This window comes from Vibrio sp. Isolate34, from assembly GCF_022397915.1.
Taxonomy (GTDB): domain Bacteria; phylum Pseudomonadota; class Gammaproteobacteria; order Enterobacterales; family Vibrionaceae; genus Vibrio.
This window is the reverse complement of record NZ_JAKEUO010000014.1, coordinates 1-57,671: the sequence shown is the minus strand read 5'-3', so window position 1 is coordinate 57,671 and position 57,671 is coordinate 1. Positions and strand designations below refer to the sequence as shown.

Annotated in this window: 39 protein-coding genes and 1 pseudogene (1 of these 40 running past the window's edge); 23 read left to right on the top strand and 17 right to left on the bottom strand. The window is 44.9% G+C overall.

Annotation, left to right across the window (positions count from 1 at the left end):
• Together L1D22_RS15310 and L1D22_RS15305 are read left to right on the top strand one after the other, a co-directional pair.
• A protein-coding gene (locus tag L1D22_RS15310; RefSeq protein WP_239830436.1) for a mechanosensitive ion channel family protein crosses the window boundary here: on the top strand, nt 1–431 show its final stretch. Its footprint begins 1,174 nt before the window's first position; 431 of the gene's 1,605 nt are visible here — the last part of the coding sequence; the start codon falls outside the window, past its left edge; it ends in the stop codon at nt 429–431.
• 164 nt (nt 432–595) lie between these two features.
• Nucleotides 596–1,429 (top strand): RecX family transcriptional regulator, encoded by an 834-nt coding sequence (locus L1D22_RS15305; protein WP_239830435.1) that lies wholly within the window; start codon nt 596–598, stop codon nt 1,427–1,429.
• A 470-nt stretch (nt 1,430–1,899) separates the two neighbouring features.
• Here L1D22_RS15305 and L1D22_RS15300 read toward each other — a convergent pair whose 3' ends face one another.
• Nucleotides 1,900–3,747 (bottom strand): M3 family metallopeptidase, encoded by a 1,848-nt coding sequence (locus L1D22_RS15300; protein ID WP_239830434.1) that lies wholly within the window; start codon nt 3,745–3,747, stop codon nt 1,900–1,902.
• A gap of 98 nt (nt 3,748–3,845) precedes the next feature.
• Here L1D22_RS15300 and L1D22_RS15295 point away from each other — a divergent pair.
• From L1D22_RS15295 to dbpA, 5 genes and pseudogenes are all read left to right on the top strand, one after another.
• Nucleotides 3,846–3,959, top strand: a pseudogene (locus L1D22_RS15295) (phosphate ABC transporter substrate-binding protein); the annotation flags it as partial.
• A gap of 209 nt (nt 3,960–4,168) precedes the next feature.
• Nucleotides 4,169–4,756 carry a hypothetical protein gene (locus L1D22_RS15290; RefSeq protein ID WP_239830433.1) on the top strand — a complete coding sequence of 196 codons (588 nt, stop codon included), beginning with the start codon at nt 4,169–4,171 and terminating at the stop codon, nt 4,754–4,756.
• 232 nt (nt 4,757–4,988) lie between these two features.
• Nucleotides 4,989–5,897 carry an aldo/keto reductase family oxidoreductase gene (locus tag L1D22_RS15285; RefSeq protein ID WP_239830432.1) on the top strand — a complete coding sequence of 303 codons (909 nt, stop codon included), beginning with the start codon at nt 4,989–4,991 and terminating at the stop codon, nt 5,895–5,897.
• 141 nt (nt 5,898–6,038) lie between these two features.
• Nucleotides 6,039–7,415: an IS4 family transposase gene (locus L1D22_RS15280; protein ID WP_239830431.1), complete on the top strand. Its 1,377-nt coding sequence runs from the start codon at nt 6,039–6,041 to the stop codon at nt 7,413–7,415.
• A gap of 142 nt (nt 7,416–7,557) precedes the next feature.
• Complete coding sequence (dbpA, locus tag L1D22_RS15275) at nt 7,558–8,937, top strand: ATP-dependent RNA helicase DbpA (protein ID WP_017064348.1); 1,380 nt, start codon at nt 7,558–7,560, stop codon at nt 8,935–8,937.
• Nucleotides 8,938–9,062: 125 nt separating this feature from the next.
• Here the strand turns inward: dbpA and L1D22_RS15270 are convergent, their stop codons facing one another.
• Nucleotides 9,063–9,236 carry a hypothetical protein gene (locus L1D22_RS15270; RefSeq protein ID WP_017630126.1) on the bottom strand — a complete coding sequence of 58 codons (174 nt, stop codon included), beginning with the start codon at nt 9,234–9,236 and terminating at the stop codon, nt 9,063–9,065.
• A gap of 284 nt (nt 9,237–9,520) precedes the next feature.
• On the opposite strand from L1D22_RS15270, the gene L1D22_RS15265 reads away from it, so the two are divergent.
• Complete coding sequence (locus tag L1D22_RS15265; RefSeq protein ID WP_239830430.1) at nt 9,521–10,357, top strand: DUF6279 family lipoprotein; 837 nt, start codon at nt 9,521–9,523, stop codon at nt 10,355–10,357.
• An 85-nt stretch (nt 10,358–10,442) separates the two neighbouring features.
• Here the strand turns inward: L1D22_RS15265 and L1D22_RS15260 are convergent, their stop codons facing one another.
• The 3 genes from L1D22_RS15260 to L1D22_RS15250 form a co-directional block, all read right to left on the bottom strand.
• Nucleotides 10,443–11,066 carry a 3'-5' exonuclease gene (locus L1D22_RS15260; RefSeq protein WP_239830429.1) on the bottom strand — a complete coding sequence of 208 codons (624 nt, stop codon included), beginning with the start codon at nt 11,064–11,066 and terminating at the stop codon, nt 10,443–10,445.
• A gap of 67 nt (nt 11,067–11,133) precedes the next feature.
• Complete coding sequence (locus L1D22_RS15255) at nt 11,134–11,538, bottom strand: PPC domain-containing DNA-binding protein (protein WP_239830428.1); 405 nt, start codon at nt 11,536–11,538, stop codon at nt 11,134–11,136.
• 117 nt (nt 11,539–11,655) lie between these two features.
• Complete coding sequence (locus L1D22_RS15250; protein WP_239830427.1) at nt 11,656–12,861, bottom strand: DEAD/DEAH box helicase; 1,206 nt, start codon at nt 12,859–12,861, stop codon at nt 11,656–11,658.
• A gap of 447 nt (nt 12,862–13,308) precedes the next feature.
• Between L1D22_RS15250 and bluB the strand changes: the two genes are divergently transcribed.
• On the top strand, nt 13,309–13,977 hold the full coding sequence (bluB, locus tag L1D22_RS15245) for a 5,6-dimethylbenzimidazole synthase (protein ID WP_239830426.1): 669 nt from the start codon (nt 13,309–13,311) through the stop codon (nt 13,975–13,977).
• 81 nt (nt 13,978–14,058) lie between these two features.
• On the opposite strand, the gene L1D22_RS15240 is transcribed toward bluB, so the two are convergent.
• Nucleotides 14,059–15,690 (bottom strand): NAD(P)/FAD-dependent oxidoreductase, encoded by a 1,632-nt coding sequence (locus tag L1D22_RS15240; protein ID WP_239830425.1) that lies wholly within the window; start codon nt 15,688–15,690, stop codon nt 14,059–14,061.
• A gap of 252 nt (nt 15,691–15,942) precedes the next feature.
• Here L1D22_RS15240 and fdxA point away from each other — a divergent pair, with 252 nt between their 5' ends.
• Nucleotides 15,943–16,266, top strand: a complete 324-nt coding sequence (gene fdxA, locus L1D22_RS15235) for a ferredoxin FdxA (protein ID WP_017631334.1) — start codon at nt 15,943–15,945, stop codon at nt 16,264–16,266.
• A 97-nt stretch (nt 16,267–16,363) separates the two neighbouring features.
• On the opposite strand, the gene L1D22_RS15230 is transcribed toward fdxA, so the two are convergent.
• The 3 genes from L1D22_RS15230 to L1D22_RS15220 form a co-directional block, all read right to left on the bottom strand.
• Nucleotides 16,364–17,098, bottom strand: a complete 735-nt coding sequence (locus L1D22_RS15230) for an RNA methyltransferase (RefSeq protein WP_239830424.1) — start codon at nt 17,096–17,098, stop codon at nt 16,364–16,366.
• 184 nt (nt 17,099–17,282) lie between these two features.
• Complete coding sequence (locus L1D22_RS15225; protein ID WP_275665078.1) at nt 17,283–18,335, bottom strand: aldo/keto reductase; 1,053 nt, start codon at nt 18,333–18,335, stop codon at nt 17,283–17,285.
• A gap of 370 nt (nt 18,336–18,705) precedes the next feature.
• Nucleotides 18,706–18,852, bottom strand: a complete 147-nt coding sequence (locus tag L1D22_RS15220) for a hypothetical protein (protein ID WP_165905184.1) — start codon at nt 18,850–18,852, stop codon at nt 18,706–18,708.
• 348 nt (nt 18,853–19,200) lie between these two features.
• On the opposite strand from L1D22_RS15220, the gene pepT reads away from it, so the two are divergent.
• The 3 genes from pepT (at nt 19,201) to L1D22_RS15205 (ending at nt 21,939) form a co-directional block, all read left to right on the top strand.
• Complete coding sequence (gene pepT / locus L1D22_RS15215) at nt 19,201–20,433, top strand: peptidase T (RefSeq protein ID WP_239830423.1); 1,233 nt, start codon at nt 19,201–19,203, stop codon at nt 20,431–20,433.
• Nucleotides 20,434–20,509: 76 nt separating this feature from the next.
• Complete coding sequence (locus tag L1D22_RS15210; protein ID WP_239830422.1) at nt 20,510–20,977, top strand: DM13 domain-containing protein; 468 nt, start codon at nt 20,510–20,512, stop codon at nt 20,975–20,977.
• A 119-nt stretch (nt 20,978–21,096) separates the two neighbouring features.
• Entirely contained in the window at nt 21,097–21,939 is an 843-nt protein-coding gene (locus L1D22_RS15205; protein WP_123309476.1) for a mechanosensitive ion channel family protein, read from the top strand.
• Nucleotides 21,940–22,056: 117 nt separating this feature from the next.
• On the opposite strand, the gene L1D22_RS15200 is transcribed toward L1D22_RS15205, so the two are convergent.
• On the bottom strand, nt 22,057–22,500 hold the full coding sequence (locus tag L1D22_RS15200; protein WP_017058015.1) for a cytidine/deoxycytidylate deaminase family protein: 444 nt from the start codon (nt 22,498–22,500) through the stop codon (nt 22,057–22,059).
• Between the two features lie 260 nt (nt 22,501–22,760).
• Here L1D22_RS15200 and L1D22_RS15195 point away from each other — a divergent pair, with 260 nt between their 5' ends.
• The 3 genes from L1D22_RS15195 (at nt 22,761) to L1D22_RS15185 (ending at nt 28,096) form a co-directional block, all read left to right on the top strand.
• The gene (locus L1D22_RS15195; RefSeq protein ID WP_239830421.1) at nt 22,761–23,897 is read left to right on the top strand and encodes an efflux RND transporter periplasmic adaptor subunit; all 1,137 of its coding nucleotides are present in this window, start codon (nt 22,761–22,763) and stop codon (nt 23,895–23,897) included.
• Nucleotides 23,898–23,908: 11 nt separating this feature from the next.
• Complete coding sequence (locus tag L1D22_RS15190; protein WP_239830420.1) at nt 23,909–27,061, top strand: multidrug efflux RND transporter permease subunit; 3,153 nt, start codon at nt 23,909–23,911, stop codon at nt 27,059–27,061.
• 348 nt (nt 27,062–27,409) lie between these two features.
• Nucleotides 27,410–28,096: a MaoC family dehydratase gene (locus tag L1D22_RS15185; RefSeq protein WP_239830419.1), complete on the top strand. Its 687-nt coding sequence runs from the start codon at nt 27,410–27,412 to the stop codon at nt 28,094–28,096.
• Between the two features lie 91 nt (nt 28,097–28,187).
• Here the strand turns inward: L1D22_RS15185 and L1D22_RS15180 are convergent, their stop codons facing one another.
• Nucleotides 28,188–29,003 carry a phosphate ABC transporter substrate-binding protein gene (locus L1D22_RS15180; protein WP_017633336.1) on the bottom strand — a complete coding sequence of 272 codons (816 nt, stop codon included), beginning with the start codon at nt 29,001–29,003 and terminating at the stop codon, nt 28,188–28,190.
• 253 nt (nt 29,004–29,256) lie between these two features.
• Here L1D22_RS15180 and L1D22_RS15175 point away from each other — a divergent pair, with 253 nt between their 5' ends.
• Nucleotides 29,257–29,619, top strand: coding sequence for a DUF3024 domain-containing protein (locus L1D22_RS15175; protein ID WP_055319352.1), 363 nt, complete (start codon nt 29,257–29,259; stop codon nt 29,617–29,619).
• Nucleotides 29,620–29,716: 97 nt separating this feature from the next.
• On the opposite strand, the gene L1D22_RS15170 is transcribed toward L1D22_RS15175, so the two are convergent.
• Both L1D22_RS15170 and rnb read right to left on the bottom strand, forming a co-directional pair.
• Complete coding sequence (locus L1D22_RS15170) at nt 29,717–30,547, bottom strand: AraC family transcriptional regulator (protein ID WP_239830418.1); 831 nt, start codon at nt 30,545–30,547, stop codon at nt 29,717–29,719.
• Nucleotides 30,548–30,719: 172 nt separating this feature from the next.
• Nucleotides 30,720–32,726: an exoribonuclease II gene (gene rnb, locus L1D22_RS15165; protein WP_239830417.1), complete on the bottom strand. Its 2,007-nt coding sequence runs from the start codon at nt 32,724–32,726 to the stop codon at nt 30,720–30,722.
• 308 nt (nt 32,727–33,034) lie between these two features.
• Here rnb and L1D22_RS15160 point away from each other — a divergent pair, with 308 nt between their 5' ends.
• The 6 genes from L1D22_RS15160 to L1D22_RS15135 all read left to right on the top strand — a co-directional run bounded on the left by L1D22_RS15160 (nt 33,035) and on the right by L1D22_RS15135 (nt 45,358).
• Nucleotides 33,035–35,092, top strand: coding sequence for a DEAD/DEAH box helicase (locus tag L1D22_RS15160; RefSeq protein WP_239830416.1), 2,058 nt, complete (start codon nt 33,035–33,037; stop codon nt 35,090–35,092).
• Nucleotides 35,093–35,753: 661 nt separating this feature from the next.
• Nucleotides 35,754–36,947 carry an acetate/propionate family kinase gene (locus tag L1D22_RS15155; RefSeq protein ID WP_239830415.1) on the top strand — a complete coding sequence of 398 codons (1,194 nt, stop codon included), beginning with the start codon at nt 35,754–35,756 and terminating at the stop codon, nt 36,945–36,947.
• 361 nt (nt 36,948–37,308) lie between these two features.
• Entirely contained in the window at nt 37,309–40,155 is a 2,847-nt protein-coding gene (locus L1D22_RS15150) for an HD domain-containing phosphohydrolase (protein WP_239830414.1), read from the top strand.
• A 103-nt stretch (nt 40,156–40,258) separates the two neighbouring features.
• On the top strand, nt 40,259–41,905 hold the full coding sequence (locus L1D22_RS15145; protein ID WP_239830413.1) for an ABC transporter transmembrane domain-containing protein: 1,647 nt from the start codon (nt 40,259–40,261) through the stop codon (nt 41,903–41,905).
• Nucleotides 41,902–44,052: an ABC transporter transmembrane domain-containing protein gene (locus L1D22_RS15140; RefSeq protein WP_239830412.1), complete on the top strand. Its 2,151-nt coding sequence runs from the start codon at nt 41,902–41,904 to the stop codon at nt 44,050–44,052. Before L1D22_RS15145 ends, L1D22_RS15140 begins: the two co-directional genes overlap by 4 nt.
• A complete protein-coding gene (locus tag L1D22_RS15135; RefSeq protein WP_239830411.1) occupies nt 44,045–45,358 on the top strand; it encodes an HlyD family type I secretion periplasmic adaptor subunit in 1,314 nt (437 codons plus the stop codon). The genes L1D22_RS15140 and L1D22_RS15135 overlap by 8 nt, the downstream gene beginning before the upstream one ends.
• A 162-nt stretch (nt 45,359–45,520) precedes the next feature.
• Here the strand turns inward: L1D22_RS15135 and L1D22_RS22395 are convergent, their stop codons facing one another.
• The 4 genes from L1D22_RS22395 to L1D22_RS15115 all read right to left on the bottom strand — a co-directional run.
• A complete protein-coding gene (locus tag L1D22_RS22395) occupies nt 45,521–53,842 on the bottom strand; it encodes a VCBS domain-containing protein (protein WP_239830410.1) in 8,322 nt (2,773 codons plus the stop codon).
• Nucleotides 53,839–54,972 (bottom strand): VCBS domain-containing protein, encoded by a 1,134-nt coding sequence (locus L1D22_RS15125; RefSeq protein WP_239830409.1) that lies wholly within the window; start codon nt 54,970–54,972, stop codon nt 53,839–53,841. The genes L1D22_RS22395 and L1D22_RS15125 overlap by 4 nt, the downstream gene beginning before the upstream one ends.
• Nucleotides 54,973–54,974: 2 nt before the next feature.
• Nucleotides 54,975–56,741: a VCBS domain-containing protein gene (locus tag L1D22_RS15120; RefSeq protein WP_239830408.1), complete on the bottom strand. Its 1,767-nt coding sequence runs from the start codon at nt 56,739–56,741 to the stop codon at nt 54,975–54,977.
• Nucleotides 56,719–57,671 (bottom strand): VCBS domain-containing protein (locus L1D22_RS15115; protein WP_239830407.1); only part of this gene is annotated, 953 nt, incomplete at its 5' end. The genes L1D22_RS15120 and L1D22_RS15115, both read right to left, overlap by 23 nt.

The following is a 57,671-nucleotide window of genomic DNA, read 5'->3' as shown; positions in this document are numbered from 1 at the left end:
TTCAAGGCACAGTAAAAGACATGAGCTTAGTATCGACCACGGTTCAAACGATTGATAACCAACGCTTGGTGATCCCGAACAACAAGATCTGGGGTGACGTTATTAATAACATCACAGCAGAGCGAGTGAGACGTGTGGACATGGTGTTTGGTATTGGTTATTCAGATGACATCGATAAAGCAAAAGCAGTATTGAACGATATCATTATTGCGCACCCTCTAGTGCTTAAAAAGCCGGAGCACATGATTAAGCTGCATACCTTAAATACATCTTCTGTAGACTTCGTGGTAAGACCGTGGGTTAAGACAGACGATTACTGGGATGTGTATTGGGATGTGACGGAAACTGTGAAGAAACGCTTCGATGAAGAAGGCATCACGATTCCATTCCCGCAACGAGATGTGCATATTTACAATCACGAAGAGAGTTAATTCGTCTAAGAATCGATTTCTTCATGTGACAATCAAATGGACGCCGAATAGGTGTCCATTTTTGTTGGAGGTTAGTTTATCTGAATCTCGTTCTTTTATGTCACTTCACGCTAGTCAGAATTGCGTTATCATGGGGCAGGCTCAGTCTGGATAGTTGAAATCGAATGGATGATTCACAGCAAAACCCAAAAACGAGAAATACAACGGTAAGAAAAGCGACGCGAATCGAAAGTGTCATGAACTCTGCGATGTGGCATTTAACCCAGAGAGACATGACGGAAAGCGAGTTGATTGCGAAGTTGAAAGTGAAAACGGACAATCAAGATTGGATCAATGAAACCTTGAGCAACTTGAAAGGTTACGGCTATCTTAAATCCGACCAAGATTTTGCTGAGCAATTCGCAGAACAAGCCTTCTTCGGTGAATTTGGATCTCGATACATCGTCGAGAAACTGAAGAAGAAGGGGCTCTCCGATTCGATTATTGCTGATGCCATTCATAAGGTTTCTGCAGAAAAAAATATCGATGAACAGACTATCTTGATCGAACGCATCAACAACTACTACACAAGCTTTACCATGAGCCGTGAAAAGTTAGTCGCCGCACTGCAAAAACGTGGCTTTAGTTATCAGCAGGTCAAAGTTGCCATCGATCAGCACCCACAAGCGCATGAACTGAAAAGCAATATCCAAATCAAGGCCGACAAAGCGGATTTGGAGAAGGAAGTGCTCAAGTATGCTCGCAAAGGGAAAGGCTTAACCGCTATCCAACAAGAACTTAGACAGCGACAAATCGATACCACTGAACTGTCAACGTTGATCGACCGATTGATCAATGAAGAGCAATTGGACTTTTACTCTTCTTGTTTGGAACAGCTTCAGAAAAAATCTTATGACCTAAACGATCATAAAGAACGTTCAAAGGCTTACGCTATGTTGAGCCGCAAAGGTTTTTCATCCGACGAGATTAAATTCGCGTTAAGTGAAGGGAATGAGTAACCAAGTCAGAAAAATTTCCTATCCTATCTCGATGTCCATGATAAACTCGCCCTGCGTAAAGAGATGAAAGTTATCGAGCGCAGTGCCAAGCGAGACCTCTCAGAAGAACTTGAAAAACAAATAAAAAAACGCCTAGATTACCAAGAAAATGAACAATCAGAATTTAAGCCAAGGCTGAGAGCGAAAATAAGTTAAACCGAGATAATTGCCACATGGCAATACTTAGCTCAGCCTTTTTATATTCGTGTCTACTTCTGTCATTAGCTCGTTTTTCGGCTGTTCGGCTAACATAGGAACCGCCCAAGGTGCATTATACCAATCGTAGTAAATAACAGGTTACTCTAGCTTTATTCCTACGCTACTTTTGAGCAGTTATTTACTGTGATTGCTATAAACTCTAAATGATACTGGGCAAAAATGAGCTATATTGCTACTCATTTTTGCCTTTGTCATTAGTCCTAAAACACAAGCTATCGCCCGTATTGCTCTACAATAAAGTGCTCAAAATCATCACACATTTGGTCATTCGACTTTGCGTTATTCGCTAATTCAGTTGCACCATCAACAATCGATATCTTCGCATTCAAATCAGCGACTTGTGCACGTTCACGAGAAGCCAGTTGTTTGATTTTTTGCTCTTCAATCGCCCATGCCTGTTCTGGTGATAAGTTACACTCGTCGGCAAGGTATTTGGCATTGAAGCCTTCCCCAGTAAGGCTTTGTATTGTCCCATTATGGTTCACGCTATTACCTTGATGCCAATAGTGCTCAGCCAACAAAGGCCCGATCTCTGGGTTATCTGTTAAGTAGCCAAACTTCTCGGTGAAATATGCACGTGTTTGGTACACCGCCATATGAGCCAATAAGTAACCTTGATATGCGCAAGAGGCTTCATCAGACAATAAGTGCGGGATCGCCATCAGTGGGCGAGGGCTGCAATCTAATCCCAGAATCTTCTTTTCACTGCTGCGGGCAAGCGCCGTGATATTTTCAGGCGTCAGATCTTCATCAGCGATCTCGTATAGAGCTCGCTCAAAGTACGGAACCACGAGAATGCTGCGTTCTTGGTAAGCGCGGAACGGCTGTTTGTTGTCGATGATGGCCTTTATCAATTCATCTGGTACAGCTTGGCCTTCTGAATTAAGCGCGTACTGTTTTAGCCAATCGGCGTCGTTCAATAAGCTGTCGCAGAACATCGATTGAGTTTCCGCATATGCCATTGACGTTGGGGCGAACTCTTGAGAGAAACACGGAGCGTTCATTTTTACGTTGGCAAAGTGCGCAGCGTGACCACCTTCGTGGAACAAGGTGTTAATCCCATCATAACCACTGCCTATTTGATCGGGTTTAGCATTGCTAGTGAAGTTCACTTGAGCGGCAACCCATTCACCTTGATCGTAGAAAGAAGGGATTGGCCCATGACAGAAGCCATTTGGGTATTTTCCTTTGCGATCAAGCAGATCCAATTTCAATGTCGCTTGAGAGTATTCGATGTTCAGTCGACCGAAAGATTCTATCCAGCGTCTCAGTGATTTTGAAAAGGGAACATAAGGGTCTAAGTCATTCATAACGTCACCAGCAAAAGAGTAGGTAAAGTTATGTGCTTCAAGTGCGCTCTGGCCTTTCTGCTGAGCTAAGTTCGTTAGACTTTTTTGATGGCTATCGCGTGTACGAGCTTCAAAGTCATCCAGAATCGTAAACAGTTGCTCGGTCGTCATCTGTTCGGTCTTCACAACGGAGTAATCAAAAAAAGTCTTAAAGCCCAGTGATTGAGCAAATTGATTGCGCTTTTTGATGAGCTCAATGAAACCATTGGACAGAAGCCATTGTTCAAGTCCTAATAGTGCTTGATGCGCCGAAAGCCTAACTTTTTCATTGTTATTGGTTCTTACTGTTGAACCTAGGACAGGAAGCGAGCCTTCTGTTTCTTGTCCCGCTTCATTTACGTAAGTCATCACGTGATTCTGTTTTTTCTCAAACAGCTCTGCTTCGAACTTGATGAGGTCGGTTTTTAGCGCCTGAGATAGTTGGGATTCGATAGCGTGAGATTTAAAGGTCGCTAACCAGCCATTCAGTCCTGTTAATGTGCTCTCTTTTTCTTGAACGTCTTGAATCTCATCAATGGCAGAAATGTGTTTTTCGATAGCCGTGATTTGTTCAGCTGCACTAAGAAATTCGGTCCACTGAGTTTGCGCTTGTGTCGAGCCGTCATGGTCGTCACTGATGCCCATGTAAGTATCCCAAAAGAAGTCTTCTTTTGCTTTATGAGTCGCAAGATACTTTTGATTCAATTGGTTGAGATAGTTCGTTGCAGTCATGATATTCCTTGAAAATAGCGCTTGAATTTCAAGATTATGACACATTCATAAAATGTATTTTGTGATGTTAAGTATGACGGCATATAAGTTACCTTATTCATCAAAGCGTGTTGAATCAATATGGTTTCATTAGTTTGCCGCCAGAAGCCATTCAACGCAATAAAGTAAGATTATCGCTTGAAGAGCCAGCAATAGAAGGTGGCTATAAATAATCGGCATGATGTATTGTATGTAAATCATCGGAATGTTATTGTTAGTTCCGTAATGGTTCTCAACGTGACGGATTACGTTATTCGGCGATAGAATTTATCTAGCGGGCATGTATGCCCGTTTTTTTTCGCCTAAATTTGTGGCTCTCGCGTTTGTTTGTTGATTGGTCGCGTATAATGGACGGTTCTTATCGCGCAAAATAAGCACAATCATGAGAACTTTTCCTACCTTAATCTTATCTTTGTTACTGGTTTTGAATACCATTGCATTCTCCGTACAAGCAACCGAAAGCTGGTGGCTACGAACGGTATTCAACACAAATTCTGTTCAGCCAAGTTCTCAAAACTATATCAACGATGTCGACCTTATGGATTGTGGTGACATAGAAGGCACTCTGCTTTGCAGCGACCAAACCAAATATTACGATCTTGATGTTTATGTTGAACTGGAGCTAGGTGAATCAAGCATTGAAGTGGTTCGCTTGAGCTTGCCGTATTCAAACCTAAGTTATACCAAGCTTCAGGCTTACCTTCGTCAAGATGGCTTTGCTCTCAGTTCAATTCGTATTGGGGAAGATGAGTTCGATGTCGTCGCTCAACTCGAACACGCAAAACGTGAGGGCGTTGGTTTTGATGAGGTAGATAAGCAGCTCGTTGAATTTATCAATACGCCACACCATTCATCCGATCAAGTGAGTTTATGGAACGTTCCTAGCTCATCTTCTGCGAGTTCGTCTTCTCCTTGGGTTCAGTTACAGAGTGATGGTGAGAACTTAACGGTTGAACTAAATCGCTTTTAATTGCTCAAATTTATAGATGCTTTCGTAATTCATTATTTTGTAGTTCATTAGAGTAAACAAGCCTTTTGTAATAACGGTTCACGGGCAGACAGCAAGTTATTATTCATTTAAGTGTTCGTTTTTCTGTGGCTCTCACATTTTTGGCAAGCGTTTACTTTTGCCATTTGTTATACGTTGAGCCTTCGGTAAAACGAGCTTAGGATACGTTCAGTATTGATAAAGGAGACAACCCATGGTTGCAAGAGTAACGACAGCGCCACAAGGCCCAGAACTTTCTGAATTGGTGCAAGGATACTGGCGTACAGCTGAATGGGGCATGACCCCGCAACAACGCCTAACTTTCCTTAAGCAGCACATTGATCTTGGCATCACAACTGTTGATCACGCGGATATTTATGGTAACTACCAATGTGAAAAGTTGTTTGGTGAAGCATTAGCGCTTGAGCCGAGCCTTCGTGATGATATTCAAATCGTCACCAAGTGCGACATTAACTTGTGTGGTGACCACACTCCTGATCGTAAGATCAATCACTATGACACCAGCGCACATCATATTTACCAATCAGTAAATAACTCACTAGAGCGCTTAGGTGTTAATGATATCGACGTATTGTTGATTCACCGCCCAGACGTACTGATGGATGCAGATGAAGTAGCTGAAGCGTTCGCAGAGTTGCATAAAGTCGGTAAAGTTAAGCATTTTGGTGTTTCTAACTTTTCACCGCGTCAGTTCGAACTGCTTCAATCTCGCCTTGGTAAGCCATTAGTAACCAACCAAGTTGAAATTAACCCACTGAACTTCGAAGTTGCCCATGATGGCACCTTAGATCAGCTACAGATGAACCGCATTCGCCCAATGGCGTGGTCTTGTCTTGGTGGTGGTAGCATCTTCAGTGGAGATTCAGCACAAGCGATTCGTGTTCGTAATGAACTCGAAGCGATTCGTCAAGAAGTGGGTGCAGACAGCATTGATCAAGTGATTTACGCTTGGGTTCGCCGTTTACCGTCTAATCCAATTGCGATTATTGGCTCAGGTAAGATTGAACGTGTGAAGACGGCCGTTGATTCACTGAAAATTGAACTGACTCGCGAGCAGTGGTACCGCGTATGGGTGGCATCTAAAGGTCACGGTGTGCCATAGGAAGCAATTCGTATGAAGCAAAAGCCAGCTAAGAAGCCTGTCTCTTATACACAAATCCCTAAGCCACGCTTGGGGATTTTTTTTTGAACTATTTTTAGGTTTCATGATCTGATCATCTAAGCAATGACAAGGATGATTATCATGACTTATATAGAGCCAACCCTTTGGGCACAAAAACAGTTCGGTCAAGCCCACCTGAATGACCCTAGACGCACTCAAAGACTCGTTGCTCTCGCAGCCTCACTGGCCGAGCAACCTGGCGTACCTGTCTCGAAACTCATTATCTCTCCTGCTGAAATGGAAGGGGCTTATCGCTTCATCCGTAATGAGCAAATCAAAGCAGAAGATATCGCAGAAGCGGGGTTTTATGTCACCGCACAAGAAGCATTAGAGCAACAAACACTTCTTGCCTTAGAAGACAACACTTCTCTCAGTTACTCCCATCGCAGCATTCGAGATGAACTCGGGCACTCCAATCAAGGCAATCGACATCGCGCCATGTTCGTACACTCAACCTTACTTTTTGCTCCCGACACTCAATCTGTTATTGGTTTAATTGAACAACAGCGCTGGACTCGTGATATAGAAAAGCGAGGTCAAAGGCACCAGCATGCGATTCGACCATACAAAGAGAAAGAAAGTTATAAATGGGAACAAGCCTCTCGCCATGTCGCTGAGCGACTTGGCGATAAAATTTCGGATGTCATTTCGGTGTGCGATAGAGAAGCAGACCTCTTTGAATACCTCACTTACAAGCGAGAGCAACAACAAAGATTCCTCGTTCGCTCAATGCAAAGTCGCTGTATTGAAGAGCATGATAATCGTCTTTATAGCTATGCCTCTACCCTGTTGTCAGCCGGAGAGAAAGTGCTCGAAATACCGCAAAAAGGCGGTCGTAAAGCTCGCAAGGCTCATTTAGATATTAAGTATGCCCCCGTGACACTTAAGTCTCCTGCTAACAAGAAAGAGTTCGATAACATTCCGCTTTACTACGTGGGATGTATAGAACAAGGAGAGAGTGATAATAAGCTCGCATGGCACTTACTGACTTCAGAGCCGATAACGAGCAAGGAAGAGGCATTCAAAATCGTCAGTTATTATGAGCGGCGCTGGCTAATAGAAGATTTTCATAAAGTCTGGAAAAGTGAAGGGACTGAAGTTGAGCAACTGAGAATGCAAAGTAAGGATAACTTAGAAAGGCTCAGCGTTGTTTTGGCTTTTATCGCGACTCGGTTACTCCAGTTGAGGTTTATGAATGAATCAGACGAGTTATCTAAGACCAGTTGTGAGCAGGTATTAAAAGGCAAAGCGTGGAAGTTAATGTGGCTCAAGTTGGAGAGCAAAAAACTACCGAAAGAAGCGCCTAATATATCATGGGCTTACAACGGTATTGCTCGGTTAGGTGGTTGGAAGAATACCAAGCGAACAGGTCGCGCTTCTATAAAGACGTTATGGCAAGGATGGTTTAGGTTACAAACCATCCTTGAAGGGTATGAACTCGCTAAGTCTCTTGAATAACCAGACTTGTGATCAAGAGACAGGCTAAGAAGCTGGCTTTTTTGTGTTAGCCTAACATGTTGCTTCAAAACTGTGATTAAGGTGGAATAATTTTCAAAAACACTCATAATGCACTCTGTTTTTCACCAGTTGGATATTTCCATTGAGCACTTCAAAATTCTCTTCAATCGCCCTTAAACCAGAGCTTCTAAATACGTTAGATTCTCTTGGTTATACTGAAATGACGCCGATCCAAGCGTTAAGTCTTCCTACTATCCTAAATGGCAAGGACGTTATCGGTCAGGGTAAAACGGGTTCAGGTAAAACAGCTGCTTTTGGTTTAGGCGTGCTGCAGAACCTACGCGTTAAGCGTTTCCGTGTTCAGTCTTTAGTGTTATGTCCGACTCGTGAGCTTGCAGACCAAGTAGCAAAAGAGATCCGTACTCTTGCTCGTGGTATTCACAATATTAAAGTGCTGACACTATGTGGCGGTATGCCAATGGGCCCACAGATTGGTTCACTAGAGCATGGCGCACACATTCTTGTGGGTACTCCTGGTCGTATCCTTGACCACCTAGAGAAAGGCCGCATTGACCTGTCTGAGCTGAACACACTTGTGTTAGATGAAGCCGACCGCATGCTAGAGATGGGTTTCCAAGACGCTTTGGATGCAGTGATTGAAGCGGCGCCAAAAGAACGCCAAACTCTGCTATTCAGTGCAACTTTCCCTAAACAGATCAAATCTGTTGCAGACCGCATTATGCGTAACCCAGAAATGGTGAAGGTTGAATCAACGCACGATCACTCAAGCATCCAGCAACACTTCTATAAGTTAGAAGGTTCTGAAGCTCGTGATGACGCTCTAGAGTTGCTGCTACTTCATCACCAACCGGAATCTGCGGTTGTGTTCTGTAACACCAAGAAAGAAGTGCAGAACGTAAACGATGAGCTAAGCCACCGTGGTTTCAGCGTTATCGAACTTCATGGCGACATGGAGCAACGTGAACGTGACCAAGCTTTGGTTCAGTTCTCAAACAAAACGATCTCGATTCTAGTTGCGACAGACGTTGCGGCTCGTGGTCTTGATGTTGATAACCTAGACGCAGTATTCAACTTTGAATTGTCTCGCGACCCTGAAGTTCACGTACACCGCATTGGTCGTACTGGCCGTGCAGGAAGCAAAGGCGTCGCTATCAGCTTCTTTAGCGAGAAAGAGATGTACCGTGTTGCTCAAATTGATGAGTACATGGATATGCCGATTGAGCCATCTGAGCTTCCAGCAAAACCTATTGCTAAGCCGTACTACTCAAACATGGTAACCATTCAGATTGATGGCGGTAAGAAAGCTAAGCTTCGTGCAGGCGATATACTTGGTGCATTGACTGGTCAAGGTGGTATTGATGGTAAATCAGTAGGCAAGATCAACTTGTTCGCAATGCGCGCTTACGTTGCTGTAGAACGCTCTGTCGCTAAGAAAGCACTGAACAAGATCGAATCAGGTAAAATGAAGGGTCGTCAATTTCGCGCCCGAATCCTGAAGTAATTCGAGACTGAAGCCCTTTACTGCGAGCTGCCATTATTAACGGCGAAGCGGTAAAGGGTTTTCCACAAAGTGTCACTCAAGTTTCTTCTCTCAGGTTTATCGACCTAGTCCTCTATATCAAAGCATTATTCATCGGGTCTTATCGAATAAAGATCGTTGATATGTTTTCCTTCGCTAACATACCAATTCATTGCTTCCTGTCGATTGTGAACGAATATCGTGATTGTGGTTATTGAACCATCGTCAAAATAACAAAGCTCATATTCTAAATCGCTTGGGTGCTCAGGAATAGCGGCCATAGCTTGCCTCCCAAATATCAATCATTTGAAAATACGCTAACCCGTTTTCTTTTATAGGGTTCGTATTACGTCAAATGAGTAATAAAAATCAAGTTATATCACTGCCGTTAATTATTTTTAGTTTAATCATTTGCCTAAATAGACAGTTTAGCAAGGTGAAGTCTCAATTTATCTGAAAGTTTTTACGAAGAGTTGCTTTTATAGCTAATGTTATAAGATCAAGAGTGAATCTGATAAGGCTGCTTACAGGTTCGCTGAACAGTAAAGGGTTGTGAGAGGGTGTAATGAGAAAATGCCGTTGGTTAATGATATTGGTGTGCTTCCTATTTGCTGGGTGTGGGACGAAATTCGCCTATAACAATATCAGTTGGTTTGCGGTCAGCTATATCGAGGACTTTGTTTCGTTATCCAATAGCCAAGAGTCTGAGCTAGAAGCTCGCCTAGACTCATTGCAAGCCTGGCATAAAGAAACTCAACTCCCATTGTACATTTCGCAATTAGAAGTGATTCAAAGTATTACTCGCCCTGATATGAACTCTGCGTTTGTCGTCGACCAAAGCGAGCAAATTAAAAATCATATTCGCGCGATCGTTAATAAGTTTGCACCCGATGTTTACGCGTTAAGTATGCAACTTAGCCCTAAGCAAGATAGCGAGTTCTTAAAAAACTTTAGAGAAAAGCAGCAAGACTATTACGAAGAAAGATTGTCGTTGAATGACGAAGATTCCAGAAAGCGATATCGAAACCGGATAGAAGAGAGACTAGAGCGATGGCTAGGATCGGTATCGAAAGAACAAAAACAGATTATATATACTTGGTCTCAAGAGTGGGTGAATACCAACGATAGCTGGCGCCAATATCAAAATAATACCTACCAAGACCTCACAACATTGATGGAAAAGAAGAGTGACCTACATATCGCTCAGCCAATTATTATGAACTTGCTTCTGAACAACGAAGCTTATTATCCAGACGAATTGGAATCTAAGCTTAATAAGAATATGCAGACATCAGCCAAATTCTTGGTGGATATCGCCGCAACCAGTAGTGATAAGCAATGGTCTTATTTCATGAATGAATTAGAGAGCCTCAAATCTACACTGGTGACACTGCAGGAGTAGGGTACAAGCAAGCTTCGTTAATAACTAGAAAGGCTGATCGTGTTAAACCAATCAGCTTTTAACGTCTTATCACACTGTAAGGGTTTTAAGCTCGATTACTCATCAACAGCTTTGGAATAGAGCCTTTCGCTGTCTTCGATATTTTTTGCATCAGTTGAAAGCTTGGCTGTTGAATACCGTGGTCGCTTTGCAGTTCATCAATCATCAATAACCACAGTCTAGCTGTCATTTCTGAGTCGGCTAATGCTCGGTGGAAAGTACCGTCGTTGTCGATATTTTTGAAACGCACAAGGTCGCCTAGCTTATGAGTCGGTGCATATTGGATTAGACGACGAGCAATCAGCATTGAGCAGGCAAATTGTCCATTGTAACCGCGACCAATATTATCTAATTCCGCATCAAGAAAGCGCTTATCAAATGAAGCATTGTGAGCGACAAGTTGGCTGTCTTGAATAAAGTCTGCAAACTCATCCATTACTTCACTGCAACTGGCCGCCGTGCTTAACATACGGTTACTGATTCCGGTATAACCTTCAATGAATCCACTGACACGAAACCCTGGGTTCATCAGTTGTTGGAAGGTGTCGACGACTTCGCCGTTAACGAGTTTCACCGCACCGATTTCAATCGCTCGGTCACCCATGTTTGGTGATAAGCCTGTGGTTTCGAAATCGAGAACGATAACGGAGTCTGCGGAGTTTGGAGCCATCGTGTTTCCTAATTACTATTGGGTGGTATCGCTTTATATGAGGCGTTTAGCGCTGCTATCAGTGAAGCTATTGTGTGTTACTGCTGATAGTGAGCTCAGTGTAACCCGTCGAATCATCATGCTCTCTGTTGAAGGTCAAAGTATCGTAACGGTGAACAATCAACTCAGCTGTGGTGGCGATAATCGTTCCTTCCAGTAGATGCCCGCCAATCACATCGCCATTTTCATCAGCAACGGATATATGAACGTGCTGGTGGTTAGGCGTTAACGTTGCCATCACAGATACGATTTCAAACGGAGCTTGAACTCGCTTGGTATTGTTGGCATTAGCTAACCGAATATTGAGTTGAGAAACACACCCGACACAAGATGCGATGGAGCCTGCCAAGATATTGTGCGCTGTCACTAGCCTCTGGATCTCAAGCTTTAGGTCTTGGCCTCGGGTTAATCTCGTTGCGATAGGAGTAATCATCTCAATACCTCTGTTTTATCTTTATCTGTGTATCAAAGAACAAAACGAAGCCACATGGGGCTTCGTTTAAGTAATACATCGGCTAACACGTTATCGTTGCTAGTTAAGCTTTGATAGTTACTTGCCTTCTTTCTCTTGCTGCTCTCTTTTCTTCTTAGGAACGAAGTTCAGCACTGAAATCGGCACTTCTTTGCGTGGCTCGAAACCTTCCACTACACGGCGCTCAATCAGGTGACCAAGACGCTTTTCAATAATGCACAGGTTTTTGAAGTTGTCTTTTGATAGGAAAGAGATCGCTTCACCAGATGCATCAGCACGGCCTGTACGACCAATACGGTGAACGTAGTCGTCAGCTGGGAAAGGCAGGTCGTAGTTCACTACGCGGCTTAGGTTATCGATATCGATACCACGAGCAGCAACGCCAGTCGCTACTAAGTATTTTAGGCGGCCTTTCTTGAAGTCAGCCAAGATCTTTTCACGGATCGCTTGGCTGCGTCCACTGTGGAACGCTTCAGCATGAATGCCACGTTTTTCAAGTTGAGCCACCAACTTAGCCGCGCCGTGCTTGGTTTCGATAAAGATAAGCGCTTGATCCCAATTACCTTCGGTAATCATGTGGCTCAATAGTGCTGACTTGCGGTCTTTATCTACCGTTACCAACCATTGCTCAATGTTCGCTTTAGACGCGTCAGTTTTGGCAATTGAAATCTCTTCCGCTTCGCTGATAGCACTTTTCGCTAGCGCACGAACTGGCGTTGAAAGCGTTGCTGAGAACAGCAGGTTTTGCACATCTTGCGGCAAACGAGCGATGATCTTGTTGATGTCTTCGATGAAGCCCATGTCTAGCATGCGGTCTGCTTCATCCAGTACTAATACTTCAACTTCATCAAAGTGAACCGCGCGTTGACCATACATGTCGATCAAACGCCCTGGTGTTGCCACTAGAATATCAACACCTTCAATCAGACGATCTTTTTGATGTTGGTAAGAGACACCACCGTACATCGCTAATGATGTTAGGTTTAAGAACTTGGCGTACTTAGTGATGTTCTGTTCAACCTGAACAGCTAGCTCACGAGTCGGTGTAAGAATCACGGCGCGAATACGTTTTTTACGCTGCGTTTCACCTTTGCTTAGCATTTCTAAGATAGGGAGAACAAAGCTCGCAGTTTTACCTGTACCTGTTTGTGCAGCCGCAATAAGGTTCTTACCAGAAAGTACAATCGGAATTGCTTTTTCTTGAATCGAGGTTGGCTTTTCATAGCCTTGTTTTGCAACGGCTTTAACAATAGGTGAGCTTAATCCAAGCTTGGAAAATGGCATAAGTTTCTCGGTATGATTTGGCTAAATAGCGATGGAAAGGTTCAACAATCTTATACAAGGATAAGATTAATGGCGGCATTCTACCATGTTGCTTGTGTACTACTAGGGCATGTTGATCTTTCGAGCTGATTTTTGCAGTGAGTTGCTGGGTATTTATACAAGGCAGAGGCACCGATGTGTAGCTAGCCTACATGAGAAGCCGATAACGTAGTAAAAATGACCAGCAAACGCTGCCCGAAGGGTTCGAGCTGGGCGCCCCCGCAAAAAGCGTTTTACTCTTTGTTGAGGGAGATTTGCTTAGAATGACTAGGCTACTTCTCCCTCGCCGCGATTAAAACGCTTTTATCTCGAACAAAATTTAACCACGAAAGGTCAGCACGCCCTAGCTACATAGACACTTTAGTTGGATAATACTGGCTCAATAAGACGATGATAAGAGAGGGAAGTATGGAAATTACGCTGAATGAACGCGAAGCAGTATATAAAACGATTTTTTCTCGCCGAGATGTTCGTGGACAGTTTCTTCCCGATGAGATCCCAGAAGACGTTCTGATGCGTGTGTTAACTGCCGCTCACCATGCGCCCAGTGTCGGTTTTATGCAGCCTTGGGACTTTGTCGTCGTTCGTGATATCGAAACCAAACAACAGATCAAAGCGGGCTTCAATCAAGCGCATGCAGAATCCGCTGAAATGTTTACCGACGAAAAGCAGGCGATGTATAAGCGCTTAAAGTTGGAAGGTATTGTTGAATCACCTATCGGCATCTGTGTGACTTGCGACCGCAATCGAACCGGAAAGGTTGTGTTAGGTAGAACCATCAAACAAGAGATGGACTTATACAGCACAGTCTGTGCGGTTCAAAACTTGTGGCTTGCGGCAAGAGCCGAAAATCTAGGATTAGGGTGGGTGAGTATCCTTCACGACTCAACACTGAGAGACGCATTAGATATCCCCGAAGACATCGATATCGTGGCGTACTTATGTATCGGCTACGTTGATCATTTCAAAGATAAGCCAGAACTCGAAACCATGGGTTGGCTACCAAGAAGAGATGTGAATTCAGCGATTCATGAAGGGAAGTGGAATCCAAAGCAATTAGAAACAGATGGGAAGTAACTGCTTCAACAGAAACACTGATATTAAGATCTAAAAAAGGGCTCATTGAGCCCTTTTTAATATTTGTTTTAAACCGAGACCTTAAGCGATCTCAATCTTCTCAGCTTGGTTCTGTTCTGCCATAGACAGTGCAAGTGCTTCTGCAACCTTAATACCGTCGATACCAGCAGACAGAATACCACCTGCGTAGCCTGCGCCTTCACCTGCAGGGAAGAAGCCCTTAAGGTTGATACTTTGGTAGTCTTTGCCACGTTTAATACATACAGGAGAAGACGTACGAGTCTCAACACCTGTTAGTAGGCCGTCTGGTGTAGAGAAACCTTTGATCTTCTTCTCGAACGCAGGGATTGCTTCGCGAATCGCTTCGATAGCAAAATCAGGCAGCGCTTTTGAAATGTCTGTTAGATGGATACCCGGAGTGAAAGACGGTTGTACTTCACCGATTGCACTTGGATCGCGACCTTTCAGGAAGTCACCGATTTTTTGTGCTGGTGCATCGTAGTTTTCGCCACCAAGAACATAAGCACCGCTTTCTAGTTCACGTTGTAAACGGATACCAGCCAGTGCGTCACCTGGGTAATCGCGTTCTGGATCGATACCAACTACGATCGCGCTGTTTGCGTTACGTTCTGCACGAGAGTATTGGCTCATGCCGTTTGTTACTACGCGGCCTTCTTCAGACGTCGCAGCAACTACAGTACCACCTGGGCACATACAGAAGCTGTATACAGTGCGGCCATTCTTGCAGTGGTGAACCAGTTTGTAGTCCGCAGCACCTAGAATTGGGTTGCCTGCGTTCTTACCGAAGCGAGCTTCATCAATCATTGACTGTTTGTGTTCGATACGGAAACCAACAGAGAAAGGTTTCGCTTCCATGTAAACGCCACGGTCGTGTAGCATTTCGAACGTGTCACGAGCACTGTGACCAACAGCCAGTACAACGTGGCGAGATTTGATTTCTTCACCGTTAGAAAGTGTTAGACCAGTGATTTGGCCATCTTCCATGTGAAGATCATCTACACGAGTGCTGAAGCGGATTTCGCCACCTAGTTCGATGATAGAAGCACGCATTTTTTCGATCATGGTAACCAGTTTGAAGGTACCGATGTGCGGCTTACTTACGTATAGGATCTCTTCTGGTGCGCCAGCTGCAACGAACTCTTCGATTACTTTACGGCCGTAGTGTTTTGGATCTTTTACTTGGCTATATAGCTTACCGTCAGAGAATGTACCAGCGCCACCTTCACCAAACTGTACGTTTGATTCCGTGTTCAAAGTGCGCTTACGCCAGAAACCAAAAGTATCTTTAGTACGTTCACGAACTTCTTTACCACGCTCAACGATGATTGGGTTGAAACCCATTTGAGCAAGCACTAGACCAGCGAATAGACCACAAGGGCCAAAGCCGATAACAACAGGGCGCTCAGTTTGATTCTCAACAGCTTTAGCGACAAACTTGTACTCCATGTCAGGAGTCACTTTTACGTGTGGGTCGCTGATAAAGGCTTCTAGTAGCTCAGCTTCGTTTTCAACGAGAACGTCCAGCGTATAGATAAGCAGGATCTTTGATTTCTTACGAGCATCGTAGCCACGTTTAAAGATATTAAAAGAGATAACCTGATCTGAGTTAATGCCAAGCTTCGCTTCAATCGCTTCTTGAATGGCAGACTCTTCGTGGTCTAGTGGAAGTTTAATTTCGGTTAAACGTATCATTTCGATGTCTCGTTTTTATAGGTGTCTTAGCTAGACCACTTCTTAAACAGAGTTTGATGAAAACGCTGATGTTGAAAGAAGCGGTAAGCTCACAATGGCGCGCATTTTACGAGAAATTGATTTATCTGTCATACTAATTTGGAAACATGGAGCAAATAGACACGATATTAGAGCCGTATGATGTTGAATTTTGCTTTGGGATGAGTATTATCCCCATTCTTCAATTTTGACTAACTTATAGAGCAGAGCATCATGGCATTTGTCGTAGGCGATAATTGTATTCAATGTAAATACACAGACTGTGTGGCCGTGTGCCCCGCAGATGCGTTCCATGAAGGCCCAAATTTCATGGTAATTAACCCAATCGAATGTATCGATTGTGGTTTATGTGTACCTGAATGTGATGCTCAAGCGATCTTCCAAGAAGACGAATTGCCAGAAGATCAAAAGATCTTCATTGAAGTGAATGCGGAGCTTGCTGAGATTTGGCCGGTACAAACGGAAGTCAAAGCACCAATGGATGACGCTGAAAAGTGGAATGGTGTGTCTGATAAGTTGGCAATGCTAGAAAAGTAATTGTTGAAAAGAACTCAAATAAGAAGGCGTACTGATTTAATCAATACGCCTTTTTTAATATCTGCACACTGTCTGTTAGTCAGTAAGTGGATGAGCTCTAACTATGTTGACGACGCATGTTGTCGAGGATAATACCTGTCGCCATTGCTACGTTTAAAGATTCTGCACCACCGAATGCTGGAATCGTAATCTTATCAGTCACGTATTTAGCCGCATGCTCACGGATACCGTGAGACTCGCTGCCCATCAGCAAAATACCGTTGGCAGTGAAGTCAGTCTTATGAACGCTTTCGCCTTCTAAAAACGCGCCGTAAACTGGCAGGTTCGCTTGCTCTAAATAAGCTGGTAAGTCCGTTTGGCTTACGTGTACTCGGCCAAAGCTACCCATAGTTGCACTGATTGTTTTAGGGTTGTATGGGTCTGCGCAGTCGCTGCTCGCAACGATATGCTTAATACCATACCAGTCTGCCACACGAATAATCGTACCTAGGTTACCTGGGTCAGAAACACCATCCAGCGCAATCATTAAGCCTGTCGCTTCTGGTAATTTAACCTTTGGAATCTCAACCACCGCAATTGCGGCATTGTTGCTCACCAAAGTGCTCGCTTTGGTTAGGTCGTCTAGCGAGGCATCAACACAATCAAACTCAATCAGTGATGCGTGATTCTCAGATAAGAAATCAGCAGTAGCAAAGACGTTCTTTACGACTAAGTCACTATTGAACAGTTCAAGAACGTTCTTTTCACCTTGAACTAGAAACAAGCCGTGGGCTTTACGTTGTTTCTTTTGGCCCAAAGCACGAAGGAGTTTTAATTGGTTTTTTGAAATCATGTTTTTATCCTAGATATAAGCCCGCGCATTATAGAGCAAAGGTTGGATAACCAAAAGCGTGATAACTCAATGCGATCCATATAAAAAGCAAAAGCGACCCACTCAAAAAAAGAAAAGCGCACTAAATAGCGCGCTCTTATGGGGTTTACTCAAGCTGAACTGAGAAAAACGGTGAACTGACAGCTTAATACGGAGCAGGGTAGCGCCTAAACACGGTATTGATATCGGTAAGGATCTCTTCTGACAGCGGTTTACTGAACGCCGCCACGTTTTCTTTCAACTGTTCCATGGTGGTTGCGCCAATAATGGTCGAGGTAACACCGTCGACCTGATTACACCACGCTAATGCCAGTTGGCTTGGCGTAAACCCGTGTGCGTTGGCCACTTCAACATAGCCTTTCACCGCCTCATTGGCAGATTCAGTGTCACGGAAAATGCCTTTACGTTGCATGTACGTCCAGCGACTGCCTTCCGGCCTTGCACCATCAATGTACTTACCACTTAACATGCCCGCAGCCAAAGGTGACCACGGCAGGTAAGCAATATCTTCATGCACACAATTCTCAATCAAATATGGCCAGTCTTTTGCGTGCAGTAGGCTGAATTCATTTTGAATAGAAACCATGCGCGGCAAATCGTGCTTCTCACTCAGCTTAAGGTACGTGTTAATGCCCCAAGCCGTGTCATCTGAAAGGCCAACATGACGAATCTTACCCGCCTTAATGCAACTCGCTAATGCTTGAAGGATCTCCAACATCTCCGCTTCATGCTGCTTTCGGTCGATATCGCTGAATCGAATGTGATTAGGAAAGTGCTTACCAAAGTGAGGTGTAGTGCGATTTGGCCAGTGAAGTTGGTAAAGATCAATATAATCGGTTTGTAGGCGTTGTAATGACGCATCAACCGCGGCGATTACGGCTTCACCCGTTATCGGGCCGCCATCTCGAACCCAAGGCAGGCCTGGCCCCGCAATTTTACTCGCAATGATTAATTCTTTGCGGCGCTGCGGATTACGAGACAACCAGTTACCGATAATCGCTTCTGTTTTGCCGTAGGTATCTGGAGAAGGCGGAACCGCGTACATTTCTGCCGTATCAATAAAGTTAATACCTTGGCTTAGTGCGTATTCGATCTGTTGGTCGGCTTGTTGTTGCGTGTTTTGCAGCCCCCAAGTCATGCTACCAAGACAGATTCGGGAAACGGGAATTTGACTACTTCCTAGTTTTGAATATTCCATTGAATTCGGGATTCCTGTGGTTAAGTTCTCTGGTACTCGCATAAAAGTATTTGAAAAGAGGGCGAGTGAGGAATGAAAACGAATATGAATTATTAGCACAAAATGGCGCGACAAGGTATGGCTTGAGGAAGTTTAATGAGTCATTTCTCAGCGTGACGAATGAGATGGCGATGTACTCGAGTAACTATAGGTAAAGGTATAGATACAGATATAGGCGAAGGTCGGGAAGCAAAAGAGTGCGGACAGGCTGACGCCTGAATAGGGCTTATTGGAAATAGAGAAGAAAGGTCTAAAGACAAAGAGCTCTACATCATAGAGAAGTAGAGCTCTTTATTAGGGGTTCTATAAATACGTTCTGAGTATTATCAAGTTACGAGGTCGCGTTGGTATCAAAACCACCTTGGGTTTGCGCGAGCCTTAGAGCTTCCTGCCTTTGAACTTCTTTCTCAGTTAATACTGGTTGAAGTGCTTCCTCAGAGGCTTGAGGAGAAAAAATAAAATACTTATTAATCGTCATAACTGTGTCTCCGTGTAACGTATGACAGATTCTGCATCAGGGATAAATTGTGATCATCATCCACTTTGTACTTTTGTTAGGCTGAGAGCGAAGGGCGTAGAATGCGTACAAAGCAATCGCTTATCATCCGTATGCAATATTGGAACTGACGAAACCCTCTGATTTCAGTATAGGAAGCTCGTCTAATTTCGCACAATAATGATTTAGAGCAATTACATAGATAGTCAGGGGCGTAAGATGAAAAACCTCGCTACTGACTCTGCGTACGTATTTATTTAACAATACATCGCCTATCTACATAATAATTAGGTCAGTAAATCAATTACTTAATCCATGGTGAGATGAATTATGGAAAAGCTAGTAGAACGTTTTCTGAATTACGTTACTTTTGATACCAAATCCGATCCTTCTAATCAGCAGTGCCCAAGTTCACCGGGTCAAATCACCTTTGCTGAAGCCTTAAAGTCAGAATTGATCGAATTAGAGTTAGTTGATGTGTCTTTAGATGAAAATGGATATTTGATGGCGAAACTGCCGTCGAACGTCGATTTTCCAGTACCTGCGATTGGTTTTGTCGCGCACATGGATACCGCTCCTGACGCATCAGGGGCGAACGTGAAGCCGCAGGTGATTAAAGATTACCAAGGTGGAATGATTGAGCTAGGCACAAGTGGAGAATGCTTAAACCCAAGCCAATACCCAGATCTTGAGACTCTGCATGGTCATGACCTTATTATGACCGATGGCACGACGTTACTGGGTGCCGACAATAAAGCGGGCATCGCTGAAATCATTAGTGCGATTGCTTACCTAAAGGCGAATCCTGAAATCAAACATGGCGACATTTGCATTGGTTTCACGCCAGATGAAGAGATCGGCCGTGGTGCAAACCTGTTTGATGTTGAGAAGTTTGGTGCTGAATGGGCGTACACCATTGATGGTGGTCCAGTCGGTGAGTTGGAGTTTGAGAATTTCAATGCCACAAGTGCTGATGTTATCTGTCACGGCGTAAACGTTCACCCGGGTACCGCAAAGGGTAAGATGGTGAACTCGATGAACATTGCAGCGCAGTTCCAATTGATGATGCCAGTACAAGAAACACCTGAATGCACAGAAGGCTATGAAGGTTTCTACCACCTGAAATCGGCTGAAATGGGTGTCGCTCGCTCTGAATTGGGTTATATCATCCGTGATTTTGAGCGTGAGGGTGTAGAAGCGCGTAAGGTGTTCATGCAACAGAAAGTCGATGAACTGAACGAACGCCTAGAGAAAGGCCATGTTGAGTTGGTGCTGACAGACAGTTACTTCAATATGAAAGAGATGGTTGAACCTCATCAACACATTATTGAGTTGGCGAAGCAAGCGATGATCGAGTGCGATGTTGAGCCAATGATCAAACCGATCCGAGGTGGTACAGACGGTGCTCGCCTATCGTTCATGGGGCTACCATGTCCGAATATCTTTACTGGCGGCTATAACTTCCATGGCATTCATGAGTTCATTACCATTCAAGGTATGGAACAGGCGGTGAAAGTGATTGTTGAACTGTCTCAGCGTACTGCTCTTCACTACCAGAAATAGCAGCCTATAACGCGATATCTCTTTGTATTTTTGAGAGTATTCAATAATACTCTCTTTAAGCATAAGGGAGTACGCGATGAAAAAGTTAGTTTTACTTTGCACCCACATAGCCGTGGGTGCTTTTGGTTTTGGGCTTGGTGTTTATGCATTGCCTATCTTGATTGAGCCTGATTCTCCATCTTCGAGTTCAGTTGAAGCGATCTCACAACAGGCTATTTATACCGGCGAATTCAGTAAAGATCGCCAAGACAGTGATTTCTTACACTGGGGAGAGGGCATCGTCTCGGTTTCTGAAAATGCGATTGCGTTTGAAGGTGAGCTGGCACCGGGGCCGGATTACAAGGTTTATCTCTCTCCTAAGTTTATTGAAACCGAACAAGCCTTCAATGACAGCAAGAGCGAGTTATTGAGAGTTGGGGATGTGAAAACATTCGACCGATTTATGGTTGAGCTTCCAGAAGGTATTGATCTTAATCGATTTAATACCGTTGTGATTTGGTGTGAAACTTTTGGCCAATTTATTACTTCTGCCCAGATAAAATGATAGCCTTAGCTAAGCTGAATTAGGCACGTAAGAAAGCGCTCTATTTTTGAGCGCTTTCTTATAATGCTTTCTCAGCCAGTTCTTCAAATGCTAATTGGTGTAATGCTAAGGATTAAGTAATGGAAAAGATGTGGCAAGTAATAGATTTCCTACTCGCGCATAAGTTTATTTTTAGTGCACTGATTATCAGTCTCATTTTAATCATCCGCCGAATCACCTTGTCTCGCATTAGAGGTGATGTCGCTTTCCTTAGCGAAGACCAACGTAACTGGATGTCTCGTACCAAGAACGGTACGTTTGCCATTATTATGGTCACTTTGTTTGTGCTGTGGAAATCTGAAATCAGCGAATTTGCGCTGTCTGTTACAGCTATTGCGGTGGCAATAGTCGTGGCTTCAAAAGAGATCATCTTGTGTTTCACTGGTTCGATTCAACGTGCGAGTTCTCGTTCATTCCGAATCGGTGACTGGATTGAGGTGGGTAAAATCAGTGGTGAGGTGATTGAACACAATCTGATGGCGACTGTGATTCAAGAAATCGACCTTTATCATGGTCAATACCACTTCACTGGCAAGACCGCTACGCTGCCTAACAGCATGTTCTTTACTTACCCTGTAAAGAACCTCAACTTCATGAAGCGTTACGTTTACCATAGCTTTACAGTAACAGTGAAAGACTTCGTTAACCTATACCCAATGGTGCCGGGGCTTATCGTAAAAATTGAAGAGCATTGTGAGGAGTTTATTGATGTTGCTCGTCGTTATAACAGCGTAATCGAAAAGCACGCTGGTGTCGATCTTCCGGGTTCTGAGCCGCATATCCACATCACAAGCAGTTCAACAGGTGAGCAAGAAGTCCACTTTATGATTTTCTGCCCGACTGAAAAAGCGATTCACTTAGAGCAAGACATCCGCAAAGACTTCATGGAAGCATACGCTGAAGAGTTTCCAGCTACCGCGTAATGCTCGCTTCTTTTGTGAATGTGCTAGCGAATAAAAAGAAAGCCGAGAGCGATATCATCGACTCTCGGCTTTTTTGTATCTTCTTAACCAATCAATAAACAGATTAACCAACTGAAGTTAGTCTAAGTCAGCTATTGGCAACCAATCGACTTGTACGCCAGCTTGTTCAAACATATCTTGGCTTACCTTGATCTTGTCTCCCCAACGAGAAAGGAAATCTTCACTTTGCTCAGGGCAGTGAACCGCAGAGATACCTGTTTGAATGATCTTCGCAGCACAGTTTGGACAAGGGAAGTGAGTCACCCAGATTTCACAGCTGTCTAAATCGCGCTTAGCAAACAAGATTGCGTTTTCTTCAGCGTGTAAGGTTTTTAGGTATTTCATCTCACGATCATCAGTATCAGCACTATCCGATACACCATGAGGGTAGCCGTTAAAGCCTACTGAAACGATACGGTTGTGTTTGGTGATCACAGCACCAACTTGAGTGGATGGATCTTTACTCCAAGAGCCAACCAGCTCCGCCATTTGATAAAAACGTTTAGCCCATTTTGAAATCATGTGAATTACCTTAAGTAATTAAATATGAATACTTATCTACGAAGATACATGATGTTAATCAATATACCTAGTTACCAATAGCGAGAAAGACTCATTTGAGGTGATTTTGTTATCTACTTGTAAGTGTTTTATAAGCATCAGGTTTCTCGTTACACGTTGAAACACTTTTGCGAGTTATAATTGATATTCCTCGGACATTTGAAGCAATTGTGTTACGTAACTTTTATGCTGTTCAATTTCTCATAAGTGACGGTATAACCATGCGTAAAAAGTTAATCCTTACGGCTCTTGCAAGCTCTCTTATTCTTGCTGGATGTGGGCAAGATGCTCAGAATGCCAAGCAAGCGCCTTTACCTCTCGTAGCTGTACAGGATGTTAGCGTTGTTTCTCATCAGCAAAGTAAGTCGTACATCGGTCGTATTGAAGCCGTAGAAGACACGGCGATCACGGCGCAGGTTTCGGGCTATCTACAAAGCCGTCACTTCAAAGAAGGCCAAATGGTCGAGAAGGGTCAATTACTTTACTCAATTGAACCATCGTCATTTGAAGCGGAAGTAGCAAGCGCGAAAGCGGCTGTTGCTCAGGCGAATGCCAACCTTAAAAAAGCCGAACTTGATTTCAACCGTGGTAAGAACCTACTTCCTAAGGGCAGTATTTCTCAATCGGAGTTTGATGCATTGACGGCAAACCTATTAGGTTCTCAAGCACAGCTTGAAGCGAGCCAAGCTCAGTTAAACGCCGCGAATGTCCAACTTTCTCACACAAAAATTATCGCGCCTTTCTCTGGAAGAATCAGTGACACTAAAGTAAGTAAAGGTGACCTAGTTTCACCGTCTTCAGGTGTACTGACGACTTTGGTTAGCCTAGACCCAATCCATGCATCGTTCAGCATCAGTGAGCGTGAGCGTATTGAGTTAGGTATGGACCGTATTGAAGGTGACGGCAGCAGCGATTCTGATCGTGTTGAAGTGCAAATCATGCTTGAAAATGGCGAAGCATTCGAACACCTAGGTCAGCTCGATTTCTTGGGCAACCGTATCAACCTAAACACTGGTACGATCGCGATGCGCGCGATTGCCGATAACCCAGACCAGCAACTTCTTCCTGGCCAGCACGTTCGTGTTGATCTGCGTGAGAAGCAATCTATTGATGTCGTCACCATTCCTCGCCGCGCGGTTCAAACCGACCTTGAAGGTGACTTTGTTATGGTGCTAGTTGAAGGCGAAGCGGCACCTGTGGCTGAGCGTAGAAACATCGAGATGAGTCGTCAGGTTGAAGGTGGGGTGATTGTTCAGTCTGGACTAGATAAGAACGATGCAGTTATCACTCAAGGCTTACAGCGTGTGCGTAATGGTATGTCTGTTCGCATTCAGCCTGCTGCTGAACAAGCTGAGTAAGGGGCTTATTTATGTTGAGTCGTTTCTTTATTCAAAGGCCTAAGTTTGCCCTTGTAATATCCATAATTTTAACGCTGGCGGGTGCGATCTCTCTCGCGATCTTGCCTGTTGCAGAGTATCCAAAAATTAGCCCACCTTCGGTAAGTGTGTCTGCATCGTACACGGGCGCAAGTGCTGAAGTAGTCGAACAGGCGATAGCTGATCCTATAGAGACGTCGGTTAACGGTGTAGAAGATATGATCTACATGTCTTCTAAGAGTGCGAATGATGGTTCATACAGCCTTAACGTAACTTTTGATGTTGGTACAGATCCCGATATGGCACAGGTCAACGTTCAAAACCGAGTTGCTCAGATCGAATCGAAGCTTCCACAAGAAGTTAGAATGGTCGGTGTAACGGTTAAGAAGCGTTCACCTGACCTGTTGATGGTACTGAACTTCTACTCTCCAAACGGTGAATATGACGATCAATTCCTGATCAACTACATCAACTTAAACGTTAAAGATCAGTTAGCGCGTGTTACTGGTATTAGTGAAGTGAATGTGTTGGGCGGCGGTGAATACGCAATGCGTGTTTGGTTAGATCCTGAAAAAATGGCTAATCTCAATATCACCACCTCTGATGTGAACCGTGCGTTGGCTGAACAGAACGTTCAAGTCGCTGCTGGCCGTATTGGTGCCGCTCCATACGCCAATCCACAAGAGGTACAATTCAACCTAGTAACCAAAGGTCGATTAGAAACGGCTGATGAGTTTGAAAATGTTGTTCTTCGTGCAAGTCAAGACGGCTCGACGGTGTATTTAAAAGACGTTGCACGTGTTGAGCTAGGTAAAAGGTTCTACGATGGTAATGGTAAATACCGTGGTCAAGATGCTTCAATCGTAGCACTGTCACTTCAGTCAGACGCTAACGCGCTGGAAAGTGGTAAAGCAGTAATGGCAATGCTCGACAACCTAAGCAAAAACTTCCCTGAAGGCGTTGCTTATGAAGCGAGTTACGACACGACAGTCTTCGTTGCTGAGTCGATCAAAGGGGTAGTAAAAACGCTGATCGAAGCTATCTTGCTGGTAATCGCCGTTACTTACCTGTTCTTGGGTAGTGCGCGTGCAACCTTGATTCCTGTCGTCGCGATTCCAGTATCTTTGATCGGTACGTTTGCCATTATGCAGATGACGGGCTTTACCATCAACACGGTAACCCTGTTCGGTCTAATATTGGCGATTGGTATTGTAGTAGATGATGCGATCTTGGTTATCGAGAACGTTGATACCACGATGGCCAAAGACCCAACGATTTCACCGCGTAAAGCCACGCTTATCGCGATGAAAGAAGTAACGGGTCCGATCATTACGTCGACCTTGGTTCTACTTGCGGTATTCATCCCAGTGGCGATGCTGCCAGGTATTACCGGCATCATGTATCGTCAGTTCGCCCTGACTATTTGTATCGCCGTTGTTATCTCTTCTATTAACGCACTAACGTTGTCACCAGCATTGTGTTCATTGGTTCTTAAGCAGGGTGGTGGTAACACAGCTCGCTGGTACCAAGCGTTTAACCGTGGTCTAGAATCCGTTACTAACAAATACGGTCAAGTTGCTGGCTTCTTGGTTAAGAAAGGCGTTCTGCTGTTCACTTTCTTCGTCGTTGCTTTAGCGGCTGTTACTTACTTCGCGAAAACAACGTCTACGGCGTTCGTACCTCAAGAAGATAAAGGTATCTTGCTGGTTAACGTTCAGCTTCCTGACGCGGCATCACTGTCTCGTACAGAAGATGTGACTGAGCAATTACTAGAGATGGTTGAACAAGAGCCGGGTGTTGATGGTGTAACACTGGTAAACGGCTACGCATTCATGACAGGTGCATCTGCATCGAATGGTGCGTCGATGTTCATCAAGCTCCATGATTGGGACACGCGTAACGCATTGGATGGTCAACATTCAGCGCAGGCTATCTCGCAGCGTATTAATGGTCGAGCGGCCACTGAACTACCTCAAGCTATTGTATTTGCGATGGGACCGCCAGCGGTACCGGGCATGGGTGCAGCGTCTGGTTTTGAGTTTGTTCTTGAAGATACCTTAGGCCGTAGCCGTACTGACCTTGCGATGGTAATGAATGACGTGATTGCTGAGGCGACAAAACAGCCTGAGATTTCACACACATTCAGTACTTTCCGTGCAAACGTGCCTCACTACTATGTCGACATTGACCGTGAGAAAGCGCAGCAACTAGGCATTCCGCTGTCGGAAATCTTCCAAACTCTGCAAGGTAACCTTGGTTCGTTGTACGTGAACGACTTCACCATGTTTGGTAAGAACTTCCGCGTAATTATGCAAGCTGACAGTGAACACCGTAGCAGCATGGACGCTCTACAACGATTCCACGTACGTTCGTCTAATGGTGAGATGATCCCGCTAAGCACGCTTGTGACTTACGACCAGATCTTCGAACCTGATGTAGCATGGCGTTACAACATGTACCGCAGTGCAGTGATCCAAGGCCAACCAGCACCGGGTTACTCAAGTGGTGATGCGATTGCGGCGATGGAACGTGTAGCTGCAGAAGTTCTGCCACAAGGTTATCAGTATGAATGGACTGGTATGGCTTACCAAGAAGTACTCGCAGGCAACCAAGCAATCTTTGCCTTCGCATTGGCGCTGATCTTCATCTACTTGTTCATGGTGGCTCAGTATGAGAGTTGGACCATACCGATTGCGATTATTTTGGTAGTACCTGTCGCAACCTTAGGTTCTTTCTTGGCGTTGAACCTAACAGGCACGCCGTTGAACCTATATGCACAGATTGGTTTGGTTCTCTTGATAGCCTTGGCCGCGAAGAACGCAATCTTGATTGTGGAATTCGCGAAAGTTGAGCGTGAAGAGAAAGACGCACCAATCGAAGATGCGGCAGTGAAGGGCGGTACGCTACGTTTCCGTGCTGTAAACATGACGTCTTGGTCGTTCATCTTAGGTATCTTCCCGCTTATCTTCGCTGCGGGTGCTGGTCACGTGAGCCAGAACTCTCTGGGTATTTCACTGATTGGTGGTCTGCTATGTGTGTTACTGGCGGGTACTTTCCTAATCCCAGGCTTCTATGCATTCGTGCAGCGTAAGCGTGAGAAGGCACATGGTGGTAATACCAAGTTGATTCCACTGGATGACGAATAGGATAAGTTAATTTGAAGGAAGGTGGCTTTCTTGTAAAAGTAAGCCCCAAACGAATCCCTTGTGAAAATTAATCCCTTATAAAAACTGAGGCTTAGCATTGCGCTAAGCCTTTTTTATTCACAAGTGGAATAAAAACGCTATTTATATAATCAAATATTTATTATGTGATAGAGCTAACACTCTAAACTGGGTTTTGTAATAAAATGATGTTTTATTAGTAAGTGTCTGTTTATTATAAAAATAGCAAGGTTCAGCTAACGGGTGTATGCTCGAAAACATTTGCACAATAGTGTGAAGTGTTTCAAACTTGCGAAGTTATATTGAATTTTTTTGTGCATTGAGGTTCTTATGAAAGTCATTGATTTATTTAAACACCGAGGCGACAGCGTGTCTTCGCAACACTCAGAGTTTATGCAATGGATGTCTCCAGCTCTTAGAGATTACTGGGGTGACTTTCTTAATCGTACGCAAAATAGCCATTTCTTTGCGTGGGTTCGTGATCACCACAAACCTGCAGTAAACGAAGATGCACCAGAGATGCCTGTGGAGCAACCGATCGTATTAAAGCCTGAAGCACAACTTGTGTTTGATGAGCTTAATCAGCAGATCGGTGAAGTCATCCATACTGGCGACTGGATCAATGTAAGTCAAGACCGTATTAACCAGTTCGGCCTTGTGACTGAAGATATGCAGTGGATCCACACTGAGCCTTCTAAGGCAGAAACAGACTCTCCGTTCAAAACAACCATCGCACATGGTTTTTTAACTTTGTCTTTGCTTCCTCGCCTTACTGACAGCGTTGACCCTGACAAGTCTCAATTCCCAACAGCGAAGATGGTTGTAAACATTGGTCTTAACCAAGTACGTTTCCCATACCCTGTGAAATCAGGCAGCAACGTTCGTGCTAAAAGTACGCTAACAAAAGTGACGCCAATTAAGAAAGGCTTAGAGGTTGAGCGTGAAATTCGCGTAGAAATCGAAGGCATTCGTCGTCCTGGTGCTGTTATCGTTTCGGTGATTCAACTTCACTTCTAAGTGATTTGTAGACAAGCGATTCATAAAGATTCAAAAAAAGAGAGAGCATAATGCTCTCTCTTTTTGTTTTCATAAGATAAAACTCACTCACTTATTTAATGCGAGTGTAGCCGTACTCTTCGATAAGATCTTGCCCTTGCTCTGACTTCACAAACTTGATGAAGTCTTTGCTTTCTTCAGAAACAGAGTCTGTTTTGTGCAGCAATAAGAATGGGCGAGCTAATTCATAGCTGTGATTGGCAATGTTCTTAGATGTTGGCTCTACGCCTTCAAATGTGATTGCTTTAATCGAACGGTCGATAGAACCTACAGAGATAAAACCAATCGCGTGCGGGTTATGGTTAACAATCGTCTTTACCATGCTGTTGCTGTTTACAACCAAGTTATTTGGGTTGATGTCAGACACGAGACGGTCGTTAATGATTTTTGTTAAACCAAGCAGGCTTTCGAAGCTGTAACGTGAACCAGAAGACGCTTCACGAGTCACAACTGCGATAGGCTGATCTGCACCACCTACGGCTTTCCAGTTGGTGATTTTTCCCTTGTAGATATCGAATAACTGTTCGCGAGTAACGTTACTTACACCGTTCGAACGGTTAGTTACGACCGCTAGACCATCAAAAGCAATCGGGAACACTTTCAGTTTGTCGCTCTGTTCACGGTCTGTTAGGTAACGTGAGCTCATACCGATATCAGACACACCTTTATTAACCATGGTAATGCCCGCTGTAGAACCGATGCCCTGAACCGCAATGTAGTTATCAGGGTGAGTCTTGTTGTACTCCTCAGCTAATACATCCATCACTCGTGATACCGAAGTGGAGCCCGAAATATTGGTTTCTTGTGCAAAAGCAGCGTGAGAAGACAGGGCTAAGGATAAAAGAGAGGCAAGCGCGACTCGTAACATAAACAACTCCTAGTTAATAACATTTGTCGCATATGATAGGTCGGTTATATGACACTTTTGTGAAATTCTATAGGCTCGATGTATAGCTGACGGGTTCGTTTTTGAAAGTAAGATAACTTTGGAGAAGAAGGATTCGTTTCTGGGAGCAGAGCGGGTATTTTGTTTTCGCTGGTTCGCTAAAATGTTCGTTGAGTCCTAAGCTAAGTAGAGGAATTCACTACTTAGAAGTTTCTATGAAGTTACAAGGGGTGTTATGTCCGTTATTCATATAGAACTGAATCGTCTTTTAATTGGAGCTGAGAGGCTCTGTACTTCTCGAAATAGCAATTTACCGGTAGAGCTAGGCAAATCCCTATATGAAGAGTGTGAGGGCGGTGTGCTGTTTTCTCAGGCGCATTATCTGCTCGACTCATCTCATAGTGATTATACAAACGAGATCGCCTGCGTGACCTTTGATGAATCGTTATCTTGTTGGCTGGTGATGGTGCCGCTAGAAGACGATGCCGAAACTGATTCCGTGAACTGGGGACCTTATCCCTACCTTCCTAAATCGAAGGATCTTGATGCTATTCTGGCTGAAATAGAAAAAGATCCTAAGTCATATTTTTGGTCATAACTGACCACTTTAGCGTCGCTGGTGGCTTGACCTTATTGTGAGTGGCGTAATGTCAAAGTTCAACCACTTGCGCCTAATCAACTTATTTTCCTACACATTAGACTGGCGGTTTAATGCCTTGTTGTTGCGCTCGTGCAATTAATGAACGAAAGTCCTTTGGCGTTTTTCCATGATAGGTTTTAAAGGCAGTACTGAAGTGAGCGGCGCTTTTAAAGCCAGACTCATAAGCAATTTGAGTAATCGATTTATCCGATGCCCTTAACTGCGTAGCAGCGTGGGCAATTCGCTTGATCTTCAATAGATTCGAAAACGACAGGTCTTCCGCAGACAAACGACGTTTGAGCGTTGCTGGCGACATTCCCATGTAACTCGCGAGCGTGTCCAAAGAGATGTTGTTTTCTATGTTTTGTTCGATGTAGTGAATGACTTTTTGCGTCACGGTTAATCTCGAAGCTCGAGCAATGATGACCAAAAGAGCAGGATATTGCTCTACCATCAGTGACAGCAAACTTAAGCCTAATTGAGTGAGTGCGTAGTCATTTTGAGAAGAAGAATTGGCGAGCGACATGATGAGCTCTTTCAACTGGTAGATTTCAGTATCAGTTTGATTGAACTTGATGTATTTGTCTGGGATTCGAGTGGATTCTAAATCGCTGAACTGATTGATGAACTTCTGAAAAATAGCCAAGTCGAAATCTAAGCAGGTTGCGCTAAATTCGCCATTTTCAGTGTTAACTGTGATGTCTTTAATCTGACCAGAATTGTAAAGTGTGAAATCGCCCGCTTGTAACGAGGCTTCAGTGCCATTGGGTAGCACGAAAGAAATGCTGCCCTTCGATACCATGAAGATACCGTTTTTAGAGGCAGGGTAGCGTTCTCGTTTCCTGGGAATAAAGTTTCTGAACTGAGTAACTGTGATTGATGACATAGTGCGCTTCTTTGACGTTGTAAATTGGTTGCTTATTGATTGTTTTTTTAAGTATTGTTTAAGCATGAGACATTTACAAAAAAGGCGCTAATAATTAGCGCCTTTAGAAGTGAACTTTGAAGCTTTTCGACCTTGAAGGCCCTAACCTTGCAAGCTGTAACCGTTAAAGGTCTTAAGCTTCGGTTTCGTTTGTTGTTTCAGGCTCGCTAGGCAAGTCTGCAAATACTTGAGTCGGTTTTGCGACTAAGTTACGGTTTTCCTGATTAACTTCTGAGAGAACTACTTCTAAAACGTCTCCCAGTTTGTATACCATTTCTTTATCGATAGATACAGTGCCCATATCACTGTTGCACTCGATTCTCTCTTTATTATCTAGAATGAGAGAACCAGGGATAAATGCCGCAGCACCATTCTCTAGTAAACGAACGCGCATACCCGCACGGTTAATGTCGAAGATCTCTGCTTGGAAGCGAGTTTCTTCTGCTGGAGCGTTCGCCAGAGTGCGAGCATACAACCAATCGCCAACATTACGCTCAGCCATACCGTGGTGACGGCGGTGCAGGGCAAGTTCATCACCGATGGTTTCATCAGGTGTTTGAATTGGCGCTTTACCTAGGATGTGCGCTTTAAGCATACGGTGGTTGATCATGTCACCGTATTTACGGATTGGAGATGTCCAAGTCGCGTAAATGTCTAAACCCATCGCGTAGTGAGGTGCAGGCTCATTGCTGATCTCGCTATACGCTTGGAATTTACGAATACGGTTGTCGTAGTAGTTGTTGTCTAAAGAACCCAACCAACGACGTAGCGTTGCGAATCCTTCAAGAGAAACGATTTGCTCTTCAGTGAATGGTGTTTCCGCTTGCGGGTTCACCAGTTCAAGAACGTCAGCGACTTTCTCAGCCTTGAAACCAGAGTGGCAGTTAAACACACCTTGGTTGAAGCTCTCTTTTAACACTCGACCTGCACAGATGTTTGCACTGATCATCGACTCTTCAACTAACTTGTTCGCGCTACGACGCATGTCAGCGTGAATAGCAACAACATCGTTATCTTCGCTCAGTTCAAAGCGGTAGTCAGGACGGTCAGGGAACACAACAGCGTTTGCTGAGCGCCATGCTGAACGAGCTTGAGCGAATTGATGAAGGTCAGAAACAATCGCAGCGATCTCTTCTGATGGCTGCCACTTCTCTGAAGCCCCCGTTTCTAGCCAGTCTGATACGTTGTCGTAAGCAAGACGAGCGTGAGACTTGATGTTTGCCACGAAAAAGTTGATGTCATCGCCGATAACGCCATCTTTAGATACCGTTACTGTGCAGCAAAGAGCAGGGCGAACTTCGTTTTCGATAAGTGAACATAAGTTGTCTGCGAGGTCACGAGGCAACATTGGGATGTTACGACCCGGAAGGTAAATCGTGAAACCACGCTCACGAGCCACTTTATCCATCGCATCATCAGGAGAGATGTAAGCCGTAGGATCAGCAATCGCGATAGTCAGTTCAAAATCACCGTTGTCTTTCTTCTTCGCGTAAAGCGCATCATCCATATCTTTTGTGCTTTCACCATCGATGGTCACAAAAGGTACGTGCGTCATGTCTACACGTTCAAGATCGGCGTCATCATTGATCTGCCAGTTGTCGATGCCTGCAGGCTCGCTGTTGGGTAGGTCGTTTTGTGCCAGCGTAACCCACCAAGGAGCGATCTTGTCATCAGCGTCTGTGATTTTTTCAGAGATCTGAGCCAAGAAGCCGTTGTCACCTTTTAATGGGTGTTGAACGATGTGAGCAACAACCCAGTCACCTTCTTTAAGCGTTTCAGGGTTTAAGCCCTTCATTGCTTTCGCTTTAAGTTGCAGCTTTTTCAGTTGCGGGTGATCAGGAACAACGTTCAAGCGGCCTTTGAAAAGCTTAACTCGTGCAATAAAGCGAGTAAGACCTTGTTCAACCAATTCCTCTGGCTCTGCTACTTCGCGCTCTTTCTCGGTGCGAATGATGGCAATCACCTTGTCACCGTGAACACATTTCTTCATGTACGGAGGCGGGATAAAGAAGCTTGTTTTGCTATCAACTTCGAGAAAACCAAAGCCTTTTTCAGTGGCTTTGATAGTACCTTCCTTTTTAGGGAGGGTTTCTTGGATTTGCTGCTTGAGCTGAGCGAGTAGAGGATTATCTTGAAACATCTTACTTTTATCTAACGAGAACAATTGAGCACACTATAATCATTGCGAGGCTCGATTACTACTTAAAGCCGAAGTGAGCGTAAATTAATTGTCGGCTTATTTAACTAGGTCAATTTGGTGGATGTCCTTCGCTATGACGAGATATTCATCAACTTTTGACGATATGATAGCCAGTATTGATATAAAACCGAAAAATATGTGATGTATTTCAATTTTTTCTGGCTTTTTTTATGCATTTAGGGAATAATCCGCCTCCCTTAGACGTCCCTAATGGCTTGAAGTGTTTTATTACTGCTTCGTAACTCTGAATGGAATCAGTATCTGATTGGATCAGTATTGGAATTGATAGAGCTCCCGGGACCTTTTGTTTACTTATATATAGTGGGATCCCAATGTCCGAATCTGTAATTCAATTTAATGAATTAGCCCTAAACGATAACATTCTTTCAGCTCTTGATAGCATGGGTTTCGTTTCTCCGACTCCAATCCAAGCAGCAGCTATTCCTCTTCTACTTGAAGGCCGTGACGCACTAGGTAAAGCACAGACTGGTACTGGTAAAACAGCAGCATTCTCTCTGCCTTTACTTAACAAAATCAACCTAAACCAACACAAACCACAAGCAATCATCATGGCTCCTACTCGTGAGCTAGCGATTCAAGTTGCTGCGGAAATCAAAAACCTTGGCCGTGATATCAAAGGTCTTAAGGTTATTGAAATCTACGGTGGTGCATCAATCGTTGACCAAATGCGCGCTCTAAGCCGCGGTGCTCATATTGTTGTTGGTACTCCAGGTCGTGTTAAAGATTTACTAACTCGTGACCGTCTACACCTAGATGAAGCACACACATTTGTTCTTGATGAAGCAGATGAAATGCTAAAAATGGGCTTCGTAGATGACGTTACTTGGATCCTAGAGCAAGCTCCAGAAACTGCACAACGTGTACTTTTCTCTGCAACTATGCCTCCAATGGTTAAGACTATTGTTGACCGTTACCTACGTAACCCTGCACGAGTTGACGTTGCTGGTACTAACCACACAGTTGACAAAGTAGCGCAGAACTTCTGGGTTGTTAAAGGCGTAGAAAAAGACGAAGCTATGTCTCGTCTTCTAGAAACTGAAGAAACTGACGCGTCAATCGTATTCGTACGTACTCGTCAAGACACTGAGCGTCTAGCTGATTGGCTATCTGCACGTGGCTTCAAAGCTGCTGCACTGCACGGTGATATTCCTCAGTCTCTACGTGAGCGCACTGTTGATCACATCAAACAAGGTGTTATCGATATCCTAGTTGCAACTGACGTTGTAGCACGTGGTCTTGATGTTCCACGTATCACTCACGTATTCAACTACGACATCCCATTCGATGTTGAATCTTACATCCACCGTATCGGTCGTACTGGCCGTGCTGGACGTAAAGGTAAAGCGATCCTACTAGTTCGCACTAACCAAATTCGCATGCTTCGCACTATCGAGCGCGTAACTAAGTCATCTATGGAAGAAATCCAACTTCCTCTACGTGACCAAGTTGCTGCAGCACGTGTTGCTAAGCTTGGCGCTGAACTTGAAACAGAGAAAGAAAGCAAAGCTCTAGAAAACTTCGCAGGTCTTATCTCTACACTTCAAGAGTCTCTAGAAGTTGATGCTGCTACTCTAGCTGCAATGCTTCTTAAGCGTCAGCAAGGTAAGAGCCCACTATTCTACGTTGGCGAAGACCCAATGATCGCTGCTATTGAGCGTGACAAGAACCGTCGCAAAGAGCGTCGTGAAGACCGTGAAAATGGTCGTGGCGATCGCAACTTCAATACGCAAGATTGGGATACTTACCAACTACAAGTTGGCCGTGAGCAAGGCGTTCAGGTTAAAGACATCGTTGGCGCACTAGCAAACGAACTTGGCCTAACTAAAGGTTCTATCGGTGCTATCAAGCTAGACCAAGGTTCTACTTACGTTCAACTGCCAAAAGCAATGAACTCTGAAACTGCTGGTAAGCTAAGCAAACTTCGTATTCGTCAAAAAGAAGCTGGCGCTGTAGTTGTTGATTTCAATGACTTCCGTGAGCCTCGTCGTGGCGGCGGTGGTCGTGATGGCAACCGTGGTCGTGGCGGTCGTGATGGCGGCGGCTACCGTGGTAACCGTGAAGGCGGCAACCGCGAAGGTGGCAACCGTGAAGGCGGTCGTGGTGGATACCGTGGCAACCGTGATGGTGCACGCGATGGTAACTCTGCTGGTGGTCGTGATGGCGAACGTCGTTTCGACCGTAACCGTGGTGGCGATCACCGTGGTAACTACCGTGGCGAACGTGGCCATGGTAACGGCAATGGCGGCGGTAACCGTGGTCGTCGTCCAGAGCGTAACGAAGGTTAATCAACCTTTCGCTTAGACGCTTTAGTCTAGACACTGAATTTAAAAGCCGAGCGTAATGCTCGGCTTTTTTGTGCCTGCTCGTTCATCTTCCCGATTGTGCTGCCCGCATTTGAAGCAAACCATTCAAACTCCGTGATTGACTGTCTTCGCCGATAACTAAGCTCAAAATGATTAAACCAATTTCAAGGTGACGTGAAGTGAGCATCAACTGCCGTTAGCGTGGCTGTATGGCGTTGTAAGGCTATACTTAAATCACGTGCTACAAGATTCGGCGAAATGTATCAAGGTCACTTAATTTGCCGTGTAGAAGGCTTATTGGAGCGGGAGAGCTTTTGGGAATCGCAGGTGTTTAATGGGGGGAATTTCACTATTTTATCTCGTGAAATGAGCTTCCAGACCGAATCCGCCAAATCGATTAAATCAAGTTAAAAATAACGTTAGCATTCGTTTGCGATACTCGTTTATCAATTTTCTTATTCAACTATTTTTTAATTTCGCTCTCGAAATAAATGAATTAATGACTAAGATCAACTTAATTGTGTTCATTTAGTGATTTTTTCAAAACAAAAGTTGAAAGATTCAAAAATTATTGAATAATGGGCTTAACTAAAATTGAAGTAAACACTTCATCCAATTCGTACTGAAACAGGATCCATATCCAATGTCTAATTCGTTTGTTCTGGTTATTAACTCGGGTAGTTCATCCCTAAAATTTGCTGTAATCGATTCTGTTTCTGGTGAAGCAGTATTAAATGGCCTAGGGGAGTGTTTTGGTCTTGAAGATGCTCGTATGAGCTGGAAATACCAAGGCGAGAAAACTGAAATTGCCATTCAAGGTGAAGATAACCACCACAAAATTGCCATTGGCAAATTGGTTGGCCTGATGGAAGACCTAGGCTTCACGGCAGATATCGTGGCTATCGGTCACCGTATCGTTCACGGCGGTGAGAAGTTCACTCAAACCGTTCGCATTACTGAAGAAGTAACGAATGAAATTGAAAGCCTATCTGACCTAGCTCCACTTCATAACCCAGCAGGTGCTATCGGCATCCGTGCTGCAATTGAAGCTTTCCCTTCTTTACCTCAGTTCGCTGTATTTGATACTGCTTTCCACCAAACAATGCCTCAACGTGCATTCACTGGTGCAATCGCAAAAGAGCTATACACAGACTTCGGTGTACGTCGTTACGGTTTCCACGGCACTAGCCACTACTTCGTTAGCCGTGAAGCTGCGAAGATGGTTAACAAACCAATCGAGAAATCGAGCTTCATCTCTGTTCACCTAGGTAACGGCGCATCTGTATGTGCTATTAAAGACGGTAACAGTGTTGATACTTCTATGGGCTTCACACCGCTTTCTGGCCTAATGATGGGCACACGTTGTGGTGACCTAGACCCAGGCATCATCGAGTACCTACTTAAGAAAGGTTGGTCACAAGAGCAAGTCTTCAACTCTCTAAACAAGGAGTCTGGCTTCCTTGGCGTGTCTGGCCTTACGAGCGATGCTCGTGGCATTTTAGAAGCAATGGAAGAGGGTCATGAAGGTGCTAAGTTAGCATTTGAGGTGTTTACTTACCGCGTATCAAAATACATTGCTTCTTACCTAGCAACTCTAGATTCTTTAGACGGAATCATCTTCACTGGCGGTATCGGTGAGAACTCTCTACCAATTCGTCGTGAGATCTTAAACAACCTTAAGATTCTTGGTTTTGTTGAAGATGTAGCTGGAAACGAAGCCGCTCGCTTTGGCGCTGAAGGCATCATCGCGAAGTCTGAAATGCTAGACGCTGTAGCAATGGTTATCCCAACCAACGAAGAATTCGTTATTGCTCAACAGTCGGTAGAACTTCTGTAATAGAATCTAAGAAAATCAGATAATGAAAAGCGAGCCCTAGTGGCTCGCTTTTTTATTTTATATGTTCGTTAAAAACCATCACGAGCGATACTTCCTTCGCTTCGCAAACCTTGGAGTCTAGGAGGCTAGTGCTGTACGTTTAACTTGTACATATGTGGGCGCAGCAAAGCTTAAAGTGCCAACCTCTGTTCTTATCATTAGATTTTCGTCTTGTGCTTACCGCGACTTACTACGTCATTTTGTATCCTAATCTAAGCTTAAGAAAAAAGAAAAAAGAAAAAAGAAAAAAGAAAATATACAACGAATCCAATTAGATACTATTGTTTGATAAACAGGCGATAATTTAGTTGGGTAAACAAAAATGAGAGAGAATATAAAAGTACTACCAATACACATACACCTTACGGTGATAATCCTTTTCATTGTTGTTATCGCATCAGGCGTTCAGATTTTTGTTACGAACAAAGGTCTCTCAACACTCATTTTAGAAGCGAACAGTAAGCTATTTGATCGTATTGAATTAGAGACGAGGTACAAACTTAATAGCCATTATGGCACGGCGTTTTCTGCATTAAGCTCATTTGCACAAGCTGAAAGAACTCAAGCTTCAGATCTTGAAGAGAGAGAGTTGTTACTGCCAAAGATAATCTACCTCTTAGACCAGTTCCCACACATCGTTTCCTACACTTTTTACTATCCATCTGGTGATTTATTTAAAGTAATTCACCTTGATAAGACAACGGTGCGTCAACACTTGACTGTAGACCCAAACACCCAGTATTTGCTTATACATACTAAAGGCGAAGCGCTACATACCAAGGGGCTTGATAGTAAGTTTCAAGAAACACATCCTGTGGACTTAAATATTGATACGTTACTAGCCAATACTCTTAAATGGGAGCAGTTGAAAACTCTCAATGGCAACACGGTTTCCAAACCGATGCCTATTATAGGGAAGGACTTGCTTGGTATCACCGTTTTCAGGAAGAGCGATGATGGCACCGTTATTACTGCTGGAGTTCTATTGGAAGACTTGCAGTCTTCTTTGAAAGACACTCTAACGACCAATTCATCGCTAAGAGCGTTGTATAACGATGAAGGTGATGTTTATGCCATGATTGAAAATAAAGGTTTGAATGAGCCCAAAAATCCAACAGCAGATGATTTGAGAACTAATGTACTTTTAAGCTTATTAGATAAAGATCATAATCAGGGAGTATTGGGTGAGTTTGAATTTAAAGGAGAGAGTTGGATCGGGAAAGTTGTCACAATCAAGCCCTTGAATAGTAGCCATATTCACTTGTTAATGGCGACTAAAACTGCAGACTTGTTTGATACCGGTTTGCTAATCAAAAACCAAACGATTTACGCGTCACTTTTGATCCTCATTCTTATGTTGCCAGTTATTTATGTGGTGTCCACATACATTTCTAAGCCTATCCAGCGATTAACAAAAAGAGCTCTAGAAATAGAACGCTTTAGGTTTGATGAGACACCTCTAGACGACAGCTTTATTCGAGAAATTCATGAACTCAACCATGCTCAAATGTCAACCCAAGAAACTATCAAGCAGTTTATTTCTCTAACAAACAACATAGCTAAACCAGAAAATTTAAACGATATGCTTAGTTTAGTATGTCGCGATACGGCTCACGCTGTTGAAGCCAATGGAGTGTTTCTGTACCTGTTAGATGTTGAGGCAAAAAGCTTGGTTCCAAAGTTTGTCTGGTGGGAAGGCGTTGAAGATAACAAGTTGCAAGCTAAGGATGTGCCGGTGACTGATGCAAGCCGCTTTATTCAAGAGATCTTTATTGCAAAAAAGCCAGCTATTTTCAATGTCAACGAACTTCCGCGTGTTGAGTTTGATTGGGATAAGGAAGATACCGCAGAAATTGTTTGTATACCACTTTCCAGTCGTTCCGGAGAGGTAATCGGTTCTTTTGGTGTTTTATACGAGAATGGAAGAGCGGCAGAACATTACGACCTATACTCAGAGTATCTAAAAACGCTGTTAGGATTTACGTCAGTCACCATAGAAACGCACAATATGCTTGATGTTCAAAAGGCATTATTAGACTCATTCATCCAAGTATTTGCAGGATCTCTAGATAAAAAATCGCCATATACCGGTAACCACTGTCAAAGAGTTCCAATAATCACGCAGTGGTTAACGCAGGCTGCGCAAGAATCTGAGAATGAGGTATTTCGTCACTTTTCTCTCTCTCCTAAGCAATGGGATGAACTGAAGATGGCGAGCTGGTTACACGACTGTGGCAAGATAACGACTCCAGAGCATGTCGTCGATAAGGCTACGAAGCTGGAAACTATTTATAACCGCATTCATGAGATACGAATGCGTTTTGAAGTGCTTAAAAGAGAGAGTGAAATAGACTTAATTAAAGAAAATGTAACCCGCTTACCGGATGAATTTTACGAGCAATTAAAGCAGCGTCATGAGGAAATTGATGAAGACTTTGAGTTTATCGCGAGACTCAATCTTGGAAGCGAGTTCGTCAACGATGAAGCACTCGATCGTTTAAAGGGGATTGCTGCTAAGACTTGGACGCGCACCCTAAGTAAAAACATGGGTATATCATGGGTAGAAATGCAACGTCATGAAGATGATTTTGAACTACCTGTTAGTGAGCCGTTATTAAGTGATCGCCCTGAACATCTGGTCCCTTGGGACTTCCCTCCAACCAACGAAGAGCGTTTTATTCTGAAGCCAACCACTTATCAGGCTAATATGGGGGAGGTATACAACTTATCTATTCAACGAGGAACCTTAACCGATGAGGAAAGGTTCATCATAAATGATCACATCATTCAAACTATTCAGATCCTCGAATCTCTACCTTTTCCAAAGCACATGAGTAATGTGTCTAAGATCGCTGGAGGACACCATGAAAAAATAGATGGGACAGGTTATCCGATGGGACTTAAGGGGGATGATATGCCGATTACCGCAAAAAGTATGGCAATTGCAGATGTATTTGAGGCACTAACCAGTGCTGACCGACCATATAAAAAAGCGAAATCGTTGTCAGAATCGATCCAAATTATGAGCTTTATGGTGGAAGACAACCACTTAGATAGAGATTTGTTTGAGTTATTCCTCACGTCTGGAGTGTATAAACGATTTGCGGACGAATTTATGGCTTCGAGTCAAATTGATGTCGTAGATATTCAACAATATGTTCGAAATTAGACCGGCAACAAGCTGAATTTTTTATTTTAAATTCAGATTGTTACCTTGCAGAAATGTAAAAAATGTATCAATCTTATTCCATAAGCATGGATAAGGATTGTGTATGCACGCAAGTTCAATGAAAAACAAAGGGGTAGTAGGAAAAGTTCTACTGCCTTCTTTGCTTATAAACCTTCTTTCTCTCGCCGTTCCGCTAACGGTTTTACAAATTTACGATCGTATCTTACCCAACCAGAGTTATGGGACTGCCACTCTGTTATTAGCGGGTGCGACGTTGGCTGTCGCTATGGAAGCGCTAATCCGGTTTGTGCGAACTTGGCTTTTGTCTGCCGCAGCCAGTAACACCGAGAAAGCGACTTACCAAACCTTGGTTGAAAGAGTAACAACGGCTTCATCAGGCCACCTTCGTAAGGTCGGTGTAGGTGGTGTAGAAGAGGGGCTAGGATCGGTATCCAAAGTTAAGGATTGGTATTCTGGTGGGGTGATCGCAGGCTTTATCGATTTGCCTTTTGCATTGATTTTTTTGGGGCTGGTGGCATATATCGGCGGTGAGCTAGTGGTGATACCTTTGGCAGTTTGGCTCATCACGCTTGGCATTGTTTGGTTATCTTCTATTCGTGTTAAAAGCCTAAGTGAAGAAGCTTCCCAAGATGAGCAGGAGCGGAAAGCGTTCTTGATTTTACTGAGCCAAACCATTCAGGGAATCAAACGTCAGGCAGTAGAGTCTCGAATCTTCAATCAGTTTAAATCTCTTAATAATGTTCGCTCCCAGTCTAAAGCGAGAGAAGAGGAACAGAATGCCTTCGCCCAAGAATGTATTCAGCTTGCGGCATTAGCTACCTCAGTTCTACTCGTGATTACTGGTAGCTTGTGGGTGTTAGATGGTCAATTGACCACAGGAGGGTTGGCAGCATGCTCTATCTTATCAGGCAGAGCGGTTGCGCCTTTAAGCGCTCTGGTTGGGGTTCGAATCAAGCTTAATTCAATACACAGCGCCAATCAGGCAATAGAAAAATTGAGTGACTTATCGCGATTTGAGTCTTCGGATTTTAAGCAACCTGAGAGCCATGTGTCTGATTTTGAGACGTTAGAAATCAAGCAAGCGACCGTTGAAAGATACGGTGAACTCGCTCATGCCGATGTCACACTGAATAAAGGTGAATTGGTGTTGTTAGAGAGTGAAGAACGCCACACTAACAGTCATTTATTGTCGTCGATTGCTTGTATTGATGATCTGAAGGCGGGTGAGTGCTCCATTAATGGAACTGCTGTTTCAATCGCGTCCGTAACCAATATTGCGGCCTACTGTGGCGTGAAAGGGCAATTGGTGTCGGGGACTATTCTCGACAACTTGTGTGGGTTTGATCCTGAGAGAACACATAGCGCCAGTGACTATGCTAAGCGTTTGGGTTTAACCAAGGAAATTACTCGATTACCTGATGGATTAGAGACACTCATTGGTCATGCGAGTGCTTCATTATTGAGTATGGGCAACGTGAAAATGCTCAATATCGCGACTCAACTAGCCAGTGATAAACCCATTATTATGCTAGAAAGACCGGATTCTTCACTTGATTTAGATGCCCTTGGAAATCTAGCTAAGGTGTTGGAAGAAGAAGTGACGGCAGGACGAACGATATTGATGGTTAGCTATCATTCGAAACTTCGTGAACTAGCCAATCGGATCATTACAGTGGAAAGTCGAGCTATTACCGAACAAAGAGTGAGCAATCAGGAGGCCATCGTATGAATCGTTTAGATGCTAGCAACCGAGCAGACACGAATGGTCAACAAGAGATGATGAAGCCTATAGAAAATGCAAGCCTTTCGGCTCTTAAACAGTTGGAAGTTAATGCGAATATCCAGTTGTTCGCACATCAATGGGTCGATGAAAATGGCATTGAATCAATTGACGATATGTTTGCTCTGTTCGATAGGCTTGCTTTGCCCTATCGCTTGGTTGCCAACCTAGATGAAGTTGGCGAGCATAAATTGGTTTTACTGGTACTTGGTGAAAATGAGCTGGTTTCTGGTCATTTAGAATCCAAGCAATTTATTGCTTTTAATGCCAATGACGACATCACCGATGTCCCTCAGTTTTGCATCGTTATCGAAGGCCCACCATTGGAGAAAGCCTCTGCTGATTGGGTTGGCGAACGGCTAGATGCGTTTCGTCCCATCATTCCGAAATTGTTGTTGGTCAGTTTTATCACCAACTTGTTTGCACTTGCCGTTCCCTTCATCACGATGTCGATTTATGACCATGTGATTGGTGGTGATGCAGGCCATGAGTTGCAAGGTATCGCCATTGGCGCTGCCTTATTGTTTGTGATGATGGGTTGGTTAAGAACATTGCGCAGTCGAGTGTTTGCTTCAGTGTCTAACCGAGTCAGCCGCGAGATATCTCAATCTCTTGTGCTGCGACTATTAAGAAATAGCTATGCTCAAAACCAGCAAACTGCCTCTTCTAGTCAACAAAACCAAGTGATGTTATCTGAGCGTATTTCAGGTGTGCTATCGGGGCCATTAGGTAATGCGTTGTTTGATTTGCCTTTCATTGCCATTTTTGTGCTTGCGATAGGTGTGCTAGGTGGATGGCTGGTACTGGTTCCAATCGTCTCTTTGGTTCTATATTACCTATTCGCTAAGCGTTCGATACGCTCGAGTAGCAAGCGCTCAATGCAATCGACGGTAGCAGGCACTAATCGTCAAAATATGACGAATGAGTTGTCGTCTAAGCTTGCCTTTATTCGTAGTGCTGGGTTTTCAGAGTACTGGATCCAGCGTTTCAAAAAGGCCAATCTACTTGCCTCTACGGTGACGTTTAATCAATCGGTTCTGCAAAGTCGATACACATCTATTTATTACTTTATAGGAGTGGGATCAACATTGGCTGTCATGGGCTTAGGTATTGGACTTATTTTCGAACAGGTGATGACGCCCGGTGGTTTGATTGCATCAATGATGCTGATATCCAAAGTGACTGGGCCTGCGCAGGTGTTAGCCAACAGCGCGATGCGTTTTAATAGCTTTAATCAATCTAAGCTGCAGGTAAATCGTATACTGTCTCAGCCTTCTGAACGTGAATTCAGTTACCAGCATCATCCATTGCCAACGGTTGCTCCGAACTTGAAGTTAGATCAAGTGACTCTCCGTTACCCTAAGCAGAGTCGCCCTGCATTGAATGGAGTAAGTTTTGATGTTGAAGCTGGCGATATTGTGGCGATCACCGGCCCTTCTGGGAGTGGCAAATCGACATTAATTGAAGTGTTGTCCGGTTTACAGCCTATTCAAAACGGCATGGTAGAGCTGAAGGGGGTAAATCTTGCTCAGTACGATCCGCAACTCTATCGACACTGGTGTTTTATTCGCGCAGCTTACCCCGACTTACTTACCTTGAGTATTCGAGAATGGTTGAGCGATGGGCATAAAGTTGAAGAGCAGAAAATGATATCTGCCATTGATATGGTAGGGGGCAAGCGCTGGTTCTCCACATTACCAGATGGACTGGATACCTCTATCAGTAGCATCCAACCGGATAGTTTATTTGACATGTTGTCAGGTACTGTCGCTCAGATTCTCATTGACGCGAAGGCTTTGGTGTATGACTACCCGATGTTCCTAATGGATAATCCTGTGCCTGATGGACATCCCAATGCTAAACGTGTATTCGGTGAGTTTTTGGCAGCCAAGAAAGGAAAAGCAACGGTGATCTATACGTCGCATGATCCTGATTTGATTAAGCTTGCTGATAAAGTCGTGGTGCTAGATGAAGGTGCTGTGGTTTATGCTGGTCCTCTGGAGCAGCCATCAGAGCCTCAAGAGCAGCAGTTATCTGACACACAACAGTTACCACAGGAACAATCAGAGTCTAAGCAAGGAGTCGCGAATGACTAAACAACCTATCGAGAAGGGCAAGCGCTACGGTGAACTTGTGGAATCACAAAATACGGCTCGTACCTTGTCATTGGCGACGTGGTCAGTTGCTTTGTGTGTTATCGCTTTTGCCACTTGGTCTGTCGTCACCCAAGTTGATGAAATTGCCAAAGCCAAAGGCGCAGTAATTCCAGAAGGCGAGAAGCAAGTATTACAAAGCGCGATCGGTGGTAAATTAAAGCAAATTCTCGTTAAAGAAGGTCAGTTGGTCGAGAAAGGTCAGCCTCTTGTTGAGTTTGATGCGACCTTCCAACGTACTGCTCTTGAAGAATTGAAATCTCAACAAGTGACGCTTCTCGCCAGTGTAGAGCGTATGAATGCTCTGCTTGAACAACGTGAGCCAAACCTTGCTGAGTTTGAGGTTGATTATCCAGAGATCGTTAGTCAACAAAAAGCGCAGTTAAATGCACAAAAAGCCCTCTATTTTCAAAAGCGCGTGGTACTTGAGAAAGAGAGTGAGCAGATTGCAGAGCAACTTCGCAGTGTAGATAAGTCATTACCTAGCTACGAGAAAGAGCTGAATGCGACCAAGCAAGAGTTGAACATACTGGAGAAGGGGTATAAAGCAGGTAACATTTCACGTTTACGTGTCCTTGAAATGCGACAAAAACTGGCCAGTATTGAACAGAAAATCGAAGAAGCTCGTGGTAAGAAAGCAGTGTTAATCAAGCAAGCAGACAGTACAGAGCAAAAAATTGAACAGCTTTTAGCAGAGGCAAAGGCGAAAGTCAGTGACGATCGTTCTAAAGCGGTATCTGACTTGTCTGCACTGAATGCCAGAGTTCGTTCAAGCCAAGCTAAATTAACCAACACTATGTTGGTGTCACCGCTACAAGGCTTGGTGCAAAGCCTGCCAAGTACACAGAACGGTGGTGTTATTCAGCCGGGCGGGACTGTCGTTGAAATTGTTCCTGTTGGTGGGAAAGCCGACTTTAAAGCTCGCTTGTCGCCAAGAGATATTGGTTTTGTGAGTGTGGGGCAACCGACTCGTATTAAGATTGATGCGTTTGATTACAGTCGCTTTGGGGCACTAAAAGGGGAGGTAGAGAGTATTTCACCGACCACAAGTCAAAGCGAACGTGGTGAAATCTATTATGAAGTTGTGGTATCGGTTGATACACCATACTTCCGCGATAATCCGGAAAGCTTTTCTATTTTGCCTGGTATGACGGGTGAGGTAGACATCACTACTGGTGAGAAGTCAGTATTCCAGTATCTTTGGAAGCCGATTTACACCAATGTCAGTGTCGCCTTTGGTGAAAGGTAATCGTGATGAAGAGTCGTTGAGAGTAAACGAGTACAAAAACAGCAAAGCCGAAAAAGGGAGCACATCATGTGCTCCCTTTTTGGTTTCCATTTTCTTTGTTCTGTATGTTCATTAGAGGAGATTACGGGAGCAGACAGCACTCCCAATCTTACTTACTTGATGTTATGGATTAGGGTCTATGTCTGGCAGCCCGTCTATGTCGTTGTGATGGTGATGCTCATCATCTTGATTGTGGTTGACGTTCCCATCATGGTGTTCCAGCGCGTCTGACATATCCAAGTGCGCTTGGTCATGTGTTGCTGCCTCTTGTTGGTCGACTTGTGCAAGTACGATGTCCATATCAGCAGGTTGATCGTCAACTGTTGTCGATGTCGCGTCGGGTTTAATGCCCAGAGCATCTAAATAAGAAGACACACCATTATGATGGTCTTTTTGTTCTGCCTCTTGGTGAGCGTATTGGATTAAATCCAGGTAGCTGTCACCAATGGGGGCCATGCCAACTTCTGAGTCAACAAAGACATCAGGCTCATCATGCTGAACCAGAGAAGAAGGAGTCGGATGTAACGTGTGAGTGGCAGGAGTGATAGTCATATCAACCACCTCGGTACCAATATTTAGTTTACCGCTATTCCCGGGCCCATGACTGAGTATTTGCACATTAACATGGGCGACAATTTCATCTTGATTTGTGCCCTGTAAAGCGACTTCGAACTTATCTTCATGCTGACCGAGACCAGAAGCACTGCCATGTGGACCAGTATGAACATTGGCCTGCTCTTGATAATGTAAATCTCCCGTTTGAGGGTCAATAGTTAACGTACCATATTGCCCATGATGACTGGTCACATATTGTCCATTGGGTAAATGGATCCGCCAACCGCTTTGTGCTGTTGGTACCGGAGTTAACGATGGTAATAGTGGTGGAACCCCAAGCGTACCAGATACTTGGTGGCTTCCCGATGGTGGTCTGACAATGATAGGTTCAGGAATAGCGCTTGCAGCGAAACCTTGGCTACCTGTGGTATTACCGTGTTCGTCAGTCATTGTTGCTTGTACATTAGAGCCAGGATGAACTTCAATTTGTATTCCATGCTGTAGAGTATGAGCATCTAATACATGATCCTGACCGTTAACGACAAGATGCTCACCGATTTTGGCATCACCAGGAGGCGTAACGGTTGCTGTGATCGTATTTGCCTGTCCTCGGGCGATTTCAGCTTTGCTGTATAAGTTGTCTGCCCCTGCGTTTTCAAAAGTAATCGTAGGAATGCTAACCTGTGTATCAACTTGGTAAGTAACATCTGCACTGGCATGAGCGCTATTACCAGCACTATCTGTTACCGCTACTGATGCCTCTATTTTTTGGTCAGCATCGGCAATGAGTTCACTGCCAGGTACGGCAATTGAATAGTGTCCTTTTGCATCGACCACGCCAGTATGCTGTGTCCCATTTACATCTAAAGTCACAATGTCGCCTGCATTATAATCGCCAGAAACGGATCCGGTGATGTCAATGGAGCTGTTGGATTCTTGAGCATTTATCACATTGTCGGCGGTAATTGGGTCTGTTTGAATACCGACGTGTACTTGTGTATCTATATGGACGGAAAGAAGCGAAGATGTAGCCGGTAGCACTGACGAAGGAGCCAATGCTTTGGCGGATAGATTATGATCGCCCTCCGATAAGCTGCTTACGGCAACACTATATTGACCAGAGGCATCAGATACCGCGTGTCCAATGGGTGTTGAACCATCGTAAATGGTGACTTGCGAATAAGGGATGTCTGTGTGTCCCATGACGGTTGGTGTACTGTCTTTAGTGAGGTTGTCGGTATCGGAGGTACCAGTATCACTCGACGTCGCTAAATCGACGGTAACTGCATTATTTGGTGGAGCAGTTGGCAAACTTGGTTGAGTGCTGGTTACCAATGGATTGGAAGGCACAGAAGTTGAAATCGTCGGTGTTTGTCCTGGTAAAACTGAAACATGGCCGTTGGCATCAAAAGTGATGAATTTCGATGACTCGCCACCGTGATTGTCCGTTACTTTCACTTCAAATATATCGGTGCCATGGTAAGTATGCGTCGCCGCGTTATAACTCATCCCAGCAACCGAACCATTGGCTGTATACACATAGGCACCTGAATCTGGGTCTACAGATAGTGAACCGAATTGCCCTGTTGAACTGACAACAGAGAAGGTATGAGTGTCGTTCACGTCAACATCGGTCTCGGTAAGCGTACCTGTTGTTGGGGTTGTTTGAGTTACCGATAAAACAGGGTCATCGTTGGTGCCATTAATAGTGAGAGTAATCACATGTGGCGTTCCATCTTTTGATTGGATAGTAACGGTATCCGTGAGCGTCTCGCCTGCGCCTAGGCTCTGAACTTCAGGCTTACGGTTATCGATGTAATAGTGCCATCTTCCTTGTTGATCTATTTCTAACTGGCCACCAAGTGCAGATTGATACGGTGCCCAATTAGGATGTGTCGGAGCGCTGATAAGAGTGTGGTAATCAAAGCCTGATTCCCCAGCATCAGGGTCGACGGTTGTAATGTGTCCCTGAGCTTCTAATTTATTTGAGTAGTTGCCTTGTACAGAAGGGTGAACATTTTGATCTTCGGTCACGCTCCCAGTGTCGTCACCTGTAAAGCTAGCGGCATCATTGACTGCGGCTAAGGTCGTGGTCGCCCCGGTGTGGGTTGTTCCACCGTGCGCATCCTTAACGTCATAAGTGAAATGCACTTGGCCATTGAAATTATGGTCTGGAGTGAAGGTAAATGTACCATCTTTGTTGTCGACTACTGTGCCGTGATCTACTAGTAAATTGGCAATAGAAAGTTGGGCGGTATCGTTAGTATCAACGTCTACGGTGTTCGCTAATAATTCAGTTGCTGTGATGGTTTGAGGGAGATCTTCTTTTCCGCTGTTGAGCTGAACTTCTGAAGAGCAGTAAGGGCGGTCATTGTCGCCATGAATGGTGATATGAATGTCGTGAGTGGTACCATCAGCCGATTTGACAGTGACGGTATCTGTTATTGATTCACCTTGACCGAGATGATCAATCTTTCTCCCCGTTGCGTCTTGGCCTATGGAAGCGTAGTAGCTCCAATCTCCGTTACTCTGCAGTATGACCTCACCGTAGGTGCCATGATAAACGCCGTTTTGAGCATGGCCTTCGCCTGTGTCTGCGTCGACTATGTTGAGATGTCCTTCCGTGTGGATTTCGTCATTCCACAACTTACCTATATTTCCATGCATGTGATCAGGCGAACGATCACCTACATGGCTTCCAGACATTTTACCGTCAGGTGCTGTGTAGGTGTGCCCTTCATGGACGTCACCAGTATCACGGCCAGTGAACTGTGCAGCATCGCTAACCGCGTCAATATGTAATGTATTCGTTGCTTCTACAGAGCTAGCATGTCCGTCATTAACGGTAAATTTAAACTGAACATCGCCGTTAAAGTCAGTGGCTGGGACAAATTGGAGTTTGGCAATATCGGAAGCAGAAATACTCTGACCTGCCGTGATGTCGTGCCCATCAAGCACAAACTTACCCTGAGCTGCTGGTGGAAGATCAGTAATGGCGATTGAGTGCAACGTATCGCCCGTATCAACATCGTTGAATCCGAACTGACTCGCCTGCATTTGATAGTGTGTATCTTCAGTGCCATGTGCAAGTGTTGTCGCAGTGATGGTCGGTCGATCATTGGTGCCTGTAACCGTTATTGTTATATCGTGGGCAGTATGGTCTGCAGAATAAACACGATATACAACCTTTTCTACTTCACCTTCAGCTAATGATTGCAAGCGACTGTTGGCTACTTCGTACCCCCAAGCACCATTTGGTGTTATGCGCAAAAATCCACCAAAGGGGTCGTGTATCGCCTGTTCTCCTAATAATCGGTTTACCTGAAAATGGTCTTGCCCTGCATCAGGATCAGTTACCCTCAACAAACCCGATGCAGCGACAGGATGTAATGAACTGTGACCAACATTATTATCTTCAATAATCGTTCCGGTATTATCGCCAGAAATTACAGCAGAATCACGGGTAGGAGCGAGAGTTATTGAGGCTGATGTAGAGACACTTCCACCATGTGCATCCTGCACATCATAGGTAAAAGAGACATTCCCATTGTAATCTTGGCTCGGGTGAAAGGTGAAGGTTCCGTCGTGATTATCGGTGATATTGCCATGATCAGCGATAAGATTTGCTACAGAGAGCTTCCCTACATCATTGTGGTCGATGTCTGTAGCATTGGCGAGTAAATCAGAAGCGTGTAGAACGACATCTGTATCTTCAGTTCCTGCAGGAAGAGTTATTACCGAAGAAACCTTAGGGTCATCATTTGTACCGTGGATTGTGATCTGAATTTCATGACTTGTTCCATCGACACTGTGGATCGTCACCTTATCGACAAGAGTCTCTGTTGACCCAAGATTTTGAATTTCTGGTTTACGATTATCAATTGTATAAGTATAAGTACCATCTTGTTGTAAAAGTACCCACCCACCCATTTTTGTATCATAGCCAATTCCGTGATAGGTGTAGCCTCTTTGAATATCAAATTGAGCTTCACCTTGGTCGGGGTCTACAATATCTAATTTGCCATCAAAATGAAGATTATATTGTGTATCGATATAACCACGATCTTCTGTCACATTTCCGTGATCAACTCCAGTAATAGTCGCAGCATCACCAGTTGCTTGTAAATGTAAATTCGCGCCTGTTGGTGTAACGCCACCATGAGCATCTTTGACGTCATAAGTGAAATGCACTTTACCGTTGAAATCATGGTCTGGAGTGAAGGTGAAGGTTCCATCGTGATTGTCTTGAATCGAGCCATGGTCAGCATGCAAATTAGCGATAGTGAGCTTACCTGCATCGTTGGCGTCAACGTCAACAGTATTTGCCAATAACTCGGTTGCTGTGATGGTTTGAGTTAGGTCTTCTTTTCCTGAATTAAGCTGTACTTCGGAAGCGCAGTAAGGTCTGTCGTTGCTACCGTGAATCGTAATGACAATATCGTGCGATGTACCATCTTTAGAATATACGGTAATGGTGTCAGTCAGAGTTTGATTTTCACCAAGCTGGTCGATGGTCGTTCCTCGGGTGCTTGAGAGCCCACCAGTGCTACGAATCTGTCCCGTATCAGCGTGATAAAACCAAGTTCCGTCTTTTCGAAGAAGTAGGTCACCATATTGACCAGAATAATTAAAGCCGAGTCCGTGTGTATCAAACTCCGCCTCTCCTGTATCAGTGTCTGAAATAGTAAGTTTGCCATTGGCTTTAATAGTACTTCGTACTAAGTGTGCCATGCCCGGTTGAGCATAATCTGGGGACATGTTCTGTCCAGCATTACCTTCGGTTACGTCACCCGTGTCGACACCGCCAATAACGGCAGAGTTATTAACCCCTGTAATCGTAATTGAGAGGTTTTGAGTGCTGCTCGCATTATGTTCGTCTGTGACTGTTACGGGGACAGTCAACGTCTTCGTGATACCTGATGCTAACGATTGGTAGCTAGAGTGAGCAGGGCTGAAGCTATAACTGCCATCTGGGTTAACCACCAAACCATCAACCTGAGGTGCGCTGTAAATTAAGGTCGCACCTGTATCTATATCTTGGCCAACCATTTGTCCATGTAGAATGCTTCCACCTTCAGTCACAGAGTGAGACTGTGCACTGATGGTAGGGGCGTCGTTGGTACCATGAACCGTGAGCTCTATCGTATGCGTTGTACCATCTGCTGAACGTATAACAGATGAATCGTGTTTAACTTCACCTTGCGCTAAGTTCTGTATGTTGCGGTTGTCGAGCGTATAGGTGTAGTGACCATCGCGCATTAGCAGTATATGACCACCTAATTTGGTGTCGTAGCCAATACCTTGATAGGTTTGCGGGCCAATGTTCGGATCAAACTGAGCCTCTCCCGCATCAGGGTCTTGGATATTTAATTTGCCGTCGTAATGTAATTTATAGTGGGTGTCTATATAACCGCGATCTTCAGTCACTCCCCGTAAGTCAGCATTAGTTTGTGCGTCGGTAATAATCGCGTTATCTGGAGTTGCGGTAAGGTCAAACTTAGCTTGAGTACTAACGCTACCACCATGACCGTCAACTACATCATAGGTGAGTCGAATTTCACCATTGAAATCTTTGTCTGGCGTGAAGGTATAAGTGCCGTCTTTATTATCAGTCAGGCTACCGTGTGTCGCTTGTAGATTCGTCACATGCAAAACATCGCTACTATCAACATCGCTTGCATGCGTTAGCAAATCAGAAGCTTTTATGGTTACAGGTTGATCTTCTTTGCCTGCAGGAAGCTGAGTCCACGCACTGACAATTGGTTTGTCGTTACTACCTTGCACATCAATAACGATTTTATGAGGGACTGTTGCTCCAGCTGAATCGGTAACGGTGATCCAGAATGATTCAGACTGACGTTCACCAGCCGCGAGCTTATCCGCTGCACCACCGGTCGAATTGTCTAGCTGATAGTGCCAATGTCCATTCTGATCAATCGACAGTGTTCCCCAACGGCCTTGTGGTTGATTGATTGCCCACGTAATAGTGTCAGACTTATCTATATCAGTTGCGATTAAACTCCCTGTCGCATCGGGGGTTCCTGCCGTGTTCAAACCCTGATCGATCACAGCGCCACTTGACGTTCCGGAGATAGTAGGGCTGTCATTGGTGCCGTTAATCGTCACTTTAATTGTTGACTGAGTGCCATCGACAGAGGTGACCGTAAATGTTTCTTCGACTTTGTCGCCAACGTTGAGTTGGTTGAATGCGCTGTTAGCAGTGAATGTCCAATGACCATTGGCATCAATAGTAAGGTCGCCGTTAGTGCCGCTGATCGCATCAGGAGTGAAGGCGTTATCCGGATTATCGACATCGGTACTGGTTAGGGTACCAGAGGTGGTGATTGCGGAGTCCGTTTCATCAACAGTCACCGTCGCACTGCTTACACTAGCTGCATCATTAGTACCGTTAATGGTCACTTTAATGGTGGATGGAGTGCCATCGACAGAGGTGACCGTAAAGGTCTCTTCGACTTTGTCGCCAACGTTGAGTTGGTTGAATGCGCTGTTAGCGGTGAACACCCAATGACCGTTGGCATCAATGGTCAAATCACCGTTGGTACCGTGCTGAGTTGAAGCAGTAAAGGCATTGTCTGGGTTATCGACATCGGTGCTGGTTAGGGTGCCAGAGGTGGTGATTGCCGTGTCAGTTTCATCGATAGCCACAGTCTCACTGCTGACCGTAGCTGCATCATTGGTGCCGTTGATGGTGACCTTAATGGTCGATGGTGTGCCATCAACTGAAGACACAGTGAAAGTCTCTTCAACCTTATCGCCGACATTCAATTGATTAAACGCGCTGTTAGCAGTGAACGTCCAATGACCATTGGCGTCCATGGTTAGGTTACCGTTTGTGCCGCTGATCGCATCAGGAGTGAAGGCATTATCCGGATTGTCGACATCGGTGCTGGTTAGGGTGCCCGAGGTGGTGACGGCTTTATCCGTTTCATCAACCGCCACAGTCGCGCTGCTGACCGTAGCTGCATCATTGGTGCCGTTAATCGTCACTTTAATTGTTGACTGAGTGCTATCGACAGAGGTGACCGTAAATGTCTCTTCGACTTTGTCGCCAACGTTCAGTTGGTTGAACGCGCTGTTAGCGGTGAACACCCAATGACCATGGGCATCAATGGTTAAGTCGCCATGGGTGCCCGAGATCGAATCAGGGGTAAAGGCATTATCTGGGTTATCGACATCGGTGCTGGTTAGGGTACCAGAGGTGGTGATTGCGGAGTCCGTTTCATCAACAGTCACCGTCGCACTGCTTACACTAGCTGCATCATTAGTACCGTTAATGGTCACTTTAATGGTGGATGGAGTGCCATCGACAGAGGTGACCGTAAATGTTTCTTCGACTTTATCGCCAACGTTGAGTTGGTTGAATGCGCTGTTGGCGGTGAATACCCAATGACCGTTGGCATCAATGGTCAAATCACCGTTGGTACCGTGCTGAGTTGAAGCAGTAAAGGCATTGTCTGGGTTATCGACATCGGTGCTGGTTAGGGTACCAGAGGTGGTGATTGCCGTGTCTGTTTCATCGATAGCCACAGTCTCACTGCTGACGGTCGCCGCATCATTGGTGCCGTTGATGGTGACTTTGATGGTTGACCGAGTGCCATCAACAGAGGTGACCGTAAAGGTCTCTTCGACTTTGTCGCCAACGTTCAGTTGGTTGAACGCGCTGTTAGCAGTGAACACCCAATGACCATTGGCATTAATGGTTAAGTCGCCATGGGTGCCCGAGATCGAATCAGGGGTAAAGGCATTATCTGGGTTATCGACATCGGTGCTGGTTAGGATGCCAGAGGTGGTGATTGCGGAGTCCGTTTCATCGACGGCGACAGTTGCACTGCTGACTTTCGCAGCATCATTAGTACCGTTAATGGTCACTTTAATTGTTGACTGAGTGTATTAAGTTGGTTAAAGGCGCTGTTAGCGGTGAATACCCAATGACCATTAGCATCGATGGTTAAGTCACCATGAGTCCCTGTGATCGAATCTGGCGTAAACGCGTTGTCAGGGTTATCGACATCGGTGCTGGTTAGGGTGCCCGAGGTGGTGACGGCTTTATCCGTTTCATCAACGGCGACAGTTGCACTGCTGACTTTCGCAGCATCATTAGTACCGTTAATGGTCACTTTAATTGTTGACTGAGTGCCATCGACAGACGTTACCGTAAAGGTCTCTTCGACTTTGTCGCCGACATTCAGTTGGTTGAATGCGCTGTTAGCGGTGAATACCCAATGCCCATTAGCGTCAATGGTTAGGTTACCGTTTGTGCCTGTGATGGCATCTGGCGTAAACGCATTGTCTGGATTATCGACATCGGTACTGGTTAGCGTGCCTGAAGTGGTAATGGCCGTATCGGTTTCATCTACCGCAACAGTGGCCGTGCTAACCGTCGCTTTATCATTGGTGCCATTGATGGTGACCTTAATGGTCGATGGTGTGCCATCAACAGACGAGACGGTGAAGGTTTCTTCTACTTTATCGCCGACATTCAATTGATTAAACGCGCTGTGGGCCGTGAACGTCCAATGCCCATTAGCGTCAATGGTTAGGTTACCGTTTGTGCCTGTGATGGCATCTGGCGTAAACGCATTGTCTGGATTATCGACATCGGTACTGGTTAGCGTGCCTGATGTGGTAATGGCCGTATCGGTTTCATCCAAAGCCACGGTGGCACTGCTGACGGTCGCAGCATCGTTGGTGCCATTGATGGTCACTTTTATAGTGGATGGTGTGCCATCAACAGACGAGACGGTGAAAGTCTCTTCAACCTTATCGCCAACGTCTAATTGATTGAAGGCGCTGTTGGCAGTGAATACCCAGTGACCGTTGGCATCAATGGTCAAATCACCGTTGGTACCGTGCTGAGTTGAAGCAGTAAAGGCGTTATCCGGATTATCGACATCGGTGCTGGTTAGGATGCCAGAGGTGGTGATTGCGGAGTCCGTTTCATCAACCGCCACCGTCGCGCTGCTGACCGTAGCTGCATCATTGGTGCCGTTGATGGTCACTTTTATATGCTGTTGGCGGTGAACACCCAATGACCATGGGCATCAATGGTTAGGTCGCCGTTTGTACCTGTGATCGAATCCGGGGTGAAGGCGTTATCCGGGTTATCAACGTCGGTGCTGGTTAGGGTACCTGAAGTTGTTATTGCTGAGTCAGTTTCACCAACAGACACTGTCGCACTGCTGACGGTCGCCGCATCGTTGGTGCCATTGATGGTGACCTTAATGGTCGATGGTGTGCCGTCAACTGAAGACACAGTGAAAGTCTCTTCAACTTTATCGCCAACGTTTAATTGATTGAAGGCGCTGTTAGCAGTGAACGTCCAATGCCCATTGGCGTCCATGGTTAGGTTACCGTTTGTGCCTGTGATGGCATCTGGCGTAAACGTACTGTCTGGATTATCGATATCGGTACTGGTTAACGTGCCTGAACTGGTAATGGCCGTATCGGTTTCATCCACAGCCACGGTGGCACTGCTGACGGTCGCAGCATCGTTGGTGCCATTGATGGTGACCTTAATGGTCGACGGTGTGCCATCAACAGACGAGACGGTGAAGGTTTCTTCTACTTTATCGCCGACATTCAATTGATTAAACGCGCTGTTGGCCGTGAACGTCCAATGCCCATTAGCGTCAATGGTTAGGTTACCGTTTGTGCCTGTGATGGCATCTGGCGTAAACGCATTGTCTGGATTATCGACATCGGTACTGGTTAGCGTGCCTGAAGTGGTAATGGCCGTATCGGTTTCATCTACCGCAACAGTGGCCGTGCTAACCGTCGCTTTATCATTGGTGCCRTTGATGGTCACTTTTATAGTGGATGGTGTGCCRTCGAYAGAGGTGACTGTGAATGTCTCTTCAACYTTGTCGCCSACGTTCAGTTGGTTGAACGCTCTGTTAGCGGTGAACACCCAATGACCATTGGCATTAATGGTTAAGTCGCCATGGGTGCCTGAGATCGAATCAGGGGTAAAGGCATTATCTGGGTTATCGACATCGGTGCTGGTTAGCGTGCCCGAGGTGGTGACGGCTTTATCCGTTTCATCGACGGCGACAGTTGCACTGCTGACTTTCGCAGCATCATTAGTACCGTTAATGGTCACTTTAATTGTTGACTGAGTGCCATCGACAGACGTTACCGTAAACGTCTCTTCAACCTTGTCACCAATATTAAGTTGGTTAAAGGCGCTGTTAGCGGTGAACACCCAATGACCATTGGCATTAATGGTTAAGTCGCCATGGGTGCCCGAGATCGAATCAGGGGTAAAGGCATTATCTGGGTTATCGACATCGGTGCTGGTTAGGGTGCCCGAGGTGGTGACGGCTTTATCCGTTTCATCAACCGCCACAGTCGCGCTGCTGACGGTCGCCGCATCATTGGTGCCGTTGATGGTCACTTTTATAGTGGATGGTGTGCCATCGACGGACGTTACCGTAAAGGTCTCTTCGACTTTGTCGCCGACATTCAGTTGGTTGAATGCGCTGTTGGCAGTGAATACCCAATGACCGTTGGCATCAATGGTCAAATCACCGTTGGTACCGTGCTGAGTTGAAGCAGTAAAGGCATTGACTGGGTTATCGACATCGGTGCTGGTTAGGGTGCCAGAGGTGGTGATTGCCGTGTCTGTTTCATCGATAGCCACAGTCTCACTGCTGATGGTCGCCGCATCGTTGGTGCCATTGATGGTGACCTTAATGGTCGATGGTGTGCCGTCAACTGAAGACACAGTGAAAGTCTCTTCAACCTTGTCACCAATANTCGTTGGTGCCATTGATGGTGACCTTAATGGTCGATGGTGTGCCGTCAACTGAAGACACAGTGAAAGTCTCTTCAACCTTGTCACCAATATTAAGTTGGTTAAAGGTGCTGTTAGCAGTGAACGTCCAATGACCATTGGCATCAATGGTCAAATCACCGTTGGTACCGTGCTGAGTTGAAGCAGTAAAGGCATTGACTGGGTTATCGACATCGGTGCTGGTTAGGGTGCCAGAGGTGGTGATTGCCGTGTCTGTTTCATCGATAGCCACAGTCTCACTGCTGATGGTCGCCGCATCGTTGGTGCCATTGATGGTGACCTTAATGGTCGATGGTGTGCCGTCAACTGAAGACACAGTGAAAGTCTCTTCAACCTTGTCACCAATATTAAGTTGGTTAAAGGTGCTGTTAGCAGTGAACGTCCAATGACCATTGGCGTCCATGGTTAGGTTACCGTTTGTGCCGCTGATCGCATCAGGAGTGAAGGCATTATCCGGATTGTCGACATCGGTACTGGTTAACGTGCCTGAAGTGGTAATGGCCGTATCGGTTTCATCTACCGCAACAGTGGCCGTGCTAACCGTCGCTTTATCATTGGTGCCATTAATCGTGACCTTAATGGTCGATGGTGTGCCATCAACAGACGAGACGGTGAAGGTTTCTTCTACTTTATCGCCGACATTCAATTGATTAAATATGCTGTTGGCGGTGAACACCCAATGACCATGGGCATCAATGGTTAGGTCGCCGTTTGTACCTGTGATCGAATCCGGGGTGAAGGCGTTATCCGGGTTATCAACGTCGGTGCTGGTTAGGGTACCTGAAGTTGTTATTGCTGAGTCAGTTTCACCAACAGACACTGTCGCACTGCTGACGGTCGCCGCATCGTTGGTGCCATTGATGGTGACCTTAATGGTCGATGGTGTGCCGTCAACTGAAGACACAG

Bases quoted from the DNA above. Each gene is read 5' to 3' on its own strand.
- L1D22_RS15305 (WP_239830435.1), top strand. From the start codon at position 596: ATGGATGATTCACAGCAAAACCCAAAAACGAGAAATACAACGGTAAGA.
- L1D22_RS15195 (WP_239830421.1), top strand. From the start codon at position 22,761: ATGCGTAAAAAGTTAATCCTTACGGCTCTTGCAAGCTCTCTTATTCTT.
- L1D22_RS15210 (WP_239830422.1), top strand. From the start codon at position 20,510: ATGAAAAAGTTAGTTTTACTTTGCACCCACATAGCCGTGGGTGCTTTT.
- L1D22_RS15285 (WP_239830432.1), top strand. From the start codon at position 4,989: ATGGTTGCAAGAGTAACGACAGCGCCACAAGGCCCAGAACTTTCTGAA.
- L1D22_RS15265 (WP_239830430.1), top strand. From the start codon at position 9,521: ATGAGAAAATGCCGTTGGTTAATGATATTGGTGTGCTTCCTATTTGCT.
- L1D22_RS15155 (WP_239830415.1), top strand. From the start codon at position 35,754: ATGTCTAATTCGTTTGTTCTGGTTATTAACTCGGGTAGTTCATCCCTA.
- L1D22_RS15145 (WP_239830413.1), top strand. From the start codon at position 40,259: ATGCACGCAAGTTCAATGAAAAACAAAGGGGTAGTAGGAAAAGTTCTA.
- L1D22_RS15185 (WP_239830419.1), top strand. From the start codon at position 27,410: ATGAAAGTCATTGATTTATTTAAACACCGAGGCGACAGCGTGTCTTCG.
- L1D22_RS15250 (WP_239830427.1), bottom strand. From the start codon at position 12,861: ATGCCATTTTCCAAGCTTGGATTAAGCTCACCTATTGTTAAAGCCGTT.
- L1D22_RS15190 (WP_239830420.1), top strand. From the start codon at position 23,909: ATGTTGAGTCGTTTCTTTATTCAAAGGCCTAAGTTTGCCCTTGTAATA.
- fdxA (WP_017631334.1), top strand. From the start codon at position 15,943: ATGGCATTTGTCGTAGGCGATAATTGTATTCAATGTAAATACACAGAC.
- L1D22_RS15135 (WP_239830411.1), top strand. From the start codon at position 44,045: ATGACTAAACAACCTATCGAGAAGGGCAAGCGCTACGGTGAACTTGTG.
- L1D22_RS15175 (WP_055319352.1), top strand. From the start codon at position 29,257: ATGTCCGTTATTCATATAGAACTGAATCGTCTTTTAATTGGAGCTGAG.
- L1D22_RS15260 (WP_239830429.1), bottom strand. From the start codon at position 11,066: ATGGCTCCAAACTCCGCAGACTCCGTTATCGTTCTCGATTTCGAAACC.
- L1D22_RS15205 (WP_123309476.1), top strand. From the start codon at position 21,097: ATGGAAAAGATGTGGCAAGTAATAGATTTCCTACTCGCGCATAAGTTT.
- L1D22_RS15170 (WP_239830418.1), bottom strand. From the start codon at position 30,547: ATGTCATCAATCACAGTTACTCAGTTCAGAAACTTTATTCCCAGGAAA.
- L1D22_RS15255 (WP_239830428.1), bottom strand. From the start codon at position 11,538: ATGATTACTCCTATCGCAACGAGATTAACCCGAGGCCAAGACCTAAAG.
- L1D22_RS15240 (WP_239830425.1), bottom strand. From the start codon at position 15,690: ATGATACGTTTAACCGAAATTAAACTTCCACTAGACCACGAAGAGTCT.
- L1D22_RS15270 (WP_017630126.1), bottom strand. From the start codon at position 9,236: ATGGCCGCTATTCCTGAGCACCCAAGCGATTTAGAATATGAGCTTTGT.
- bluB (WP_239830426.1), top strand. From the start codon at position 13,309: ATGGAAATTACGCTGAATGAACGCGAAGCAGTATATAAAACGATTTTT.
- L1D22_RS15230 (WP_239830424.1), bottom strand. From the start codon at position 17,098: ATGATTTCAAAAAACCAATTAAAACTCCTTCGTGCTTTGGGCCAAAAG.
- L1D22_RS15225 (WP_275665078.1), bottom strand. From the start codon at position 18,335: ATGGAATATTCAAAACTAGGAAGTAGTCAAATTCCCGTTTCCCGAATC.
- L1D22_RS15160 (WP_239830416.1), top strand. From the start codon at position 33,035: ATGGAATCAGTATCTGATTGGATCAGTATTGGAATTGATAGAGCTCCC.
- L1D22_RS15220 (WP_165905184.1), bottom strand. From the start codon at position 18,852: ATGACGATTAATAAGTATTTTATTTTTTCTCCTCAAGCCTCTGAGGAA.
- L1D22_RS15180 (WP_017633336.1), bottom strand. From the start codon at position 29,003: ATGTTACGAGTCGCGCTTGCCTCTCTTTTATCCTTAGCCCTGTCTTCT.
- L1D22_RS15280 (WP_239830431.1), top strand. From the start codon at position 6,039: ATGACTTATATAGAGCCAACCCTTTGGGCACAAAAACAGTTCGGTCAA.
- L1D22_RS15150 (WP_239830414.1), top strand. From the start codon at position 37,309: ATGAGAGAGAATATAAAAGTACTACCAATACACATACACCTTACGGTG.
- rnb (WP_239830417.1), bottom strand. From the start codon at position 32,726: ATGTTTCAAGATAATCCTCTACTCGCTCAGCTCAAGCAGCAAATCCAA.
- L1D22_RS15140 (WP_239830412.1), top strand. From the start codon at position 41,902: ATGAATCGTTTAGATGCTAGCAACCGAGCAGACACGAATGGTCAACAA.
- pepT (WP_239830423.1), top strand. From the start codon at position 19,201: ATGGAAAAGCTAGTAGAACGTTTTCTGAATTACGTTACTTTTGATACC.
- L1D22_RS15300 (WP_239830434.1), bottom strand. From the start codon at position 3,747: ATGACTGCAACGAACTATCTCAACCAATTGAATCAAAAGTATCTTGCG.
- L1D22_RS15200 (WP_017058015.1), bottom strand. From the start codon at position 22,500: ATGATTTCAAAATGGGCTAAACGTTTTTATCAAATGGCGGAGCTGGTT.
- L1D22_RS15290 (WP_239830433.1), top strand. From the start codon at position 4,169: ATGAGAACTTTTCCTACCTTAATCTTATCTTTGTTACTGGTTTTGAAT.